Source organism: Dehalobacter sp. TBBPA1 (assembly GCF_040931655.1).
GTDB classification, from domain to species: Bacteria; Bacillota; Desulfitobacteriia; order Desulfitobacteriales; family Syntrophobotulaceae; genus Dehalobacter; species Dehalobacter restrictus.
In genome coordinates, this window is the sequence record NZ_CP162385.1 from 305,001 (window position 1) to 362,671 (window position 57,671).

At 43.5% G+C, this 57,671-nt stretch carries 43 protein-coding genes, 5 rRNA genes and 2 pseudogenes (2 of these 50 cut by a window edge); 36 read left to right on the forward strand and 14 right to left on the reverse strand.

Annotation, left to right across the window (positions count from 1 at the left end; genetic code table 11):
- The 9 genes and pseudogenes from AB3489_RS01500 to AB3489_RS01540 all read left to right on the forward strand — a co-directional run.
- Positions 1 to 1,423: ribosomal RNA gene (locus AB3489_RS01500) — 23S ribosomal RNA — on the forward strand (it extends 1,978 nt beyond the left edge of the window).
- A 153-nt stretch (positions 1,424 to 1,576) separates the two neighbouring features.
- Positions 1,577 to 1,681: ribosomal RNA gene (rrf, locus tag AB3489_RS01505) — 5S ribosomal RNA — on the forward strand.
- Positions 1,682 to 1,827: 146 nt separating this feature from the next.
- A pseudogene (locus AB3489_RS01510) lies at positions 1,828 to 1,920 on the forward strand (helix-turn-helix transcriptional regulator); the annotation flags it as partial.
- A 555-nt stretch (positions 1,921 to 2,475) separates the two neighbouring features.
- Positions 2,476 to 4,196: ribosomal RNA gene (locus tag AB3489_RS01515) — 16S ribosomal RNA — on the forward strand.
- A gap of 424 nt (positions 4,197 to 4,620) precedes the next feature.
- Positions 4,621 to 8,021, forward strand: a 23S ribosomal RNA gene (locus AB3489_RS01520).
- A gap of 153 nt (positions 8,022 to 8,174) precedes the next feature.
- A 5S ribosomal RNA gene (gene rrf / locus AB3489_RS01525) occupies positions 8,175 to 8,279 on the forward strand.
- Together the 16S, 23S and 5S rRNA genes form the textbook arrangement of a ribosomal RNA operon.
- A gap of 111 nt (positions 8,280 to 8,390) precedes the next feature.
- On the forward strand, positions 8,391 to 9,137 hold the full coding sequence (locus AB3489_RS01530; RefSeq protein ID WP_368293706.1) for a RidA family protein: 747 nt from the start codon (positions 8,391 to 8,393) through the stop codon (positions 9,135 to 9,137).
- Between the two features lie 197 nt (positions 9,138 to 9,334).
- Positions 9,335 to 9,973 carry a DedA family protein gene (locus AB3489_RS01535; RefSeq protein WP_368293707.1) on the forward strand — a complete coding sequence of 213 codons (639 nt, stop codon included), beginning with the start codon at positions 9,335 to 9,337 and terminating at the stop codon, positions 9,971 to 9,973.
- A 24-nt stretch (positions 9,974 to 9,997) separates the two neighbouring features.
- Complete coding sequence (locus AB3489_RS01540; protein ID WP_368293709.1) at positions 9,998 to 10,435, forward strand: YkvA family protein; 438 nt, start codon at positions 9,998 to 10,000, stop codon at positions 10,433 to 10,435.
- 84 nt (positions 10,436 to 10,519) lie between these two features.
- Here AB3489_RS01540 and AB3489_RS01545 read toward each other — a convergent pair whose 3' ends face one another.
- A complete protein-coding gene (locus AB3489_RS01545) occupies positions 10,520 to 11,200 on the reverse strand; it encodes a manganese catalase family protein (protein WP_015043991.1) in 681 nt (226 codons plus the stop codon).
- 165 nt (positions 11,201 to 11,365) lie between these two features.
- On the opposite strand from AB3489_RS01545, the gene AB3489_RS01550 reads away from it, so the two are divergent.
- The 8 genes from AB3489_RS01550 to hisH all read left to right on the forward strand — a co-directional run bounded on the left by AB3489_RS01550 (position 11,366) and on the right by hisH (position 20,571).
- Complete coding sequence (locus AB3489_RS01550; RefSeq protein ID WP_368293710.1) at positions 11,366 to 11,782, forward strand: spore coat protein; 417 nt, start codon at positions 11,366 to 11,368, stop codon at positions 11,780 to 11,782.
- Between the two features lie 366 nt (positions 11,783 to 12,148).
- Entirely contained in the window at positions 12,149 to 12,394 is a 246-nt protein-coding gene (locus AB3489_RS01555; protein ID WP_368293711.1) for a hypothetical protein, read from the forward strand.
- A gap of 586 nt (positions 12,395 to 12,980) precedes the next feature.
- The gene (locus tag AB3489_RS01560; protein ID WP_368293712.1) at positions 12,981 to 15,266 is read left to right on the forward strand and encodes a beta strand repeat-containing protein; all 2,286 of its coding nucleotides are present in this window, start codon (positions 12,981 to 12,983) and stop codon (positions 15,264 to 15,266) included.
- 121 nt (positions 15,267 to 15,387) lie between these two features.
- Positions 15,388 to 16,497 carry a glycosyltransferase gene (locus tag AB3489_RS01565; protein ID WP_368293713.1) on the forward strand — a complete coding sequence of 370 codons (1,110 nt, stop codon included), beginning with the start codon at positions 15,388 to 15,390 and terminating at the stop codon, positions 16,495 to 16,497.
- Between the two features lie 18 nt (positions 16,498 to 16,515).
- Positions 16,516 to 17,787, forward strand: coding sequence for a tetratricopeptide repeat protein (locus tag AB3489_RS01570; RefSeq protein ID WP_368293714.1), 1,272 nt, complete (start codon positions 16,516 to 16,518; stop codon positions 17,785 to 17,787).
- A 25-nt stretch (positions 17,788 to 17,812) separates the two neighbouring features.
- Positions 17,813 to 19,129, forward strand: coding sequence for an N-acetyl sugar amidotransferase (locus AB3489_RS01575; RefSeq protein WP_368293715.1), 1,317 nt, complete (start codon positions 17,813 to 17,815; stop codon positions 19,127 to 19,129).
- A 10-nt stretch (positions 19,130 to 19,139) separates the two neighbouring features.
- Positions 19,140 to 19,928, forward strand: coding sequence for an imidazole glycerol phosphate synthase subunit HisF (hisF, locus tag AB3489_RS01580; RefSeq protein ID WP_368293716.1), 789 nt, complete (start codon positions 19,140 to 19,142; stop codon positions 19,926 to 19,928).
- Positions 19,921 to 20,571: an imidazole glycerol phosphate synthase subunit HisH gene (hisH, locus tag AB3489_RS01585; protein WP_368293717.1), complete on the forward strand. Its 651-nt coding sequence runs from the start codon at positions 19,921 to 19,923 to the stop codon at positions 20,569 to 20,571. Before hisF ends, hisH begins: the two co-directional genes overlap by 8 nt.
- Before the next feature lie 43 nt (positions 20,572 to 20,614).
- Here the strand turns inward: hisH and AB3489_RS01590 are convergent, their stop codons facing one another.
- The 9 genes from AB3489_RS01590 to galU all read right to left on the reverse strand — a co-directional run bounded on the left by AB3489_RS01590 (position 20,615) and on the right by galU (position 28,986).
- Entirely contained in the window at positions 20,615 to 21,337 is a 723-nt protein-coding gene (locus AB3489_RS01590; protein ID WP_368293718.1) for a CMP-N-acetlyneuraminic acid synthetase, read from the reverse strand.
- A complete protein-coding gene (neuC, locus tag AB3489_RS01595) occupies positions 21,309 to 22,517 on the reverse strand; it encodes a UDP-N-acetylglucosamine 2-epimerase (RefSeq protein WP_368293719.1) in 1,209 nt (402 codons plus the stop codon). The genes AB3489_RS01590 and neuC overlap by 29 nt, the downstream gene beginning before the upstream one ends.
- Positions 22,514 to 23,512, reverse strand: coding sequence for an N-acetylneuraminate synthase (neuB, locus tag AB3489_RS01600; protein ID WP_368293720.1), 999 nt, complete (start codon positions 23,510 to 23,512; stop codon positions 22,514 to 22,516). The genes neuC and neuB overlap by 4 nt, the downstream gene beginning before the upstream one ends.
- The gene (locus tag AB3489_RS01605) at positions 23,505 to 24,149 is read right to left on the reverse strand and encodes an acetyltransferase (RefSeq protein WP_368293721.1); all 645 of its coding nucleotides are present in this window, start codon (positions 24,147 to 24,149) and stop codon (positions 23,505 to 23,507) included. Before AB3489_RS01605 ends, neuB begins: the two co-directional genes overlap by 8 nt.
- Positions 24,150 to 24,153: 4 nt before the next feature.
- Positions 24,154 to 25,203 (reverse strand): sugar phosphate nucleotidyltransferase, encoded by a 1,050-nt coding sequence (locus tag AB3489_RS01610; protein ID WP_368293722.1) that lies wholly within the window; start codon positions 25,201 to 25,203, stop codon positions 24,154 to 24,156.
- A gap of 150 nt (positions 25,204 to 25,353) precedes the next feature.
- Positions 25,354 to 25,911: a hypothetical protein gene (locus AB3489_RS01615; RefSeq protein ID WP_368293723.1), complete on the reverse strand. Its 558-nt coding sequence runs from the start codon at positions 25,909 to 25,911 to the stop codon at positions 25,354 to 25,356.
- Between the two features lies 1 nt (position 25,912).
- The gene (locus tag AB3489_RS01620) at positions 25,913 to 27,094 is read right to left on the reverse strand and encodes a LegC family aminotransferase (protein WP_368293724.1); all 1,182 of its coding nucleotides are present in this window, start codon (positions 27,092 to 27,094) and stop codon (positions 25,913 to 25,915) included.
- A gap of 33 nt (positions 27,095 to 27,127) precedes the next feature.
- Positions 27,128 to 28,108, reverse strand: a complete 981-nt coding sequence (locus tag AB3489_RS01625) for an NAD-dependent 4,6-dehydratase LegB (protein ID WP_368293725.1) — start codon at positions 28,106 to 28,108, stop codon at positions 27,128 to 27,130.
- Positions 28,105 to 28,986 carry a UTP--glucose-1-phosphate uridylyltransferase GalU gene (gene galU, locus AB3489_RS01630; RefSeq protein WP_368293726.1) on the reverse strand — a complete coding sequence of 294 codons (882 nt, stop codon included), beginning with the start codon at positions 28,984 to 28,986 and terminating at the stop codon, positions 28,105 to 28,107. Before galU ends, AB3489_RS01625 begins: the two co-directional genes overlap by 4 nt.
- 457 nt (positions 28,987 to 29,443) lie before the next feature.
- Between galU and AB3489_RS01635 the strand changes: the two are divergent.
- Positions 29,444 to 29,602 (forward strand): annotated as a pseudogene (locus AB3489_RS01635) (DUF255 domain-containing protein); the annotation flags it as partial.
- Between the two features lie 213 nt (positions 29,603 to 29,815).
- On the opposite strand, the gene AB3489_RS01640 reads toward AB3489_RS01635, so the two are convergent.
- Entirely contained in the window at positions 29,816 to 30,325 is a 510-nt protein-coding gene (locus tag AB3489_RS01640) for an XRE family transcriptional regulator (protein WP_368293727.1), read from the reverse strand.
- A gap of 98 nt (positions 30,326 to 30,423) precedes the next feature.
- Between AB3489_RS01640 and AB3489_RS01645 the strand changes: the two genes are divergently transcribed.
- Positions 30,424 to 31,017, forward strand: coding sequence for a VWA domain-containing protein (locus AB3489_RS01645; protein WP_368293728.1), 594 nt, complete (start codon positions 30,424 to 30,426; stop codon positions 31,015 to 31,017).
- A gap of 367 nt (positions 31,018 to 31,384) precedes the next feature.
- Here the strand turns inward: AB3489_RS01645 and AB3489_RS01650 are convergent, their stop codons facing one another.
- Together AB3489_RS01650 and AB3489_RS01655 are read right to left on the reverse strand one after the other, a co-directional pair.
- Positions 31,385 to 32,629 carry an IS256 family transposase gene (locus AB3489_RS01650; protein WP_368292328.1) on the reverse strand — a complete coding sequence of 415 codons (1,245 nt, stop codon included), beginning with the start codon at positions 32,627 to 32,629 and terminating at the stop codon, positions 31,385 to 31,387.
- 85 nt (positions 32,630 to 32,714) lie between these two features.
- Positions 32,715 to 33,584, reverse strand: coding sequence for a hypothetical protein (locus AB3489_RS01655; protein ID WP_368293729.1), 870 nt, complete (start codon positions 33,582 to 33,584; stop codon positions 32,715 to 32,717).
- 281 nt (positions 33,585 to 33,865) lie between these two features.
- Between AB3489_RS01655 and AB3489_RS01660 the strand changes: the two genes are divergently transcribed.
- The 17 genes from AB3489_RS01660 (at position 33,866) to AB3489_RS01740 (ending at position 57,032) form a co-directional block, all read left to right on the forward strand.
- Positions 33,866 to 34,708 (forward strand): hypothetical protein, encoded by an 843-nt coding sequence (locus AB3489_RS01660; RefSeq protein ID WP_368293730.1) that lies wholly within the window; start codon positions 33,866 to 33,868, stop codon positions 34,706 to 34,708.
- 29 nt (positions 34,709 to 34,737) lie between these two features.
- Complete coding sequence (locus AB3489_RS01665) at positions 34,738 to 36,303, forward strand: hypothetical protein (protein WP_368293731.1); 1,566 nt, start codon at positions 34,738 to 34,740, stop codon at positions 36,301 to 36,303.
- Between the two features lie 239 nt (positions 36,304 to 36,542).
- Positions 36,543 to 37,484: a helix-turn-helix transcriptional regulator gene (locus tag AB3489_RS01670; RefSeq protein ID WP_368293732.1), complete on the forward strand. Its 942-nt coding sequence runs from the start codon at positions 36,543 to 36,545 to the stop codon at positions 37,482 to 37,484.
- Between the two features lie 140 nt (positions 37,485 to 37,624).
- Positions 37,625 to 38,194: a DUF4352 domain-containing protein gene (locus AB3489_RS01675; protein ID WP_368293733.1), complete on the forward strand. Its 570-nt coding sequence runs from the start codon at positions 37,625 to 37,627 to the stop codon at positions 38,192 to 38,194.
- A gap of 227 nt (positions 38,195 to 38,421) precedes the next feature.
- Complete coding sequence (locus AB3489_RS01680) at positions 38,422 to 38,895, forward strand: hypothetical protein (protein ID WP_368293734.1); 474 nt, start codon at positions 38,422 to 38,424, stop codon at positions 38,893 to 38,895.
- A 29-nt stretch (positions 38,896 to 38,924) separates the two neighbouring features.
- Positions 38,925 to 40,187, forward strand: coding sequence for a DUF429 domain-containing protein (locus AB3489_RS01685; protein WP_368293735.1), 1,263 nt, complete (start codon positions 38,925 to 38,927; stop codon positions 40,185 to 40,187).
- Positions 40,188 to 40,232: 45 nt separating this feature from the next.
- A complete protein-coding gene (locus AB3489_RS01690) occupies positions 40,233 to 42,839 on the forward strand; it encodes an McrB family protein (protein WP_368293736.1) in 2,607 nt (868 codons plus the stop codon).
- Positions 42,836 to 44,104, forward strand: coding sequence for an McrC family protein (locus tag AB3489_RS01695; protein ID WP_368293737.1), 1,269 nt, complete (start codon positions 42,836 to 42,838; stop codon positions 44,102 to 44,104). Before AB3489_RS01690 ends, AB3489_RS01695 begins: the two co-directional genes overlap by 4 nt.
- A gap of 83 nt (positions 44,105 to 44,187) precedes the next feature.
- Positions 44,188 to 44,916, forward strand: coding sequence for a hypothetical protein (locus AB3489_RS01700; protein WP_368293738.1), 729 nt, complete (start codon positions 44,188 to 44,190; stop codon positions 44,914 to 44,916).
- Between the two features lie 334 nt (positions 44,917 to 45,250).
- On the forward strand, positions 45,251 to 46,072 hold the full coding sequence (locus AB3489_RS01705; protein ID WP_368293739.1) for a ParA family protein: 822 nt from the start codon (positions 45,251 to 45,253) through the stop codon (positions 46,070 to 46,072).
- Positions 46,050 to 46,964: a ParB/RepB/Spo0J family partition protein gene (locus AB3489_RS01710; RefSeq protein WP_368294557.1), complete on the forward strand. Its 915-nt coding sequence runs from the start codon at positions 46,050 to 46,052 to the stop codon at positions 46,962 to 46,964. The genes AB3489_RS01705 and AB3489_RS01710 overlap by 23 nt, the downstream gene beginning before the upstream one ends.
- 219 nt (positions 46,965 to 47,183) lie before the next feature.
- The gene (locus tag AB3489_RS01715; RefSeq protein ID WP_368293584.1) at positions 47,184 to 47,345 is read left to right on the forward strand and encodes a hypothetical protein; all 162 of its coding nucleotides are present in this window, start codon (positions 47,184 to 47,186) and stop codon (positions 47,343 to 47,345) included.
- A 253-nt stretch (positions 47,346 to 47,598) separates the two neighbouring features.
- Entirely contained in the window at positions 47,599 to 48,213 is a 615-nt protein-coding gene (locus AB3489_RS01720) for a hypothetical protein (protein WP_368293740.1), read from the forward strand.
- A gap of 12 nt (positions 48,214 to 48,225) precedes the next feature.
- Positions 48,226 to 48,525: a hypothetical protein gene (locus AB3489_RS01725; RefSeq protein ID WP_368293741.1), complete on the forward strand. Its 300-nt coding sequence runs from the start codon at positions 48,226 to 48,228 to the stop codon at positions 48,523 to 48,525.
- 863 nt (positions 48,526 to 49,388) lie between these two features.
- Positions 49,389 to 49,730: a TnpV protein gene (locus AB3489_RS01730; RefSeq protein ID WP_368294558.1), complete on the forward strand. Its 342-nt coding sequence runs from the start codon at positions 49,389 to 49,391 to the stop codon at positions 49,728 to 49,730.
- A 2,717-nt stretch (positions 49,731 to 52,447) separates the two neighbouring features.
- On the forward strand, positions 52,448 to 56,068 hold the full coding sequence (locus AB3489_RS01735; RefSeq protein WP_368294559.1) for a DEAD/DEAH box helicase family protein: 3,621 nt from the start codon (positions 52,448 to 52,450) through the stop codon (positions 56,066 to 56,068).
- 10 nt (positions 56,069 to 56,078) lie between these two features.
- The gene (locus AB3489_RS01740) at positions 56,079 to 57,032 is read left to right on the forward strand and encodes a DUF3991 domain-containing protein (RefSeq protein WP_368293742.1); all 954 of its coding nucleotides are present in this window, start codon (positions 56,079 to 56,081) and stop codon (positions 57,030 to 57,032) included.
- Between the two features lie 80 nt (positions 57,033 to 57,112).
- Here AB3489_RS01740 and AB3489_RS01745 read toward each other — a convergent pair whose 3' ends face one another.
- Positions 57,113 to 57,671, reverse strand: partial view of a UvrD-helicase domain-containing protein gene (locus AB3489_RS01745; RefSeq protein ID WP_368293743.1) — the 3' end only. Its footprint extends 2,321 nt past the window's final position; 559 of the gene's 2,880 nt are visible here — the last part of the coding sequence; its start codon lies off the right edge, out of view — the gene reads right to left on this strand; it ends in the stop codon at positions 57,113 to 57,115.

Sequence of the window (57,671 nt, forward strand, 5' to 3'; positions counted from 1 at the left end):
TGCTGTTGGTTATGCACGTCCAAACATCAAGTGGGTGCTGTAGGCAAATCCGCAGCGCTAAACCGTGAGATGTGATGGGGAGCGAAAATAAGTAGCGAAGCGGGATAGTTCATACTGTCAAGAAAAGCCTCTAGTGAGAAATGTGGTGCCCGTACCGCAAACCGACACAGGTAGATGAGGAGAGAATCCTAAGGCGCGCGAGAAAACCCTCGTTAAGGAACTCGGCAAAATGACCCCGTAACTTCGGGAGAAGGGGTGCTCTGGCAACAGAGCCGCAGAGAAATAGTCCAGGCGACTGTTTAACAAAAACACAGGTCCCTGCAAATCCGTAAGGAGAAGTATAGGGGCTGACGCCTGCCCGGTGCTGGAAGGTTAAGAGGAGATGTTAGAGCAATCGAAGCATTGAATTGAAGCCCCAGTAAACGGCGGCCGTAACTATAACGGTCCTAAGGTAGCGAAATTCCTTGTCGGGTAAGTTCCGACCCGCACGAAAGGCGTAACGATCTGGACACTGTCTCAACGAGGGACTCGGCGAAATTGTAATACCCGTGAAGATGCGGGTTACCTGCGACAGGACAGAAAGACCCCATGGAGCTTTACTGCAGCTTGACATTGGATTTTGGTATAAAATGTACAGGATAGGTGGGAGGCTTGGAAGCCAGTACGCCAGTATTGGTGGAGCCGCCGGTGGGATACCACTCTTTTTGTACTGAAGTTCTAACCTAGGCCCCTGAATCGGGGTTGGGGACAGTGTCAGGCGGGCGGTTTGACTGGGGCGGTCGCCTCCTAAAGAGTAACGGAGGCGCCCAAAGGTTCCCTCAGCGCGGATGGAAATCGCGCGAAGAGTGTAAAGGCAAAAGGGAGCTTAACAGAGAGACAAACAAGTCGACCTGGTACGAAAGTAGGGCTTAGTGATCCGGTGGTTCCGAGTGGAAGGGCCATCGCTCAACGGATAAAAGCTACCCTGGGGATAACAGGCTTATCTCCCCCAAGAGTTCACATCGACGGGGAGGTTTGGCACCTCGATGTCGGCTCATCGCATCCTGGGGCTGTAGTAGGTCCCAAGGGTTGGGCTGTTCGCCCATTAAAGCGGTACGTGAGCTGGGTTCAGAACGTCGTGAGACAGTTCGGTCCCTATCCGTCGCAGGCGCAGGAAATTTGAGGAGATCTGACCCTAGTACGAGAGGACCGGGTTGGACGGATCACTGGTGTACCAGTTGTCTCGCCAGAGGCATAGCTGGGTAGCTATATCCGGAATGGATAAGCGCTGAAAGCATCTAAGTGCGAAACCAGCTTCAAGATGAGATTTCCCACAGAGTTAATCTGGTAAGACCCCTGAAAGATGATCAGGTTGATAGGCCGGGAGTGGAAGCATGGTGACATGTGGAGCGGACCGGTACTAATAGGTCGAGGTCTTGACCTTTAGATTCCTAGATTGATGATTGAATGCATGAAGCTGATTTGTTGTGCAGTTTTGAGAGAACGAGCTAGAAGCACGGAAAGATTAAAGAAGGAATCGGTAAGCCGATTCCAACTAGATCGAACCTTGAGCTTCGAACCTCGAGCCTCGAAAAGATCTGGTGACTATACCGGAGGGGTACCACCCGTTCCCATCCCGAACACGGAAGTTAAGACCTCCTGGGGCGACGATACTGCAAGGGAAAATAGCACGTTGCCAGGTAATTAAGAACAGAGCATCTATTTTGGTGCTCTGTTTCTTATTTGCAAAGGGTGTTCAATTAGGAAGTTTGAGTATCCTCCTGGGGCGACGATGCTATAAGGAAAGATAGCTGTTGCGACGGCTATGGATGCCTTATAGTGCCATGTGGGAAGTACAATCCATCTCTAAAATTAGCATTTGATATTGCCAAGGTTTTTCGTACGACGGTAGATGATTTATTTATAGTCACCCAAGATTAAGAGGGAATATAAGACCATCCTTGTTACAAAACAATTTTTGCTTAAACAGAGTATAATCAGTAAATAATTGTAAGTTGATGTTCTAATGTGGATCTGATATTACAATTTTTTCTGTCGCTTAAAAGAATAATGCAATTATGTATAAAATACATATTGGTATTTATTTTAAGGTGTAGATTCTTTATCTCTGCAAAGTATTGAAATTTTGACAGTATTAACGATTTAGCATGTTAGAGAATTTAGCAGTTGACTTTGCGTAATGAGTCTGATAATATAAGTTTCTGTCGTTGATGGAACTGCATCACAGACGCTGCAATCGACGAATGACGTGATGTGAATAAAATAAGCTTTTTTATTCAAAAAAGCAACGATGAAGAAATTGGTAGTTGACATTTCTAAAAAAAACTGCTAAAATCAACAATTGTGACTGGAGAACAAAAATGTCTCTGGTGGCGCAAAGGTCATTGAAAACTGAACAACAAGAATGAATTAAAAGCTAGACTCGTCAATGAATTTTTGGTAAACAAAGAGCTGAATCAAGCTCCGTAAATAGTTTTTATGGAGAGTTTGATCCTGGCTCAGGACGAACGCTGGCGGCGTGCCTAACACATGCAAGTCGAACGGTCCGACGCCTAACACCGAATGCTTACGTGAGAAGAAGCAAGCAACAGAAGCGAGTGCGCGAGCGAAGAGAGCGCACCACGCTATTTAAAAGTGGATAACACGTTAAATAGTGGGGTGAACCTGAGAGAGCGCACCACGCAAAAAAAGCTTGCTAACACATGAGTGAGCATTGGGTGTTAGGCGAAGGATAGTGGCGAACGGGTGAGTAACGCGTGGGTAACCTGCCCTTAAGACCGGGACAACAGCTGGAAACGGCTGCTAATACCGGATGTATTGTCCGAGAGGCATCTCTTGGAGAAGAAAGCTGGCCTCTGAAAATGCTAGCGCTTAGGGATGGACCCGCGTCTGATTAGCTAGTTGGTGGGGTAAAAGCCTACCAAGGCGACGATCAGTAGCCGGCCTGAGAGGGTAAACGGCCACACTGGGACTGAGACACGGCCCAGACTCCTACGGGAGGCAGCAGTGGGGAATCTTCCGCAATGGACGAAAGTCTGACGGAGCAACGCCGCGTGTATGAAGAAGGCCTTCGGGTTGTAAAATACTGTTGTTAGGGAAGAACGGCATCTGTGTAAATAATGCAGGTGATTGACGGTACCTAACGAGGAAGCCCCGGCTAACTACGTGCCAGCAGCCGCGGTAATACGTAGGGGGCAAGCGTTGTCCGGAATCATTGGGCGTAAAGGGCGCGTAGGCGGCTATATAAGTCTGATGTGAAAGTGCGGAGCTTAACTCCGTAAAGCATTGGAAACTGTATGGCTTGAGGACAGGAGAGGAAAGTGGAATTCCACGTGTAGCGGTGAAATGCGTAGAGATGTGGAGGAACACCAGTGGCGAAGGCGACTTTCTGGACTGTAACTGACGCTGAGGCGCGAAAGCGTGGGGAGCGAACAGGATTAGATACCCTGGTAGTCCACGCCGTAAACGATGAATGCTAGGTGTAGAGGGTATCGACCCCTTCTGTGCCGCAGTTAACACAATAAGCATTCCGCCTGGGGAGTACGGCCGCAAGGTTGAAACTCAAAGGAATTGACGGGGGCCCGCACAAGCGGTGGAGCATGTGGTTTAATTCGACGCAACGCGAAGAACCTTACCAAGGCTTGACATCCAACTAATCCCGTAGAGATATGGGAGTGCCCTTCGGGGAAAGTTGAGACAGGTGGTGCATGGTTGTCGTCAGCTCGTGTCGTGAGATGTTGGGTTAAGTCCCGCAACGAGCGCAACCCCTATATTTAGTTGCTAACAGGTAAAGCTGAGAACTCTAGATAGACTGCCGGTGACAAACCGGAGGAAGGTGGGGATGACGTCAAATCATCATGCCCCTTATGTCTTGGGCTACACACGTGCTACAATGGACGGTACAGACGGAAGCGAAGCCGCGAGGTGAAGCAAATCCGAGAAAGCCGTTCTCAGTTCGGATTGCAGGCTGCAACTCGCCTGCATGAAGTCGGAATCGCTAGTAATCGCAGGTCAGCACACTGCGGTGAATACGTTCCCGGGCCTTGTACACACCGCCCGTCACACCACGAAAGTTTGCAACACCCGAAGCCGGTGGGGTAACCGTAAGGAGCCAGCCGTCGAAGGTGGGGTAGATGATTGGGGTGAAGTCGTAACAAGGTAGCCGTATCGGAAGGTGCGGCTGGATCACCTCCTTTCTAAGGAGAACCGATTGAAGCTAGACTTCAATCTACTCCAAGGTCGGTACTTAGAGTAAAGCAGTGCAAACTGGACTGACTCTCAAGTAAGGTGAGTTTAGCAATTTATTTCTTGTTGTTTAGTTTTGAGTGACCTGAGCACAGTAATGTGTAAAAGAAACACTCAAATAATGTCCATACATATCAGAGATTCTGGTAAGTATGGAAAAACATCCTTGTTCTTTGAAAACTGCACAACGAGAAAAGCAGAATGCGAAATGCGAAAGTAAAGACAAAATGGCGTTCAAATTCTAAAGCGCAAAAACTTAAGGTTTTCGCGTGTGGCGAATTTGAACTTAGGAGCATCTATGCTCCGTCAGGTAAGAATTACTAAGCGCATAGGAGACATTCAAATCATCTATAACAAGTCGAGGAAGAACCAGAAGGTCAAGATATAAAGGGCATACGGTGGATGCCTTGGCGCCAAGAGCCGAAGAAGGACGCGGTTAACAGCGAAATGCCACGGGGAGTCGTAAGCAGGCATAGATCCGTGGATGTCCGAATGGGGCAACCCATCCAGAGTCATATTTGGATATCCTGTACTGAATAAATAGGTACAGCGAAGGCAAGTCGGGGAACTGAAACATCTAAGTACCCGGAGGAAAAGAAAGAATAATCGATTCCCAGAGTAGCGGCGAGCGAAACGGGACTAGCCCAAACCAATCCAGAAGACAGAGGCCAGAAGCCAGAGGTCAGAATGCAAGCAAGCATCTGGCGTCCGGAATCTGATTTCTGACTTCTGGGTTGGGGTTGTAGGACTCTCAAAACGGGTCAGTGTTTTTAGCTGAAGCGAACTGGAAAGTTCCGGCATAGGAGGTAAAACCCCTGTAAGCGAAAAGAAGACTGGCTTAGAGAGTATCCTGAGTACCGCGGGACACGAGAAACCCCGTGGGAAGCAGGGGAGACCACTCCCCAAGGCTAAATACTACTTGGCGACCGATAGTGAACAAGTACCGTGAGGGAAAGGTGAAAAGCACCCCGGGAGGGGAGTGAAATAGAACCTGAAACCGTATGCTTACAAGCAGTCAAAGCGTTTAGGCGTGATGGCGTGCCTTTTGTAGAATGAACCGGCGAGTTGTGATATGCAGCGAGGTTAAGTATTTAAGATACGGAGCCGAAGCGAAAGCGAGTCTAAATAGGGCGACTAGTTGCATGTTGCAGACCCGAAACCGTGTGATCTACCCATGGTCAGAGTGAAGGTGAGGTAAAACTCATTGGAGGCTCGAACTCACTGTCGTTGAAAAGGCAGGGGATGAACTGTGGGTAGGGGTGAAATGCCAATCGAACACGGAGATAGCTGGTACTCCCCGAAATAGCTTTAGGGCTAGCCTCAATGGATGAAATACGGGGGTAGAGCACTGAATGGGCTAGGGGCTTAAAAGTTACTGAACCCTATCAAACTACGAATACCGTATTTTTAGAAGTTGGGAGTCAGACTGTGGGGGATAAGCTTCATAGTCGAGAGGGAAACAGCCCAGACCGACGGCTAAGGTCCCAGAGACTACGCTAAGTGGAAAAGGATGTGGAACCGCAGGGACAACCAGGATGTTGGCTTAGAAGCAGCCACCATTTAAAGAGTGCGTAATAGCTCACTGGTCGAGTGGTTCTGCGCCGAAAATGTAACGGGGCTCAAGCGTAGCACCGAAGCCGCGGCATACAGAGGTCAGATGACAGAGACCAGAAGTCGGAAAGAGGTAAAAGATGATAGAAAGCTATCGTGATCTGAGGGTATATCAGATTGCATATAAGCTAGCACTAGAAATTCATCGAATAAGCCAAAGATTTCCTGACTTCGAAAAGTATGAGATTGGGAGCCAAATAAGAAGAGCAGCAGTATCCATACCGATAACAATAGCGGAGGGATATGGAAAGAAGAGTTCAAATGCAGAATTCAAGCGATTCTTACAAATGGCCCAAGGATCAAAAGAAGAAACGAAGGTCTTGTTAGAGATAGTGAAAGATCTAGGTTATATCCAAGAAGAAGAGTATAAAGAATTGTTTAACAGATATGATGAGTTAGGCAAGCAACTCTATAAGCTTCATCAGAATTGGGAATAATCTGGCTTCTGGAATCTGTCATCTGACTTCTGAATGGGTAGGGGAGCATTGTCACAGCGTAGAAGGATAACTGTAAGGTTTACTGGAGTGGTGACAAGAGAGAATGCCGGTATGAGTATGCGAAAAGGAAGGTGAGAATCCTTCCCGCCGAAAATCTAAGGTTTCCTGGGGAAGGCTCGTCCGCCCAGGGTAAGTCGGGACCTAAGCTGAGGCCGAAAGGCGTAGGCGATGGACAATTGGTTGAAATTCCAATACCACCATAAATCGTTTGAGCGATGGGGTGACACAGGAGGATGACCTGAGCGTGCTGTTGGTTATGCACGTCCAAACATCAAGTGGGTGCTGTAGGCAAATCCGCAGCGCTAAACCGTGAGATGTGATGGGGAGCGAAAATAAGTAGCGAAGCGGGATAGTTCATACTGTCAAGAAAAGCCTCTAGTGAGAAATGTGGTGCCCGTACCGCAAACCGACACAGGTAGATGAGGAGAGAATCCTAAGGCGCGCGAGAAAACCCTCGTTAAGGAACTCGGCAAAATGACCCCGTAACTTCGGGAGAAGGGGTGCTCTGGCAACAGAGCCGCAGAGAAATAGTCCAGGCGACTGTTTAACAAAAACACAGGTCCCTGCAAATCCGTAAGGAGAAGTATAGGGGCTGACGCCTGCCCGGTGCTGGAAGGTTAAGAGGAGATGTTAGAGCAATCGAAGCATTGAATTGAAGCCCCAGTAAACGGCGGCCGTAACTATAACGGTCCTAAGGTAGCGAAATTCCTTGTCGGGTAAGTTCCGACCCGCACGAAAGGCGTAACGATCTGGACACTGTCTCAACGAGGGACTCGGCGAAATTGTAATACCCGTGAAGATGCGGGTTACCTGCGACAGGACAGAAAGACCCCATGGAGCTTTACTGCAGCTTGACATTGGATTTTGGTATAAAATGTACAGGATAGGTGGGAGGCTTGGAAGCCAGTACGCCAGTATTGGTGGAGCCGCCGGTGGGATACCACTCTTTTTGTACTGAAGTTCTAACCTAGGCCCCTGAATCGGGGTTGGGGACAGTGTCAGGCGGGCGGTTTGACTGGGGCGGTCGCCTCCTAAAGAGTAACGGAGGCGCCCAAAGGTTCCCTCAGCGCGGATGGAAATCGCGCGAAGAGTGTAAAGGCAAAAGGGAGCTTAACAGAGAGACAAACAAGTCGACCTGGTACGAAAGTAGGGCTTAGTGATCCGGTGGTTCCGAGTGGAAGGGCCATCGCTCAACGGATAAAAGCTACCCTGGGGATAACAGGCTTATCTCCCCCAAGAGTTCACATCGACGGGGAGGTTTGGCACCTCGATGTCGGCTCATCGCATCCTGGGGCTGTAGTAGGTCCCAAGGGTTGGGCTGTTCGCCCATTAAAGCGGTACGTGAGCTGGGTTCAGAACGTCGTGAGACAGTTCGGTCCCTATCCGTCGCAGGCGCAGGAAATTTGAGGAGATCTGACCCTAGTACGAGAGGACCGGGTTGGACGGATCACTGGTGTACCAGTTGTCTCGCCAGAGGCATAGCTGGGTAGCTATATCCGGAATGGATAAGCGCTGAAAGCATCTAAGTGCGAAACCAGCTTCAAGATGAGATTTCCCACAGAGTTAATCTGGTAAGACCCCTGAAAGATGATCAGGTTGATAGGCCGGGAGTGGAAGCATGGTGACATGTGGAGCGGACCGGTACTAATAGGTCGAGGTCTTGACCTTTAGATTCCTAGATTGATGATTGAATGCATGAAGCTGATTTGTTGTGCAGTTTTGAGAGAACGAGCTAGAAGCACGGAAAGATTAAAGAAGGAATCGGTAAGCCGATTCCAACTAGATCGAACCTTGAGCTTCGAACCTCGAGCCTCGAAAAGATCTGGTGACTATACCGGAGGGGTACCACCCGTTCCCATCCCGAACACGGAAGTTAAGACCTCCTGGGGCGACGATACTGCAAGGGAAAATAGCACGTTGCCAGGTAATTAAGAACAGAGCATCTATGGTGCTCTGTTTCTTATTTGCTTTCCATGAATAATTGAGTATACTATAGGGTAAATTGGTTGAGAAATAGCAGTAAATGGAGAGTAAATGATGGATACACCTCGGACAAAAGAAAATCAGCCTGGTAATAATGGTGAAGACAATAACTATCTGTTTTTTTCCAGCCTGGAGCTCATTGACTATTTTGTTAATAACTTAGCAGATAAAGACATCAAAACTCAAACAAAAAGAATATTTGAAATGGCTAGAGTCTTTATGAGGAAAAAAGATTTTAAGCTGGAAGACATTTATTCAGTACTCATTATGGTTAGAAATATCGAACTTGGTTCCCAGATTGATGAAGTTTTTTCTTTATATTTTAAAGAAGGAAATTATCCGATCCGGGTTTTTATTCGAATTGCAGATTTAGAAAGCACAGCCGATGTTGAGTTGGAATTTTCAGCCTACCGGGGCTCAAAAAAATATATCAATAACGAGAAGCTTTATCTGTTTAAGGAGCCTTTTTCGCATGGTGTTATAATAGAAAATTATCTTCACTGTTCCGGTATACAGCCCTTTTCTCCACTTGACCAAAGGCTTATTGACGATAACTTCGAGCAGGCCGTCAGGCAGTGCTTGGAGAACCTGAAGAATATCTTGGAGTCGGCAGGGAGCAGTTTAAATCAGATTTATTCTTTTATGGTTTATTTAAAAGATTTGAATACGCTTCCCGAGGTTGAAGAGATCGTCGGACAGTATATTTCCAATCAGAGTGAAATACTCCAAGATGCTATAAAGATTGAGCAGTTTAAGGGCAATCATAATATCGAAATTGCTTGTTCTGCTTATTTGTGCTAATCATATTGGGATTATAATATATTTTTATAGAATTCTAAGACAATTTTAAGAGCAGGCTGCTAATCTGATTATCAAGATTTAATATTAGCCGTTTCTTGTTCTTTTGTCATGGTTATATTACTATATTAAAGGCAAGGAAATGATTCAAAAACCTAACGTGTTTATTTTAAATGCTTGTTTGAATGAAGGAGAATTTGATGGAATTTATTACGAGTTTGATTGATATTGTCTTACATATTGACAAATACCTGGATATGTTGGTCCAAACGTACGGTGTCTGGGCGTATCTGATTATCTTTTTAATCATTTTTTGTGAAACCGGACTTGTTGTAACACCGTTTCTGCCGGGGGATTCTTTGCTTTTTGTCATCGGGGCTCTGGGAGCAACAGGGGCGATGAATATTAAATTTGCTTTTATCTTACTGCTTATTGCGGCAATCGCAGGAAATACGCAGAATTATTTCATTGGAAGATTTTTTGGACAGAAAGCCTTCCATTGGAAAGACAACAGACTCTTTAAAAAGAAATATCTCATTCAAACCCATGGTTTTTATGAAAAACATGGCGGGAAAACGATTTTTATTTCACGGTTTTTACCAATTATCCGGACATTTGCACCATTTGTCGGAGGGATCAGCAACATGAGGCTGTGGAAGTTCATGCTCTACAATATATGTGGGGCTTTGGCCTGGATTTCACTTTTTGTGATGGGCGGATATTATTTTGGGAACATTCCGACAGTCGAACAGAACTTTTCATTAATCATTTTTGCGATTATTTTCATCACTGTTTTACCAAGTGTCATTTTTGCTCTTCGCCAAAAGTTTTCGTCGTAAAGGTGCATTCAGGAGGATAGAAAAATGGCTGATAATATTAAGGAAATTGAACAATACGAAGATGCAGAGATCATAGTTGAGCCACAAGAGATGGAGCGCTGGCAGAACAAGGCTAAAGACTATGTGGACAACCCTGTAAAGACGGAAAATTTGCTTACTGAAGCTCTGAAAAAAGCGGATAACAATAAAAACCGCGATGTAATCCAGAGTATCTGGGATAAAATTCAGTTGCTCTTTTCTTTATTAAAAGACTGGTTAAACGGTGATTACAGAACGATCTCCAAAACGGCCATAATTTCGGTAATTGCCGGACTTATCTATTTCGTATCCCCTGTTGATCTTGTTCCTGATTGGATTGCTGCACTGGGGCTAGTCGATGATGCTGCTGTTCTTGGGCTAATATTCAACCAGTTAGACAAGGAATTGACCAAGTATAAAAAATGGAAAAGCCCTGAGTTCTAATATACGATAGGACAAATGATAGAATTAATGACAGGAGAAACACAAACAACCCGAGAATTAAATCCCGGGTTGTTTTTATTATATTTAGTGGGGTTGATCAGGAGTATTGAATCTTGGCGCTTGGGGGTCTTTAAGTTCATTGAAGTACTTTCCAGGTGTTGAGAGATCAAAGTATACCTTGGAATCCTGAGTAACTCCCCAGTCTTGGAGTGAGCCTGTATTCTGGAGCATATTGAATGCTTCCCGGAAAAGTGTATTATGTGCTTCTTCCCTATTCAAAAGGAAGTCAATTGTTTCTCTTACCCCTTTATCGTTAATCTGCCGGTAGAGATATTCATAAACTACTTTTGCCCTTGTTTCAGCCGATATATCTGACAGTAAATCCGCAGCGAGATCGCCGGTACACTCGATATATGCTCCGGTCCAGGGATAGCCTGAAGCATTGGTTAACATGGGGGCAAGTCCGCCGATGACATGTGATTCCACGGTGCCAACAGAAGTATTCATGGCTTCAAGCGTGTGGCCGTTTAATAGATTGACTGTCTGGGCGACCATTTCCATATGACTTAATTCTTCTGAAGCAATATCCATGAAAAGATCCTTAATCTTTTCATCTTTGATGCGATAACTCTGAGACAGATACTGTAAAGCTGCTTTGAGCTCACCATGCGGTCCGCCTAATTGATCTAACATTAAAGATGCATAATTTGGGTTAGGACCGTCGACGCGTACATCTTTCAGCAGCTGCTTATCATGTTTGAACAAATGTATTTCCCCCTTCATTCAGATTTCAATCGTTCGTTACCTTCTATAGTCTTGCAATATTCTTATTGATTATACAAAGAAGAACAATTTGAATTTTAACTTTTTGCATAATAATAATAGATTTTCAGCAAAATATAATGAATATTGATAATAGGAGGAACTGAAATGCAATTAAGCCAGAAAGAAAAAATGCTTTTAGAAGACCTGAAAAGCCACGAGCAAATGTTTGCTCAAAAATGCAGTGAATTTGCCAATCAAGCTCAAGATCCACAACTCAAACAACTCTTTCAGAACATGGTGCAGCATGAACAGCGGCATGTTCAAAAAATTGATCAAAGTTTGAGCCAAGCTTCCGGAACATCAGGCCAGTCTCAGGGTATGACGGGTCAAAAAGATTCGATGCTTTGCCATGATATGCTCTCAACAGAAAAATATCTCTCTGGGGCCTATAATACGGTAATTTTTGAAATCCAAGATACCTCCCTCCGTCAGGATCTGAATAGTATACAGAGTGAAAAGCAAAGGCAGGGGGAAGAAATCTTCAGGTATATGCAGAATAAAGGAATGTATCAGGTCCATTGAGTTAACGAATATCTCAAAACTTCAGTTTTTTAAAATTTGCAGACCCTGGAGCGAGTAACAATATTGCTCCGGGGTCTGATTTTTTTGGTCATAAGTTTTATGCTCACCATGCGATTTAAGCAATCGACGATTCAATAAATTATTAACTGGGGGGACTTTTCTTATGTGGTGAGACGTTAAAAATTGTTCATGAAAGAAAGCCAGATAATGTCCCAAGAATTTGCCTGGCAGAAAAAAGATCGTGATTGTTAATAATAGAAAAATATGTGTTACTGCAGCAGGCATACTATTTTTCTGCAATAAGGCATTTAAATTCCATTGTAAAAAAAGGAACATTGTCATAAGCATTCTGACTGCAAGAAAATATTGAAATTGCTTGAAAGCCCGACTTTTGGACTAGCAGAAATTAAAACAGAAGTAAAATCTATAGAAGATGCTGTTTACCATCCGTTTTTTGGCCTGCAGGAGATCAAATCCGAGGTTCAGCTTATCGAGTTTGAAGTCCAGAATATTGAGGAAAAGTTAGATAGTCCAACATTCAGACTTGCTGAAATTAAGACAGAAGTGTTCAGTATAGGCACACTGCTAGAGAGCATACATTCCAATATATAGGAGATTGGACATTAACATATAGGGTGACAAAACCGCTAGTTAAGCGGGTGGCACTTATTATTTATTAAAAATAATCCAAAATATCTTAAGGCAAAATATTATTTATCAAAATATTGTCCAATTGGTCCTAGTATATTAGCCCATTGCTCCTTTTGTCTGCATCATACAAGAATTTTCTTGACTGTCAATTTGACCTAAATTAAGACTTGATATGGTGGCGGCGGATACTACCCTTAAGTACTGGATGGAGCTTACACCAGAGAAATGCATTCTTTGAGCCACATCCCGCGAACCATTGAAGCATACGACGTAGGGTCCCAGAAATAAATTTGCAGATGGGAATGAATTAGACCCCAATCGTGCCGCCGGCTTATCCACTTTTTCGCCATGGTACGTAAAGCATTTCAAGCAAGTTATCATGGTAGGAGAGACGGATTTGCTTTTGGTAACCTCACTGAGCCGACGGTGAATCCTTCAATGGCATTAGTGGTATAAGTTAGCTTTCTGACTTCCTGGGGATATGTCTTTTTATTATCTTAATGCTTGTGCTTATAGGGACAAACTATAAAACGCCGGAATATATTATATGGAAGAAAGAGGTGATATTATGCCACAGCAAACGATTCCATTTACGGGGACAACATTCGTGTCCTCAGCATTACCAAGTGTTAATTTGTCAGCCAGTGCAGTAATAATTACAGGAAACGATGCAATTTTTGCAAACTGCATCAGTTTTCTAACATTTATTATTCCAATTTTGCCTGTGGCTGCTGTTGATAACGCCGTTATCAGATTGTTTGTTTTTACCAAAACTGGTGTTGCAGCAAGCCCGATCAATGTTAACAGAGTAACAACGCCCTTTAGTACGGCAACGGTAACGTATAACACACAGCCAGGATATGTAGCAACTGGTTCGAGCAAAAATGTTTCCGCCAGTGATGTATTGCAATATATTGAAATTGATATCACAACGCTATTTAATCAATGGCTAAATGGTACTTTCCCAAATTTCGGTATAGCATTAACGAATCCTGACGGAGCCACTGAAGTAGAATTCGGAGGCAATGGTATCGGGACTCCATTTGAACCAGAAATTGTAATCACATTCTCGGGTGGAGTGATTGGCCCAACGGGCCCAACCGGAGCCACGGGAGCGACAGGCATAGCGGGAGCAACTGGTGCAACAGGAGATACCGGAGCCACGGGAGCAACAGGCATAGTGGGAGCCACCGGAGCAACAGGAGATACCGGAGCCACGGGAGCAACAGGCATAGCGGGAGCAACTGGTGCAACAGGAGATACCGGAGCCACGGGAGCAACAGGCATAGCGGGAGCAACTGGTGCAACAGGAGATACCGGAGCCACGGGAGCAACAGGCATAGCGGGAGCAACTGGTGCAACAGGAGATACCGGAGCCACGGGAGCAACAGGCATAGCGGGAGCAACTGGTGCAACAGGAGATACCGGAGCCACGGGAGCAACAGGCATAGCGGGAGCAACTGGTGCAACAGGAGATACCGGAGCCACGGGAGCGACAGGCATAGCGGGAGCAACTGGTGCAACAGGAGATACCGGAGCCACGGGAGCGACAGGCATAGCGGGAGCAACTGGTGCAACAGGAGATACCGGAGCCACGGGAGCAACAGGCATAGCGGGAGCAACTGGTGCAACAGGAGATACCGGAGCCACGGGAGCAACAGGCATAGCGGGAGCAACTGGTGCAACAGGAGATACCGGAGCCACGGGAGCAACAGGCATAGCGGGAGCAACTGGTGCAACAGGAGATACCGGAGCCACGGGAGCAACAGGCATAGCGGGAGCAACTGGTGCAACAGGAGATACCGGAGCCACGGGAGCAACAGGCATAGCGGGAGCAACTGGTGCAACAGGAGATACCGGAGCCACGGGAGCGACAGGCATAGCGGGAGCAACTGGTGCAACAGGAGATACCGGAGCCACGGGAGCGACAGGCATAGCGGGAGCAACTGGTGCAACAGGAGATACCGGAGCCACGGGAGCAACAGGCATAGCGGGAGCAACTGGTGCAACAGGAGATACCGGAGCCACGGGAGCAACAGGCATAGCGGGAGCAACTGGTGCAACAGGAGATACCGGAGCCACGGGAGCAACAGGCATAGCGGGAGCAACTGGTGCAACAGGAGATACCGGAGCCACGGGAGCAACAGGCATAGCGGGAGCAACTGGTGCAACAGGAGATACCGGAGCCACGGGAGCAACAGGCATAGCGGGAGCAACTGGTGCAACAGGAGATACCGGAGCCACGGGAGCGACAGGCATAGCGGGAGCAACTGGTGCAACAGGAGATACCGGAGCCACGGGAGCGACAGGCATAGCGGGAGCAACTGGTGCAACAGGAGATACCGGAGCCACGGGAGCAACAGGCATAGCGGGAGCAACGGGAGCAACTGGCATAGCTGGGGCCACTGGAGCCACAGGGACGCCAACGTTAGCATTCACGAATGCAGTTGGCCCAATTGATGTCTATAATCCGCCAACGGTACCGTTAAACACTGAAGTTACAGTCACCTCTGTCACTCAAAGCGTCACTGCGGGGCAGAACCTCAAAATCGATTATGCCCTTGGGTTGTTCGCTACAGTGACTAACCCTTGGGCCTATACCGCAGAGCTACGATTATACAGGGATGGAACGTTGATTAACACTCGGACGATTCAGAGAAACGGGACAACTACTGCAACTCAAACTTTACCCGTGTCAAACACGTATGTTGATACAGCTCCTGCCACCTCTGCCGCATCAACGTACCAACTCAGAGTTATTGTAACTGCAGTTAGTAACGTAACAACAATCGCTACCGGAACTAATATTGAACTAAACATCATAACTTTTTAGAATGAGCAAAATGGGACGTAGCGTAACGGAAGTTACGTTACGCCCTTATTTTTTGTAATTTGTCCCATTTAAGCTTGTATTGAATATGATAAACTAGATTATTTTCTAAGGGGATTGAACCATGGGAGAAAAGGAGATCACAATCAGCCTGTGTATTATTGTTAAAAATGAAGAGAAGACCATTGGCCGCTGTCTCGAGTCGGTTCTAGGTGTTCCTGATGAAATAGTTATTGTTGATACGGGTTCTACTGATCGTACCAAAGAGATTGTTAAGAAATATACAAATCAAATCTTTGATTTTATCTGGATAGATAGCTTTGCTGCTGCCCGCAATCTTGCTTTCAGTCAAGCCACTATGGACTATATCCTTTGGTTGGATGCGGATGATGTCTTATTGGCTGAAGAACGGGAAAAATTACTAAAACTTAAGAAAAACTTTGATCCACTTGTGGACGCCGTGAGTATGCCCTATCATTATGCCTTTGATCAGTTTGGGAAAGTCACGTTTAGTTTCCGGAGAAATCGGCTGGTTAAACGGGATAAAAACTTTCTCTGGATAGGAGCAGTACACGAGTATTTAGCAGTGTCGGGAAATGTTTTAAGTTCGGATATTTGTGTAACCCACAAGCGTATACAAGCCCAGAATTCTGATCGCAACCTAAAAATATTTGAAAGGCGAAAAGATAAAGGGGAGCCATTTTCTCCGCGGGATTTATATTACTTTGGCAATGAATTGTTCGATCATCAGCTTCATCGCCGGGCAATCGAAGTTTATCAAGAATTTCTGAAGACGGAACAAGGCTGGGTTGAAGACAAGATTTCTGCTTGCGGAAAACTGGCAGATTGTTTTCAAGCTTTGAACGAAAAGGATCAACAACTGGAATATATCTATAAATCCTTTGAATATGCCTCTCCCAGGGCAGAATTTTGCTGTCGCTTGGGTTTCTACTTTCTGAATGAAAAGCGGTATGCTCAGAGCGTTTTTTGGTATAAACTGGCGACTAAATTGGAGAAACCTGTCGACAGTTCGGGTTTCATGGTTGAAGCGTGTTGGACCTGGCTGCCGCATTTACAGTTGTGCGTTTGCTATGACCGTTTAGGTCAATATGAGTTGGCCTATGAGCATAATGAGCTGGCCAGGAGGTATCATCCGGAAAATCCCCAGGTCCTGTATAACAAGAATTATTTGGAGGGTGTTCTAGCTAAAAATACTTCTGAGGAGAAGAAGTAATTAATAGGTGAGTGAATAATGAATTGGCTTTCAATCTACGGGCTTTATGCCATTATCAGAGAATATGCCGGCTGCCCAGCGACGCTGCCGCTGTTTTGCCGATATGAGCATGGGTGGAATCCGATACCGGAGCCTGATCCTTATGATGCTCAAACGGATAAACCCCTCATGCTGGTATGGAGCAGAAGACGTTTGCAAGAGTGGAACGAAGAAAGCAGTATTCCTGCGGCTATTGTTGGCGCGCCTTTTATCCACTACCGAAAATTAAGGAATATAGAGAAGGATATAGCCGCTAAAGGGACAATAGCCTTTCCCGCACATTCTACTTCAACCATTGACGCGGTATTCGATATTGACGCGTATTGTAAGCAGCTGCAAAATCTTCCGGGCGAGTTTCAGCCAGTAACGATATGTTTGCATCTTCATGATATCGAAAGAAAGAAGGACGAGAAATACAGAGAATATGGGTTCAATGTTGTAACAGCCGGGCCAGTCTGGGTATTGGGGTTTGAATTCGTAGAAAAATTTTATGATCTTCTCAGAAGGCATAAATATGCTACATCTAATCAAGTTGGCTCATATTCTTTTTATGCTGTAGAAATGGGGATTCCCTTTTTTATCTACGGGGAGGAGGCTGATTTGGAGAATGGCGGAGAACCCCTTATGCCCTCCAAATTTAGTTATACAGATTATCCCATAGGTGTTTTGGCCGCAAAGATATTTGCGGGTCCTACGCAAATCATTAGTGAAGCGCAGAAGAAATTTGTGGAAGAAGAACTTGGCATCCATGACTGTCTGCCCGGTGCAGAGCTAAGGGATTTGTTGATAGAAAGCAATAACCGGGCGATTGAAGCGTATCAGGAATATTTAAAGACAGGTCAGGGCGGGGTTGAAGAAAAAATTGCAACTTGCAGGAAACTGGTTGATTATTTTCAGAATTCCGGAGATACGGATAAACAACTTGAATATATCTTAAAAACCTTTGCCTATGCCCCCCCAAACGCTGAGTTTTGTTGTCACTTAGGTTTATATTTCCTGGATGTTCAACAATATGAACAGGCTGTTTTCTGGTACAAGCTGGCAGCCCAATTGAAAAAACCAATAAATAGCCGATTAATGTGGCTGCCGCATATCCAGCTATGTCTTTGTTATGACCATTTAGGCCAACACAAGTTGGCCTATGAGCATAATGAGATAGCAGGGAAATATTCTCCGGAAAATAGCCAGATTATCCACAACAAGAAATATTTGGAGCGTGTGCTGGGTATAAAACCCCCCAATCAAGCTTAAATAAAGTAATAAAGGCGGTAAAGAGATGGAAATAGTTAACAAACCGGGAGTTATAGATGATTCTAATTTTGGATTAAACGAAAGTATGCTGGAAGCCAAATTCGGTCTTCCTTCAGAACTGAAGTATTGCAAGCGGTGTGTAATGTCCAATCAACGTCCTAATTCGACAGTCGAATATCAACACACCAAGAACTCCAAGAAAGAAACGATCCATTTAGATGAGGAAGGGGTTTGTGACGCCTGTCGTTTTGCCGAATCCAAAAACAAAAGTATTGATTGGCAGGGGCGGGAGCAGGAACTGATAGATCTATGTAACAAATACCGGAAAAGTGACGGCTCTTATGACTGCCTTGTTCCCGGATCCGGCGGCAAAGACAGCTTTTACGCGGCGCATGTTCTTAAATATAAATATGGAATGCACCCCTTAACAGTAACTTGGGCGCCTCACATCTATACACCTTGGGGCTGGCATAATTTTCAGGCCTGGTTAAACGCCGGCTTTGATAATTTCCTGTGCACACCAAATCCCCGGACACATCGCTTGCTGACAAGGCTGGCGGTAGAGAATCTTTTCCATCCGTTCCAGCCTTTTATTTTTGGACAGAAATCCCTGGCACCGAAAATGGCTTTAGCCCATGATATTAAACTGGTTTTTTACGGCGAAAATGAGGCTGAGTACGGTAATCCAATATCCGATACTTCTTCAGCGAAAAGGGATTGGAAGTATTTTACCGCGGAAGACAAAAGCAAGATTTATCTCGGCGGTGTATCTTTAGAAGCCTTAGAGAGAGATTTCGGAGTTGAGCCGGTTGAGCTGCTTCCCTATATCCCTGCTGATCCGGACGAACTGGAGCGGAAAAAAGTCGAGGTACACTATCTCGGATATTATTTAAGATGGCATCCCCAAGAGTGTTTTTATTACGCTGTCGAGAACGGCGGTTTTAAGCCGTCGCCGGAACGTACGGTTGGCACTTACAGTAAGTATAACAGTATTGATGATAAGATCGACGATTTCCATTACTATACTACCTTTATCAAATTTGGGATCGGACGGGCAACCTATGATGCCGCTCAGGAAATTAGAAATCAAGAAATTACGCGCGAGGAAGGGGTAGCTCTGGTAAAAAAATTTGACGGGGAGTTCCCGGAGCGTTTTGCGGAAGAAATCTTTCAATATTTAAGTATTCCTGAAAAGGAGTTTCCGGCGGCATCTAAAATGTTTGAACAACCGGTTATGGATAGGGACTATTTTATGGCGCTGGCCGATACTTTTCGATCACCTCACCTCTGGACGCGGGAAAACGGGAATTGGAAGTTACGGCGCCCGATTTATGAAGAGTGAAGTGTAGATCATGAATAATATGAAGACCAGAAGTAATATTCGATTAATTGCCAGATTAGACGTGAAAGGTCCCAATTTAGTTAAAGGTGTCCAACTTGAGGGGTTGAGAAAAATCGGCGACCCCAACACTTTCGCTAAAGCATATTACGATCAGGGAATAGACGAACTGATTTATCTGGATATCGTGGCAAGTTTATATGAACGGAATAATTTATTGGAGATAGTGCGCGGCGCGGCAAAGGACGTATTTATTCCCCTAACAGTCGGCGGGGGTATTCGCTCAGTAGAAGATGTAAGAGATGTATTGCGGGCAGGCGCCGATAAGGTTGCCATTAATACCGCCGCCATCAAACGACCGGATTTGATCCGCGAGATAGCCGAAAGGTTCGGCTCCCAGTGCATGGTCTTATCTATCGAAGCGAAAAAGGTCAGTCAAGGAAAATGGGAAGCTTATTACGATAACGGCAGGGAAAAGACAGGCATTGATGTTATGGAATGGGTCAAAAGGGGTTATGAACTGGGCGCAGGTGAAATACTCTTAACTTCAGTAGATAGGGAGGGTATAGCCAAAGGATTCGACGTGGACCTTGTCAAGGCCGCGTCGAACGCAGTTCCAATACCTGTCATTGCCAGCGGCGGTATGGGCAGTGTAAGAGATATGATAAATGTTATTAACGACGGTTGCGCGGATGCGATTGCCATGGCCCATGTCCTTCATTATAAAAAGCTGACGGTGCAGGAGATACGGGAATATGCTATCTCCTGCAATCTTAACGTAAGGAGATTGAAACATGGTTAGGATCACGTTGGTTGACTATGGAATGGGAAATATTCTCAGCGTACAGAGAGCATTTGAATATTGCGGCGGTCAGGTGAGAATCTCGGATAATCCCCGAGACATTAGAAACTCAGATTATCTGGTCTTGCCGGGAGTCGGTGCTTTTGCCGATGGTATGAAGGGATTATCTGAACGTGGTCTTATGGAAGCAATTATCAATTTTGCTTCTAAGGAAAGGCCTTTTCTAGGCATCTGTCTGGGGATGCAAATGATGATGGGGAAAAGTGAGGAATTCGGGATTCATGAAGGCTTAGGCTTGATACCGGGCAGTGTTGTTAAAATACCGGCTCAGGATATGCACGGCTTAAGACAAAAGATACCGCACATCGGCTGGAACGCTTTAGCGTTACCAGATAGTAAAGAAAACTGGCAGGGAACAATTCTTGCGGGTATTGAAATCGGCGAGACGGTTTATTTTGTACATTCATTTACGGCAGTACCTGCAAATTTATCAAATAGACTGGCTGACACTTCTTATAACGGGCAAATTATATCCGCTGCGGTTCAATCAGGCTACTTGTACGGTTGTCAATTTCATCCGGAAAAAAGCGGGATGACAGGATTGAGGATTATTCGTAACTTTATCAACCTAAATTCAGTATAAGAAAATGACTTACTTGACTCAATATGTCAATATGGCGTTATTTTTAATGTTCTTTTAACGTAAGAAGATACTCGGCTATAGAAAAATCAGACAGCGTATCGATATCGATGGATCTTTCTTTGGGCATGACGTAGGCAAAAGAGTTTCCGTCCAAGATATCCTGCGTCCTTAAAAAATAGGATGTTTTTACAGCATAAATTGCTCCATTAATTCGATAAAAAACGGGCAGTTCTTGTCTGGTTTTCGCTATAATTTTCGGCCGGAGAAAACCCTTAAGAGATTTATTTTCCGGCAAGGTATTAAACCACAAGGGGGAATGATCAGCCTCACAAACCGACACAATAGAATCTGCATTTGTTTGAGTCATTTTTTCAATTGCCTGGATAATGTCTTTAGCAGTTCGCAACGGTGATGTCGGCTGCAAGACGACTAAGATATCATACGCTTTGCCCAGCGCCGCGAATTGGGCAAGGGCCTCCCTTACACAATCCCATGTCGAAGCGGAATCTGAAGCCAGCTCAGCCGATCTTAAAAATGGAACATGTGCTCCGTATTGGATGGCGATATCGGCATATTCCCATGAATCGGTCGAAAGAAATACTTCATCAAATATTCCTGCCTCCCGGGCTTGAATAATACTATAGGCAATCAGGGGCTTGCCGTTAAGAATTCGGATGTTTTTGCCAGGTAATCCCTTAGAACCGCTGCGCGCGGGAATAATGGCGATAATTCGCTGCTCATTGAACACGGCTTTGCCCCTTACCATCATAAAAACTCTTTTTGAGATTTATCTTGTTATTATCCAGAAAATCCTTTATTACCATGACAATTTTTTCAGAAGTTTTGCCATCGCCGTAAGGATTTTCCTGATCGGCAATTTTGCCCAAAAACTGCTGGGATCTTGCCTTACTAATGCAATTGAGTATAGCGTGTTTTTCGGGTTGGCAAGATAAGACTGATTTGGCGCAAATCCTGCCTTTTTGCCTGTCTCCGATATTGATCGTGGGTTTCTTAAAGCTGGGGGTTTCAATGATTCCACTGGAGGAATTGCCGATCACCATCTCACAATATTTCATCGCCGAAAGGTAACGCCATACGCCCAGAGATGCAAAGCAAATCGAATTTGATTTTTTCTCACAGTAGGCTTCTATTTTGTTATTGATCTCCTGGCCATATTTATCAGCGTTAGCTTTAGTAAAGATATAGTTCAGCCCTTCGCTCTCATCGAGAGCCGACAGAAGCACTTCCATTTGCTTCATGGCAGAATTCTTTTCCAAGGTTGTCGGGTGAAATGTGACAAGAGCATAGGGACTGTTTAAATCATAGCCTATGCTGCGCGCCAGCTCATCTTTGGTCATAAGGGGCATCCTTAAAATGTTTTCTACACCGGTTGACCCAACATTGAATACCCGATCCGGCGTTTCCCCCATATTAATAACCCGCTGTCTGTATTGCTCGGCGGAAGTAAAGTGCAAATAACTCATTTTACTGATGGCGTGGCGGAAAACCTCATCCATTGACCCCTCCGTTGTTTCCCCGCCATGAAGATGAGCAATGGGGATACAGGCAACTGCCGCGGCGGTAGCAGCCGCAAAAATTTCAAACCGGTCGCCTAAAATGACGACTAAATCAGGCTGAGTTTTTGCAAAATACTCCGCAAAACCGATAATACCAATTCCAATAGCTTTGGCCGTGGAATCAATATTATCTAATTTGTTATTAGTCTTGGTTGAACCGTCATTACGCAAAATTTCAATTTTAGCATCAATGGTAAAACCATCGGCTTCAATTTCCTTATATGTGCAACCAAAATCTTCAGACAGATGCATACCTGTTGCCGCAATTTTTACAACAAAACTATGAGTATCAGCCAGCCGAAATATGACAGGTCTTAAAAGACCATATTCAGCCCGGGAACCGGTAACTACGCAAATCGTTTTTTTCATAATTCTATCAACTCGTCCTCGCCAAAATCACGCGTTGCGCTCATTCCCAGCACCTCGAACCACTTCATCGGAGAAATCCCATTACCGGGGCGTTTAACGGTCAAATTATCTTGGGTAAAAAGTTCACCTTTAACAATATTGCGTTTGGCGACAATGCTTTTGCGGGCAGCTTGTTTGTTAGGATTTTCGGATTTTGATACGCGTTTGACGCCATCACCCAAAGCGAGTTCAACATTCCGGATAGCTGAAACCATAGCCTTAAGCTCCCTGGGATCAAGACTTGCTTTATGGTCCGGACCTTCCAGGTTTTTATCAAGCGTAAAATGCTTTTCGATCACAGCAGCGCCCAGTGCCACTGCGGCAAGTGGAGCTGCTATCCCTAAGGTATGATCGGAATAGCCGACTTTAACGCCAAAGTGTTCTTTTAAAGTCAGCATCGCTTTGATGTTGGCATCCTCAAAAGGAGTAGGATACTGGGTATTACAGTGAAGCAACGTTACCGAACCTGCGCCGTTATTCTGCAGCACCTCTAAGGCCAGCCCAACATCTGCCAAATCACACATTCCCGTTGACATGATCACCGGTTTGCCGGTTTGGGCGATTTTTATCAGGTACGGCAGGTTGGTAATTTCTCCAGATGGCACCTTAAATATTGGCATGTCGAAACTATTCAAAAAATCTATGCTTTCCAAATCAAAGGGCGTGGAAAGAAATAGAATTTCTTTTTGGTCACAATACTTTTTGAGTTCCGTGAAATCGCCATAAGATAACTCCAGTTTCTTTACCATTTCTAACTGACTTTCATTTGTCCTGGTCATTTGTTTTTGATAGTCTGCTTTATCCGCCACTTTTGAGATAAGACTCTCCGCTTTAAAGGTTTGAAATTTAACGGCATCTACTCCCGCATCTTTGGCGATATCTATTAATTCTCTGGCTAGAGGCACATTCCCGTTGTGGTTTACTCCGGCTTCGGCGATTATCAAAACATCATGCATTATTTCTCACCCTTTTACAGGGATTGCCATAAGCAACAACCTTGCTTGCCACATCGCCGGCAACAACGCTTCCGGCTCCGATCAGGCAGTTATCGCCAATGGTTACGCCTTGAATAACCGTTGAGTTGGCGCCGATATGTGTCCGGGCGCCGATTTTAACGTTACCGCAGATAACAGCGCCGGGCCCTATATGGGTGAATTCTTCAATACAACAACCATGCTCTAGTATTGCGCCGGTATTGATGATCGCCATATCACCAATAGTGCTCCCGGCATTAATTACCGTGTTCTTACCCGCGTAAATGCCTTCGCCAAGCAGGATATCACTGCCGATATTTGAAGAATGATCGATTATCGCAGGCAAGGCAAAACCTTGACGTTTAAGCATATAATACAGTTTTATTCGCAATGACGGGTTGCCGATGCTTCCGACTGCAATAAAAGCATTTTTAACCCCGCTATCAAATACAGATTTTAATACGTCATCATTTCCTATGATTCCATAGCCTAATACTTTCTTCCCGGCAACATAGTCCAATTCAGTAATTCCCACGATTTCGAATTTTTGGCATGATTGAATGCTGTCGATAACGCCGAGCGCATGCCCGCCAGCGCCTATCAGCACAATTTTTTCCACGAGCTCACACCTCTAATTCTTTCTTCATCCTTGCCAATTCTTCAAACTGCCCCATATCCAGCCAACACCGTTCGCTAACAGGAAAAATCCCTATCTTTTCTCCCAGCCTTTTTTGCTGCACAATGATATCGGGGAACCCTATTACTTTATCATTCTTAAGCCTGTCTAGAACATTGGGTTCCACGACATAAAAGCCGGAATTGATCAGAAATGAGTATTCGGGTCTTTCTATCATTGAGGCTATTTCACCATTGCTGTTCATATTGATTATTCCATAAGGAAGCGTGAGATGCTTATAAGCTGCTACGATGGTAATCATATTGCCGGTTTGTTTATGATGGTCATATATTTCCTTATAGTTGGCTTTGATCAGCACATCACAGTTAGTCAGGAAAAAGGTCGATTCGAGTTTCCCTTTAAGCAGACTAAGCCCGCCGCCTGTACCCAGCGGCATCTCTTCATGATGAAATTTAAGGAGATAATCCTTCTTAACTTCGTTGAAATAGGACTTGATCATATTTCCTTTATAGTTGACGATTAAATGAAACTCTCTGCACTCATACTCCATAAAATTAGTAATGATATGCTCGGTAATAGGAATTTCGCCGATTGGAATGAGTGGTTTCGGTAATATTTTGGTATACGGATACAGCCGTGTTCCCAAGCCGCCAGCCATAATAACGACAGGTGCAGCAACAGAATGTTGGCGTCCAATCTCGTAATCTTCGAGAAAAACAATCGATTGTATTTCCAATGTTTCACTCACAACCGGTAAAGATAATATTGACCATTTCTTCATTAATTCCCGGGATTGCTCTTTATCTTTTTCCAAGATAAATCTTGGATGATAATTGGCAATTTCTTTTACTTTATCCTCTAATTTCCCTCCGCGCAGCAAATGCCTTCTAATGTCTCCGTCGGTAATAATTGCTTTCAGTTTTTTATTCTCGGGAACAAGCAGTATTTGCTTGGCTGTTACATCGATCTGTTTCATCGCCTCAAGGACGCTTTGGTCTTCAGTGATATATAAGGTCTCGATATCCAATACTCTCACCCCATTTATTATATGAACGCTCTAATAAATGGGAGCCAGAATTTACCATTTAATTGACAAGCAAATTCAGATAGATTGCCAAATTTTTGGGACATGATTCGTGACTTTTCTCAAAGGCTAAATTAGCAGCCAGGAACATCTTGCGTTCCTTTAAATAATTCTCAAACTGAGAAAAAAAGCCTGACGCTTTTCCGGGAAGGCCTCTTTGTAGAAAGGAAGATCTATGATCAAAATAGAACTGCGGATTTTCTTAACCAGCTTGAAGCAAAAAAGGTTCGGGTCATCCGGCAGTTCTTCAATATAAATGTTTCTTAGTAAATGAGGAGGATACTCTTGTAAATCGGCCTGAACTAGAAACTGATAAAATATCTCCGGTACTGGTTCATACACTGAAAACGGTTTATCGGGGTAACGTTCCATAAAAGCCTTAAGCTGATAACCTAAACCAATTCCGTAAAATAGAATCTCGGCATAATTATCCATATTTTTAAATTGGTCAATAAAAGCAAGCGCTTCCATTCGGGGATTTTTTTGATTATGAAGGTATTTGTCTTTCACCTTAAGGTTTGGCAAGCTGTTTTTCGCGGTAACCATTTTAATTAGTTCCTTGTCGAGAACCGCTTCCATTTTTGCTACCTTCTCCCAGGCATTAGGAAAAGATGCTTTCAATATATCCATATTCTCGTAATAATTTTGTTTATAAACCATACTAGTCTCCTTGTTTAACCACGTGGATTGCAATTTTATCAATAACCCTATATACATCGTTTGCAGATAAATTGCTGCTGCAAGGGATATTCGCAACACGGGTATAATAGGCGAGTGCCTTCTCGATCATAAAAGCCTGGTTATGCAAATAAGGTTTTTGTTCATGAATTAGTCCCCAGATAGGGCGGGTTTGAATATTGGCTTTGGCTAGACTCTCCATTATTCTTTTACGGGAATATTTCTCGAGATTTACGATATAAAGAGAATAGAACCAGTAGTTCGGTCTGATATCCTCCCGAAAGTCCAGGATCTTCAAACCGTTCAAGCCGTCATTTATTTTGCTTTTGTATATTTGATAGTTTTCTTTCTTTATCGATATAAAGTTCTCCAGTTGCTCCAGCTGCGCAACCCCCAGTGCTGCCTGCAGGTTGGTCATTCTATAGTTGTAGCCAACTTCATTGTGCAGGAAAATTTCAGCGTCATCTTTGGCCTGGGTCGACAAATATTTGGCTCTTTTCATTATGCCGGGATCACGGGAGACCATCATTCCGCCGCCGCCGGTCGTAATAATTTTATTGCCGTTAAAGGAATACACTCCGATATCAGCTATGGTCCCGGCATATTTACCTTTATACCGGCCCTCAAGGCAATAGGTTCCTAAGGCCTCAGTGGCATCCTCAATTACTTTGAGGTTATATTCCTCAGCTATATCCATAACCGCCGGCATATCTGCCATGTTGCCGAAAATATGGACCACCACGATGGCTTTGATCTGTCTGCCGGTAGACTTATTGATTAATTTGCTGTCAATAAAATTACACTCTTCCAGGCAAAACTTCTTTAGTTTAGACATATCCATACACAAAGAATCATCACAATCCATAAAAACAGGATGGGCATTTAAATATTTCACCGGATTAACGGCAGCGATAAAGGTCAGTGTCGGCACAATCACTTCATGATCCGCTTCTACACCAGCTAAAATTAAAGCTAGATGCAAGCCGGCCGTACCGTTTTGACAAGCAACCGCTCTTTCCGTTTGGACATAAGCGGCAAATTCCGATTCAAATCTATCGATGTATGCCCCGCCGGTAGACACCCATTCCGCTTCAATTGCGTCAGTAATGTAGTTAAGTTCGTTACCCTTAAAGTTGGGGACTGATAATGGGATGAATTTATCCATAAAGCTCAACTGCTTTCAATTCTTGCTTATACATCACAGGTTATAAATATCCGCTTTGTACCGCCCTAAATTTTCCATAAAAAAAACTATCGTCTCAGCCAGACCCTTTTTTAAACTATACTTCGGCTCCCAGGCAGTAAGCTTTCTGATTTTCTCATTTGACCCCAAAAGCCTGTTTACCTCGCTTTTTTCTGGGCGTAATCTTTGCTGGTCACAAATCAGCCTTGCCTGAGGGTTAATCTGATCAATTAACTCCTGGGCAAGCTGACCGATTGATATCTCTTGCTGGGTCGCAATATTGATCTCTTGCCCTATGGTTTTATCAGACGCGGCGATGTCAATAAAGCCTTGGGCAGTATCTTTCACATAAACAAAATCTCTGGTTGGCGTAAGCGAACCTAGTTTTATTTCGGCCATTCCCGACAGAAGCTGGGTAATAACAGTCGGAATCACAGCCCTGGCCGATTGACGCGGTCCATAAGTGTTAAATGGCCGCACGATGGTAACGGGCATTTTGAAGCTGCGATAAAAGCTCTCCGCCAGTCTGTCAGCCCCTATTTTGGTGGCTGAATACGGAGATTGCCCTTGAAAGGGGTGCTTCTCATCAATGGGCACATACTGGGCGGTGCCATAAACTTCTGATGTAGAGGTTACCAGGATCCTTTTCGTTTTCAGATCTTTAGCGGCCTGCAGGACATTCAAGGTGCCTTTGATATTCGTGTCAACATAGGAATCGGGAGAATGATAGCTGAAGGGAATGGCGATTAAAGCCGCAAGATGGAAAACCTCATCCACCTCTCTGAGCGCTTCTCTTACTCCGTTGGGATCACGGATATCGCCCGTGAATATTTCTATATTCTCTATAAGTTCTTTGGGAAAGGTATCCAGCCATCCCCAGGTATTAAATGAATTATAATAGACAAAAGCCTTGACCTTTTCACCATTTTTGATCAGTTGCTCCACAAGATGGCTGCCAATAAAGCCGTCAGCACCGGTAACAAGGATTTTTTTCATTGTATTTCCTCCGGTTTAAGTCCATGCAGATAGTTAATTAACTCATCAGACAAATCATCATGGCGTAACCCGTATTCAATCGTCGCTTGAATAAAACCAAATTTGTCTCCTACATCATATCTGCTCCCCTCAAAATCAAAGGCAATAATTTCCCTAGCCTTGCAATATTCACGCAAGCCATCAGTCAGCTGAATTTCGCCGTCCTTACCCGGTCGAAGGTTTTCTAAAATTCCAAAAATCTGAGGACTTAGAATATAGCGCCCCATAATCGCTAAATGTGTCGCTGGGGCCTCTTCCGGACGGGGTTTTTCAATCAGATTCCGGGACCGATAAATACGCTCGCCAATTTTTTCCCCGTCCACTATGCCGAATCTGGAAACCTTTTCTAAAGGGACTTCGTGGACCCCGACAATACTAGCTCCATAACGTTCGTAAATATTGATCATTTGTTTTAAACAAGGTATCTTGGCATGAATGACATCATCCCCCAGCAATACTGCGAAAGGCTCATCTCCTATAAACTTTCTTGCACAATAGATTGCATGGCCTAAGCCGAGAGCTTCTTTTTGACGGACATAAAAAATATTTGCCAGCCGCGAAATATCTTGTACTACATGCAATAGCTCGTCCTTTTTAGTATTTTTCAAGAACATCTCCAGTTCGATTGAGCGGTCAAAATGGTCTTCTATGGCCCTTTTACTGCGGCCGGTAACGATTACAATGTCTTCAATTCCCGATTGAATTGCTTCTTCAACAATAAACTGGATTGTAGGCTTATCCACAATAGGCAACATTTCCTTAGGCTGAGCCTTTGTTGCCGGTAAAAAACGCGTGCCAAGTCCTGCTGCCGGAATGATTGCTTTACGAATTTTATGCATAACTTAACCTCTAAAGTTTGTTCCTTTATCTATATTGTATAAGGGTAAATCCAAGATGTTACCATATATAAATAATAGAATCATCATTAAGCCGCTGACAAAATTGGTGTCTTAATGGTATGCGAGGCATGTTGCCAAGCCGATGGTTTTAAAGAAAACTTGTCACCCAACTAGAAGACAAGCTGTAAGCAAGGGCGCCATCTCGTCTACAAAAAAACTCAAACTGAATCTCGCTGATCTGATACACATATTCAACCATTTGTTAAAAGAGATGTTAGACGTTTTTTGATAACATTACCCAAACGACAGATAATGCGGTCCGCTATGATCTCTACCGTACTATCATTGAAAGCATAGTATGGCAAAAAATCGGAGACGATATAAAAGTAATTGTTAACTTCAAATAAATTTGGAAGTGCTTATAAGAATATAGCATCCATAAAAAGGAGGTGGTCATGTGGACACTCAAAAGAAAATACCCAATAGATTAATCAATGAAAAATCTCCCTATCTGTTACAGCACGCCAATAATCCGGTGGACTGGTATCCGTGGGGAGAGGAAGCATTTGAGAAAGCTAGGCTTGAAGACAAGCCTGTCTTTCTATCTATTGGGTATTCTTAGGAAAGATCCACCTGTCATTGGTGTCATGTTCACAAAATAAAGTGACTAAAATATAGCTTGTTGGGGCTATTACATATAATATTTTGTTCATTAAAGAAAGACACTTTCTGATTTTACAACCAAAAAACGGTCTTTTCTATCTTTACGATTTAATCAATTAGCTGACTAAGTTATTTGACTCAGTCAGCTTTTTTGTAAAATTTTTTATTATTCAAGAATCACAGAAAGCGGTTTTAAGCTGAAGTAATCTAAAGCCTGGTTTACAGTTAGAATGTCATAGACTTGTTTCTCAAGAAAGTATTGAATAATTAGATCGAATGTATCGCCATCAGACAGAGAGTAGCCAGCGGCGTTTAAAAGTTCTTCTGCTTCTTTTTTATTTAATTCAAGAGCAAGGGCTAAAGAAATGACAGTATTTTTCCCTATCCGGTAATTGGCTGAACGTATTTTTGAAAAATGTCTACGGTCGATTCCAGCTTTTTTGTAAACTTCCGGTTCACTGATTTCTTTTTTATCTATAAAGCTAAATAGTAACTGGCTAAATGTTTTTTTGCGGGTTTTTTTAATGAAATGTTCTAATTCCTTATCTTGAATTGCATCTGCGGAAAAAGCCTTTAGGTAATCTGTTGTTTCCTGAACATTTAATTCATGAATAAGGTTACTGGTGTATTTATCTATATATTCTCGTAATTCAGCAAGCATTTTTTCATTCAACATTTTGCTCGTCCCCCAAAAATGTCGCCTATTAAGCGACCAAATAATGAATAAATCTAGCTACTATTATATCATCGAATAAAATTGAAAGGATGATGGATATGAACATGAATTTAACAGAAATCATTTTTTTACTTGATAGAAGCGGATCGATGGGAGGGCTGGAAAGCGATACTATTGGCGGATTTAACGCATTTATAGAAAAACAGAGTCAACTCGAAGGAGAAACAATACTGACAGCGGTGCTTTTTGATGACAAGTATGAAATATTATGGAACGGAGTTAATGCCGGTAAAGTAAAGCTAACAAATAATGAATACTTTGTCAGAGGATGCACTGCTCTTCTGGATGCTGTGGGAAAAACCATTCTTGATGTGAGACAAAGGTTATCAAAAACTGTTGAAGATGAAAAGCCAGCAAAAGTAATCTTTGTCATTACAACAGACGGTTTAGAAAATGCCAGTCGAGAATTTACTTATGAAAAAGTGAAAGAACTGATCAAGCATCAGCAAGAAAAATATAATTGGGAGTTTATTTTCCTTGGGGCCAACATAGATACAGTAAAAGAAGCGGATAGTATTGGAATATCAAGGGATAACGCTTTTAACTTTGAAGCTACAAAGGACGGAGTTGAGGGAATGTTTTGCATGGTAAGTGAGGCGGTTATGGATATAAGAAACAAAAAAATGAAGTGAAATAGCAAGTATTTGCATAATTTGAAAACACCATAGGTAAATCAAGAACGAGTAGAAGCAAAATTGCTTTCCACTCGTTCGGGTGTATCCCGAACTCTGTGTAAACTCCAAAATTGATGTAAAATAAGGCGAATATTTTATGGGAGCAATAGCTTGAATAAGTCTATCGCTCCTTTTGTCTGCATTATACAGGAATACTTCGGGTTGTCAATCGACCCCAGATAAGACTTGATATGGGGGCGGCGGATGCTACCCTTAAGAACGGGATGGGGCTTACCCCAAAGGAATACATCCTTTGAGCCGCATCCCGCGACCCATTGAAGCAGCCGCCGCAGGGTCCCATGTCAAGTCTGCCCCAGAGCGGGTTTTAGCTGAATTGCTCCAATCGGTCTTCAAAATAGATTTGCAGTTGGGAATGAATTAGCCCCCAATCCTGCCTCCGGCCAGTCCATTTTTTCGTTATATCCATCATGGCCAGATAAAGCATTTTCAGTAAGCTGTCGTCGGTTGGAAAGACGGATTTGCTTTTGGTGACTTTGCGGAGCTGGCGATTAAAGCCTTCAATAGCGTTTGTGGTGTAAATCAGCTTTCGGACTTCCTGGGGATATTTGAAGTAGGTGGCTAAATTGGCCCAGTGCGTTCGCCAGGATACCGCGATTTTGGGATATTTGCTTCCCCATTTCTCATCAAAGGCATCAAGCTCATAAAGGGCAGTTTGTTCATCAATAGCTGCGTAAATATTCTTCAGATCGGCCATGAGAGCCTTGATGTCTTTGTAGGAAACGAACTTCGTTGTGTTCCGGATCTGGTGGATGATGCACTGCTGAATTTCTGTCTTGGGAAATACGGCTTCAATGGCGTTGGTGAAACCTGTGAGACCGTCTACGCAGGCAATGAGGATATCTTCTACGCCACGATTTTTGATCCCGTTCATCACGGAGAGCCAGAATTTTGCGCTTTCATTCTCGCCGACCCACATGCCCAGTACATCTTTGACTCCGTCCATCTGGATACCGATGGCGATATACACGGCTTTCTTGACGATCTGACCCTCACTGCGCACATGGAAGTGGATGGCGTCCATAAATACGACTGCATAAATACTTTCCAGCGGTCGGCTTTGCCATTCTTTTACTACCGGCAGGATTTTATCGGTGACACGGCTTACGGTACTGTCGGATACTTCAATACCATAAATTTCACGTATATGACTTTCGATATCTCCGGTGGTCATTCCTTTGGCATACATGGATAGAATCTTTTCTTCAATGTCTCCTGAGAGTGTTGTCTGCTGCTTTTTGATGATCTGCGGCTCGAATTCGCCTTTGCGGTCACGGGGGATGGAAATATCCATATCTCCCAGGCTAGTCTTTACGGTCTTTTCGCTATAACCGTTCCGGCTGTTGTCTGTTTCTTTATTCCGGTAGTCGTATCTGCTATAGCCCAGTTCGTCTTCCATCTCTGCTTCCAGGCCGTTTTCCAGGACGGTACTTACCATTTCTTTGAATAGATCCTGTACTCCTGAAACATCGTTGATTCCTGCTGCCTGCAGCATCTCCAGTAACTTTTTACGTTGTTCTCTTCTCTCGGGGGTAATTCTCCTCTTGGCCATAAATAAAAACCTCCATGTGATGCTCTTATCTTACATCACTCTGGAGGTTTACACAAAATCTGAAACGGTCTCACTCGTTCTTTAATTATAGGTTCTTCTCAAGATTTGCAATCTCTTGGCTTAAATTGGTTTTCTCTTCATTTAGCAATTTTATTTGATCATTATACTTATTGATTTCAGCCTGAAGTTCAGATATTTTAGCCTTTCTTTGGCTTATCTCATTGTTATAATCTTGAATCTCTTGGTTATAGGTAGCTGCATCTTTGGGATAGCGGGCTAAATTTTCCTGTGAGTGTCTTATATTTCCTTGTGTCCACTCAATTTGGCTATTTTGATTTGATATTTCAGATTTATCTACACCTATCTCAATGTTTAATTTACTTATCGTTTTATCAATTTCAGCAATTCGTTTCTTATCAATATCTATTTTTGAAGCACTATCTCTGCTCAATTTTGCAGAATCACTATCAACAACTTTCAAACTTATTATGGCCGTTTTTAACTTAATATTGTCACCGGCTTTTATCTGAGGCTGTAGCTTAAATTGATAAGTGCCCGGGTTAGTAAACATTAAAGAAAATTTCGAACTTATACTCTCATTTTTCTTCAAAAATATATTTGAAATATTGATTCTTGGAGTATTAGTATTGTCGGCCTGGTAGAAAGTCCAATTGTCGTATGTACTTACCTTTACTCCCTGAATCATTGAATAATCTTCGAAGGCTAAACTTATTGCAATTATTGGTGTATCAGTATTGTTTTTAATTGTGTAAGAAATAATAATAGGTTCCCCGGCTTTTCCCGATTCATTATAGGTTACTTCGAATGAATAGGGGTCAATACTTTGAACCGTGCTATTTGCCGTAGCAGTTATTTCTCCGGAATTACTAGGAATAACACTTGAACATCCGGCAAGAAGAAATATCAGGCTTAAGATTAATACAAAATGCCTCAAAGATCTCACTCCCTTTCAAATGGTATTCTACAACAAGGGAGACAAATCCTTCCACATTTCTTCTCGTTACTGAGTATTAGTCAAGTATTTGGTTATTATGGGAAAACAAACCAGATTGAAGTATAATGTTAATATAAATTACTAAATTCAGAGAAATATGATAGATAATTAAAAGCCTCTAATAAAGCGTTACAAGGTTGTACAAGTTGTTAAAGCGGAAGTCTTTATTGCGAAATAGAAAAGTATATCTGTTTTTAATATTCTGGTTTAGGGGGGATAGCGTGCTATCTTTAGAAGAATATATTGCTCGAAGGAAGAAAGAAGATAGGATAAATGAATTTAATACAGATGATCGCAATGAGAACATGAGGGTTTGCGTTAATTATGTATTCGAATATTTTAATAACTACTTAAATATTACAGATGCTGAAGAAAAGACTGTACTAAAAGATGAGAAAGTCGATAAATACAGACAAAAATTAAAGGAATATGACCAAGAAGTAAAAGCTTGGCTGGTTGGCATTTATTCTGAATATGGGAGACAGATGAATCTAAGTATCGGCAAACTTTTAAAGGAGGATGACTTCTTTTTTCTTTATGATTCTGATAAAGAATTCAGGAGCTTGTCATATGATTGTTATGCAAAATTAATAAAAAAGTATCCCTTTATAAAGGACCAGACAGAGATGCTGTTTCTGTTCATTAAAGATTACCATCAAGTAATGAGTCAAACCGGTGTGACTAATAATGATAAGGTATTTATCACTGAGGAGATCAATAATTGGATAGATGAGACGTGGGCAAAGTACAGAGTCAATATATTGGAGTTTGTTTTTAACTGGCTGAATTATTTCTCAAATAATGAAGATGTGTGGCCACCAACACATAGACGAAAAAGTAAATATGATTTCCGGAAATATGATTATGATATTAAACAAAAAAGTAATCTTTTTAACCTGGATTCACTTTATAGAAAGATGCCAAAAAAAACATTTACCAAAGGAAGAAAACAAGAATTTGAGATTCTAATGATGTATTACTGGCTTCATTCCTTTGAGGGTGATGATGATGGTTACTGGCAAGAGTACTTGGAGAAAACTTTACCCGCTTTAAAAGATAAGTAAAGTAGGAAAAATGTTTGGAGGCAATAACAATGGCCAGAGAAAAGCAGGGTAACAATAACGAACATGCATCTAACGGCCTAAACACAGTACTTACAAGTAAAAATATTGAGAATACACAGTGGGTGAAATGGAGAAATAAAAAAGGTGGCCATGGATTTGCAGCAGAAGATGCAAATGCGCAAGCCGACAGATTTTGTTTTGAAAAAGTCGAAACAGTCGGACGTAACAATCAAAGAGATGGGGCCGATCGCATTGTACATAACAGGCATGGAAATTACGTTTCTATACAGACAAAGTATTGTCGAACTGCCAAACAAACAGTAGATGCAGCATTCAGCAAAGAGACAGGACTATATCGATATAACGGTCAAATTATTGAGGTCCCGTTCGAGCAATATGAAGATGCAGTCCGAGAAATTACAGAAAAAATTAAAGCTGGTAAAGTACCGGGTATAAATGATCCCCAAAAAGCTGATTTACTTATTAGACAAGGTGATGTGACTTATATACAAGCGAAAAATATTGCTAAGGCTGGAAACATTGACTCTTTGGTGTTTGATATTAAAGAACAAAGTGTTGTCTCTTTATGTGCGTTTGGCTTGACTTTTGCCGTAACCTTTGCGAGTTGTAAATGGAATGGTATGAATATCACACAGGCGCTACGATTATCAAGTATAAATACCATAAAAAGCGGGGCTGTTGTGATGGGCACCGGAGTAATAACCAGGCAATTCTTAAGGACGTCGATAGGACGTAACTTTGCTGCATTCTCGACACAAAACGCTAAAATGGTAATAAACAAATTTTATAAATGTGATATTGGGAAAAAATCAATCCACAAGCTTTCTTCAGTGATTTCCGGGAAGATCTTGAAAGGAGCAGCTGCGAAAAACGTCGTTACTAAATTTGCACGGACTGAATGGCCGGTTATGATTTGTCTTACAGCTGTTACAACAATGCCGGATTTATACCGAGCTGCTATCACAAAGGAGATTTCGTGGTCACAATTCATAAAAAATCTGAGTGTGAATGTATCTGGTGCTATCGGTGGAATTGGTGGTGCAGCTACAGGAGCAATTATCGGAAGCTTAATTTTCCCTGGAGTTGGTACTGCTATCGGAGCAGTTCTCGGTCTTGCCGGAGGAATTGGGGGCGGAATTGGTTCAAGCAAACTTGTCTCATGGATAGCTGATACGATTTGCGACGACGATTCAACTCAGATGAACCACATTATCCAAAAAGTTGTTCCACAACTTTCGAGCGATTTTCTTGTAACTGAGAAGGAATTTGCTGAGATTCTCAAAGAGATGGAAGCTTTGATCGACGTAAAATGGCTTCGAAAAATGTATCGGGCTGGGGCCAAAGGGAAAAATGCTCAAGACAAAGCATTGTTTCAAGCTGAATATGTATACTCAAAACTCTCCCCGATATTTGAAAATACGATTGTAAAAAGAAGTATGGTAATCATCCCATCTGACAAGGAGATTCGTAAAGATCTTCGGAGAATAAATCTGCGGTTCTATATTGATTTTTTGAAACATATAATAAAGGTGTTATTTGGCAAGGAACGCCAAACCGTAAACCAGTTAACATAAATATTCTTAATTCCTTGTTGAAAACAAGGTGGTGCATTATTTAGAGGTGCAGGCCAGAAAAACTCAAGCCCCCAAACGACAAAAGAGTCTTTGGTGTTTGTCTTTAATATTGGTATAGATTTAAAGGAAATGTAAGAAAACGTGGAATGATCTTAAAATATACTATTATATCTAAGTATAAGTCTAAGGGGTATTTCATGCCGAGATCAATGAATCAAAAGATAAAGATACTATATCTAATGCAAATTCTATTTGCTGAAACTGATGAAGAGCACCCGCTAACGATAAATGAGATTATTTCCAAACTTGCGGACTATAACATCGAAGTAGAACGCAAGACCATTTATGCAGATATTGAAGCGTTGCGCCAATTCGGCTTAGATATTAAGATGGAAAAAACGAAAACGTATGATTATTTTTTAGCCAGCAGGACTTTTGAATTGCCTGAATTGAAGCTTCTGGTCGATGCTGTGCAGTCTTCAAAATTTATAACTGTCAAAAAATCGAACGAATTGATTAAAAAGCTGGAAAGCTTAACGAGTAAATATGAAGCTATTCAATTGCAGCGTCAGGTTTATATTTCTAACCGGGTTAAAGCCATGAATGAAAGTATTTATTATAACGTAGATACAATTCATCAAGCTATAACAGCCGGTAAAAAGATTTATTTTCAGTATTATGACTATACAGTGGAAAAAGAAAAAAGATTTCGTAAGAATGGGGAGTATTATCAGGTTAGTCCGGTAACTCTGACTTGGGATGATGAAAATTATTATCTGATTACTTATTCTGCCAAGTACCAAGGTCTTACTCACTACCGGGTGGATAAGATGAATGATATCCGGCTCAGTGAGGAAACACGGGACATTATTACTCATAATGAATTTGATATTGCCGGTTACGCTAAAAAAGTTTTCGGAATGTATAACGGAGAAGAGGACAATGTTACCATCCAGTTTGATAATTCCCTGGCCGGTGTTGTGATAGACCGTTTTGGGAAGGATGTTTCCATTAGGAAATTGGATGAGAAGGATTTTACGGTAACACTAAAAGTTGCTGTATCTCCGGTGTTTATTGGTTGGTTGTTTCAGTTCGGAGACATGGCCAAAGTATTGTCTCCGGAGAGTTTAATCTGCGATTTAAAACAGCGTGCACATATGCTTTTGCAGCAATATGAATAATATCAAGAGATGCATTTAATAATCCGTTTTATTGGACACCTCTCAGTTTATAATCTAAAAATGGGAGGTGCCTTTTCATATTCAAAATGGATAACGCCTTTCTGGCCAAGAATTATATTTTTGTAGGGAGGAATTACGACATGGAAAAAAAGCCAATGGGAAAGAGGAAAAAACTATTAATCGTATTAGGCGTAATTATCGTTATAATCATAATTGCCGCATCTACAGGTGGGAAAGATAGTGCTTCCACAACACCAACGTCATCTACGTCTTCTAAAAATAATCAACCGGTAGAAAAAATTTATACGTTAAATGAGGTTGTCTCGACCTCAAGTGGTATTGAAGTAACAGTTACCAAAGCAGAGCAGAGAAATACGGTTGGAAGTACTTACATTCAAAAAAAGGTCAGCGAAGGAGGGGTATTTATCTGTATTGATTATAAGATGAAAAATGTCTCAGACAAGCCGGTGGGAACTTTTTCGCTTCCGAGTATTTACTTAATTGACGAAAAGGGAACAAAATATGATGCCGATATTGATGCAAGCAGCTCCTATGCGGTTGAGAAAGACAACAACGGTAAAATACTCAGTGACTTGAACCCTGGTATAGCAACAACTGACAGTAAAGTATTTGAGATCTCAAAAGATTTATACGACAGTGGAAAATGGTACGTCTTAGTTGATAACAAGGAGAAAGTTGCTTTGAATTAATCCTTTTTATAGTTGGTTTGGCGCAGCCAGTTGAAACAGGCTGTGCCTTATCAATTTCTTATTATTCGTTTGTCAAGAGACTATCTCTTACGCGAGAAAAACCTAGACGGAATTGTTCTGTATCATGAAATTTGAAAGGAATTATGAAAAAATTGGAGAATTGAAACCTAAATAATAAAATTCCCATCTGTAGATTTTGATAGTACATTGAAAGAAAAAAACAGGAGATGGTTTCCATAGAAATAGAACTATTCACATATTCCACTATTGAGCAGTTTTACAATTCGAGGTGTGCGATAATACCAAATGAGATAGGTGTTTATATTGTTGTTGCTCCTGAATCCTTTATAGTAGAGTTTATTAATCAAACTACAGCTATTAATGAATACCACGAAAAAAACCTATTATATCCAGCAGAGGATTTAAAAATGAAATTTAGCGAGACTGATCATAAAATCCTATATATAGGTAAAGCAGGCGGAGAAATAAACAGGCTGCGCCAGAGAATAAAGCAATATGTTCGATATGGTTATCATGAAGTGGAGAACCATCGGGGTGGCAGAGCAATCTGGCAAATCAAAAACAATAGAAAGCTTTTGCTGGGATATTTTGTTTGTAATAACCCCGAAACAATAGAAAGGGAGTTATTATCAGAGTACTATAATAAAAATGGAACCTATCCAGTAGCAAATTGGATATAAGTTGATCAATCAGAAAAGAGACTAATATTATGAGCGAATATATAACTACCTTTTCGAAAATACATTTTACACCTATAGAGCCTGTATCAGCCGGGATAAAAATTGAAGATATAGCTCATGCCTTATCATTGTTGTGCCGGGCAAATGGTCATTTTAAGAGCTTCTTCTCAGTAGCACAGCATTCGATAAATTGCGCTACTGAAGCTAAAGAAAGAGGATATTCGAAAAGAATACAGCTTTCCTGTTTGCTCCATGATGCAAGTGAAGCCTATATTTCCGACATTACAAGAGCGGTCAAAAAGAAGCTTCCGCAATATATTGAATTTGAAGACAGGCTTCAGGAATTAATCTGGAGCAAATACCTGGATCAACCGCTGAGTGATGAGGAAACAAGACAAGTCTTTGAAATCGATGATGCAATGCTTCATTATGAGTTTCTATATTTTATGGAGGAAGAAATATTTGACTTTACACCCTTTCTCAAAGGAGCTCCGGATTTTGAATTTAAAGCATTTGAAACAGTTGAAAGACAGTTTATTTCTCTGTTCAATAGGCTTACCGGAAAAGAAAAAAACTACATAAGTGTAGGAATTGACGGATGTAAGGGTGCGTGGCTGGCTGTCGCAATTTCCAATGAAAAGTTTGAGATAGGAAAGTTCAAGACCATCGAAGAAATCTGTAAAAGATACCAGGAAGCAGACTCTTTATTAATAGATATTCCGATTGGACTTCCCGAGGGCAAGGTTGAAGCTGCAAAACGACCGGACAATGAGCTGCGGGCTTTGTTGGGAAAGAAATCGTCAAGTGTTTTCAATACGCCCTTCAGGCAGATTGTTTATGCTGCAGATGTAAAAGAGGCATGGGAGCTAAACAGGAAATTAGATGCTAAGCAAAACCCAATAAGTATGGCTCTATGCAAAGCAATAAAACAAGTGGATGCTTTTCTACAAAACAATCCGCAATGGAAAAACAGGCTCATGGAAAGCCACCCTGAGTTTTGCTTTTACCTGCTGAACGGTGAAATTCCTCTTAGTGACAGCAAGCTTGATGATGATGGTATCAAGAAGAGAATAAACATTATAAAGGGCTATTTTTCAGAGTCCCAGGCAGTGATTGAGACATATTTAAAGCAAAACAAATTCAGAAAGAAAATTGACGATGTCTTAGATGCCCTTTGTCTTGCCGTTGTTGGAAGGCTGGGATGTAATAATGGTTTTAGAACTGTTCCGGAATTGCCAAATCAGGACGGTACAGGCTTGAACATGCAAATAACTATCTTTGAAAGAAATTAGTGAATAAAATAATTGAAAGAAAATACAAATTAAGGAGGCGTCATTTTGCAGAGAGAATTATTTGAACAATGGCTGAAAAGTAAAGGAATAAGCAGTTATGGTAATTATATCAGTAGGCTCAAAAACGTTGAAGAAGCTGAATGTGATTTGGATGACGCGTATGACATAGACAAGTGTGCGGCACTGATTTTAAAGTTTACATATTCTCGTGAAGACCAAGCAAATAAAGAACCACTTAGACATAAAATACCAATAAAATCCCAGTCTGAAAACAAGACGATATATGAATCCTATTACGAAGGCTCAAATGATTATAAGAACCGTATAAGCAAATATGTTGAATTCAGAGATTCTCAATCTAATGAGGAAAACAGTATCAGCGTTGTCGATAGAATCAAAAAGGCTTGTGATAAGCTCTTAACTGATGGTAAGCTCCTTCAAATTGAAAAGTTGGAACAAAAATATAAACTTTTTGCAGATAAATTCGGCCCGGAGAAGCTCAAAAACCTTGATGGAGAATTGCTGTTAGATACGATATTTAATATCGGAAATCGCGCAGGTCTATTCTACTGGCTTGAATTTAAAAATGATGATGAGTTTAACACCTTTAATTTCGGGAGTATCGCTGGCGGCAGTTCTTTTAAATACATAATGTACAAACGGAATTCAGATGGTAAGTGGGTAACAGGAAATCCTCAAAGTCCTACTATTCTTACCACTGAAGAAGCGATTGAATTAGGCAGGGAAATAAGGAATAAGCTGATTGCCGGGGCTGTTGAAATCGCGGCACTTGAAACAACCATTGATGAAGATAAGTACGCAAATTTAGTATTGTCACAGCAAAACACATTGCGCATCAATAGTTCAAATACTGATATGTCGAGGTTGGGGTGGGTTCACAAATACTATCACATGATCTACCCGAACCTTATAGACGACTTTCATTCAATAAGATGGCAGCGCCATGGACTTGTTTGTTGTGGGATTAGACCGGAAAGCGAGAGCGCGTATGGAATGGCCGGGCAATATATTAAGCTTGCAAACGAGTGCGGATTCCCTGTCAATTACATTACGTCTGCGATAAACGAACTGTTTGGTTCTCCGGTAGGATACTATAGGATCGGGACATCCGATGGGAAAATAAGTTATTGGAATGAGATGCGAAATGGCGGATATGTGTCTATTGGATGGGATAAATTAGGGAACTTAAGTGACTATGAGGAGCAAGACAAGACCGGTTTAAAAGCCAAGCTCATAAAAGTGCTTGAAAAAGAATATTCCAATACTCCTCAAGTCATAGGAAAATATGCGAATCAAATATTGGCTTTTTACTTTAATATTAAACCTCAAGATGTAATTGTAGCTGTAGATGGTGAAAAAGTGTTGGGAGTTGGACAAGCCGCCGGTGAGTATGAATATAGGGAAGGGCTTGCTTTTCCCCATGTAATAAAGGTTGATTGGATTTATCTGGCTGAAACCCGCTTGCCAAACCCCAGAGAAGGGATATTGACCACAGTTTATGCTTATAAGGAAATTGACAATATCTTGGCAATAGAAAAACTGGTTAACACACCTTTTATAGAGAATACGGGTTCGACTGACGATGGAGTGCCTTTAACTCCGCTTACAGGGATCAGCTTGCAGATAGAAAACATACTTAATAGGAAAAAGCAAGTTGTTTTATACGGGCCTCCGGGGACCGGCAAAACATTTCATGCGGAAAAAGCCTGCTTTGAACTCGCAGCGAGAAACAATTATTATAAAGCTTTTGCAAATCTGTCCGCTGAGGAGAAGCTTCAAATCTGTGGCAGTGATAACAACAAAGGCGCTGTACGCATTTGTTGCTTTCATCCATCCTATGGATATGAGGATTTTATTGAAGGGATTAAACCTTCCGCCGTTAATGGTCAGACTGTATTTGAATTGGAGAACGGAGTATTTAAAGAGCTTTGCATTGATGCACTAAAGGAACCATCCAAAAAGTATTATCTTATTATTGATGAGATAAACAGGGGGGATATTTCCCGGATTTTTGGAGAATTAATTATGCTTATAGAAACGGGTAAACGGGGTAAAAAACTGATTTTACCTCTTTCTAAGAAACCGTTTACTGTACCTGAAAATGTATTTATTGTTGGAACAATGAATACTGCAGACCGCTCAATTGCACTCCTTGATGTCGCATTGCGTAGAAGATTTGGATTTATTGAGCTAATGCCGGAATATAATTTTTTCAAAGATATTGTTTTTGAAGGGTTGCCCCTGGATGGATGGCTGAAAGGCTTAAATAAGCGGATTTGTGAAAACATTGGTAAAGATGCCCGTAATCTCCAAATTGGCCATTCCTATTTTCTTGAAAGGGAAAAGGCAGTAACGGATAGTGAAAAGTTTAAAAGAATTGTTAAAGAAGATATTATCCCGCTCATTGAAGAATATTGCTACGGCGACTACTCCCTGATGTCGAAAATCCTGGGTGATGGAATTGTTGACACAATGAGTCAACTTGTGAGATATGAACTGTTCTCATCATCTGACATTGCAGATTTGATAAATGCGCTTCTTTCCCCGTGTCCTGAGCTTCGCGCAGCATTTGAAGGTGAAGAAAAAGATATCGAGCTCTCTGATGATGAAAGCATTGAGGTTATGCAATGAACTTGGACATTATAAATCTAAAGGAATGGGAGAGCGAGTTCAAGCCCGGATATGAATTAACAAGCAATACTGCCCGTGAAACCGCGAAGGTATTAACAGAAAAAGGTATTGTTGAAATAATTGAATTAAAAAGTGGTTTGCAGATTGTTAGTAACTCTTATGTAGGTAAAATAACGTTGGATAATTTGCAAGTCAACATATATCCTAAATTAAATGGAATGCAGCTGTACGCATTGCTTAGATATGCTTACGGGCTAAGGGAATTGAAGCTATTTGATTCAGCCACGCATGCAATAAGTGAGTTTTCTTTTTTTGATCTGTTAATATATGAATTGTTCATTGAAGCTGAAGACTTGATTAGGCGTGGCATTTTAAAAAATTATATTAAAAATGAAGGAAGCTTGTCATCTCCAAGAGGCCGAATTGACATAGTAAAACTAAGCAAGCAGGGCGGAGTGGTAGCAGATAAGCTGCCCTGCAGGTATTTTAACAGAAGTGAAAATACGATTCTTAATCAAACAATACTTGCCGGACTGAGATTGGCTTTGGGACTAGTTATTGACAGTGGATTGAAGGTAAATCTCGAAGGGATCAGCAGAATGCTTTCTAATACTGTTGATTCAATACCGCTAAATAGAATAACTTTACAGAAAGCAAAAAACAGTCTCAATAGACTGACCGAGAGATATACAGCTATTCTGGAAATAATAAATATACTTTATGAGTCACAAGGAATTCAGCTTGAGGATGGCTCTATATCTTTGAATTTGCGCGGATATTTCTTTGATATGAATGCCTTTTTTGAAACACTAATCGGAAGATTACTTGTAAGCAGTGCAGCGCAGTATTCCGTTAAAGACCAGTTTAACTTACATGATATGTTTATTTATACTCCAAATTTTAACCCGAGGGGGAAGAGATCACCTACTCCAAGACCTGACTTTGCGCTTATGAAACATGGTAAGGTAATAAAATTACTGGATGCCAAATACAGGGATCTGTGGGACAAAAATCTGCCACGTGATATGTTATATCAATTGGCAGTTTATGCTGTAAGTGGAATTGGAGATAAGACGGCAACAATACTTTACCCATCACTAAATGATACACCTTCTGTACAAAAGATTGATATTAACGACCCGATCTCAAGTTTTAAGATGGCAAGTGTAATTTTACAGCCTGTGAACCTAAAAAAGGTAGCAGACCATGTAATGGATTCAAATTTCAATGAACTATCAAAGTATATTACTACGTTATTGATTTGACTAAGTGATTTATCTAAAAAAAAGGGGTGGGGTGAAAGTAGTAAGAAGTGACTTTAAATAAAATATTGACACTGGAGGATATAATGAGCAGTAATAAAGAGAAAATGCTGGAATACTTGAGGCAAAATAAAAAGGCTTATTGTGACGACTGTCTTTCTAAAATACTTCAAATGACCCCTCGACAGACTGTTTATGCTGTCTGTACGAAGGCATTTAATGAAAAGTTAATATATAGAGAAAGTAACGTATGTTCATATTGCCATAATATTAAAAAAGTAAGTAAGATACTAGAAAGATTTCCGGAGTCCTTAGAAAATGATGTGCAGCCGATGGTAACTAACAAACAAGAAAAAACTATAACAGAAGAATCCCGTTTATCTCCCGGTGACTTTGAAAAAAGAGTAAAAGTATATCTCGAAAAAACCTTCAGTCAAGATTTTAAAGAAAAAGCTTTGGTTGTCGGTGTTAACAAAGAACACAAATTCGACCTAGTTTCAAGTGATAACTTAATAATTGCAGAGTGTAAAAGCTATACCTGGACTAAAGGCAGTAACATGCCATCGGGAAAAGTCTCCACAGCTCTAGAGGCAGTATTTTACTTATCTAGGATCGTGGCGGACAAAAAGATCTTAGTATTTCAGGATTCAATTAAGCATTCTGGTGAGAGCCTTGTCGACATGTTTCTTAAAAATAACGGCGGGCTACTCGATGATGTTGAAATCTGGACATTCAAAGTGGATGAACACATGAGAGACATAGTTGAAATTAAGAGAACTTGTGGCGAAACTTGGTATAAGAATATGTATAAATGATTTGCGGTCAAGGATTCCTACGCTGTGGTGATCTAATTAAGCAGTACGTCCTCCTATCTCTACTCTATTTTTTAAATTGCTTAGATTACATTACTACGATGTCTAATCTGGCATCCGAGGCAGAAGAAGCGGACATGGTTGACCAGTTTTTCACAGACATTGAGTCATTGTTTCAAAAATTGCAGACTTACATAACTTTGGATTTATCTAATTGTCCGAGTGAAGAGAAGTAGTACAATGTTTTTGTTTATCATATATGAAATTAGTAAAGAAGCCGTTTGCTTTATTGTCCTAATAGAGCATGCGGTTTTTTTAATTAAAGGAGGTAAAAAATATGTCCAAAGTAATCGCGCTTGCAAACCAAAAGGGCGGCGTCGGAAAAACGACGACGGCAGTCAACCTCGGTATCGGACTAGCCACCCTAGGCAAAAAAGTAATGCTGGTAGACGCAGACGCACAGGGTAACCTAACAGATTCCTTGGGGTTTCATGAACCGGACAATCTACCTGTTTCACTGGCCACGATCCTGACAAAAGTCATGACGGAGGAGAGGTATGAACCTGACGAAGGCATAATGCATCAGGAGGAAGGCGTTGACCTTATGCCGGGCAACATTGAACTGTCCGCTATTGAAGTGTCAATGGTAAACACCATGAGTCGGGAGATGGTACTGCGCAGCTACATTAATAGTGTCAAGCAGAAGTACGATTATATTCTCATCGACTGCATGCCCTCGCTCGGTATGATGACCATCAACGCTCTTGCCGCCGCAGACAGCGTTATTATTCCCGTCCAGGCCCACTATCTGCCTGCCAAAGGAATGACACAGCTGATGCAGACTATTGCCAGGGTGAGAAGGCAAATCAATCCAAAACTAACGGTTGACGGCATTCTACTAACAATGGTGGATAACCGCACAACCTTTGCCAAGGACATTTCTTTTGTCCTGCGACGAGACTATGGAGATAAGGTGTGTGTGTTCAAGACTGAAATCCCATTATCCATCCGGGCGGCAGAAACAAGTGCTGAGGGAAAAAGTATTTATATCCATGACCCACATGGGATAGCCGCCAAAGCTTACCAAACCTTTACAAAGGAGGTGTTGGACATTGGCCAAAAGCAACGTCAGAAACATGAAGCTGACCTCGGTAGATGAAATGTTTGAAACGGATGCCAGCCGTGAAGACAAACAGCGGGAAAAAGTATTAGATATTCCGCTGTCGGAGATCAGAGATTTTCCCGACCATCCCTTTAAGGTTAAGGCCGATGAAGCCATGCTGGAAATGGCGGACAGTGTAAAGCAGTATGGTATCTTAGTCCCAGCCCTTGTCCGGCCTAAAGCGGACGGCGGCTACGAAATGGTTGCCGGACACCGGCGCAAGAAAGCCAGTGAACTGGCGGGTAAGGAGACTATGCCCTGCATTGTCCGAGAACTAAACGACGATGAATCAATTGTCGCCATGGTGGATAGTAACCTCCAGCGCGAAAGCATTTTGCCAAGCGAGAAAGCCTTCGCCTATAAAATGAAGCTGGAAGCCATGAACAGGCAGGGACAACGAACGGATTTAACTTCTGTTCAAGTTGAACAAAAGTCAAACCGTACAACATCGAGAGAAGATTTAGCGAGACAGTCAGGAGAAAGTGGGCCTCAAATATTCCGTTACATCCGTCTCACCGAACTCATACCGCCCATTCTCGAAATGGTGGACGAAAAGCAAATTGCCCTTAATCCTGCCGTGGAAATCTCCTACCTGACCGAAAAAGAACAGACGGAGCTGTTGGAAACAATGAAGCTGGAGGAAAACACGCCGTCTCTATCCCAGGCTCAGCGGCTGAAAAAATTCAGCCAGGAGGGAAGGCTGAACACGGATGTCATTTATTCCATTCTCACCGAAGAAAAACCGAACCAAAAGGAAAGATTCAATATCAAGCGCGAGCGCATCGAACAATATTTTCCGAAGAACTATTCCGAAAAACAAAAGGAGGACCTTATTGTCCAATTACTCGAAAGCTGGTACAAAAAGCGACAAAGGGAGCAGGAACGGTGAGATATAGCGGATGAAAAGTGCCTATATAGCTATCGTGAGCATAAATTTCCGTATGCGATACCAAGGGGGTAGTCTCAACTTTTTTAGGAATCGGTACAAAGCGCTGTTGTTTTGTCCCCCTCTCCACACCTCACCCCCTGAAATTTACCAGCCGAAAAAAGAAATAACTCAGTATTTAAGAAAACATATCTAAGTATTGCTTAGGGAAAGGAGAAATTTGTGAGACAGATAGAGCAGAAGAGAGCAAAGACCTTCCGAACCCTGATCCGCCGGACTAATGATGGAAACAGGAAGGCACCGGATGAAGATAAAACTGTGAATATTATGGATAACGCCGGAAAAGAGCGAAAAAAACAGTTCCCTTCTTTTTTCGGCAGGTAAACCGGCTCTCTGTAAATATGCAGGGAGCTTTTTTGTTAACGGTAAAAAAATACCGAAAAGGAAGATTTTGTATAGAACAAATACGGAAAGAGAAGAGGGTGTATTTATGGAGCTGAAAACGATACTGACAATTGTACTTTGTCTGGTGATTATCGGAGGTGCGGGTTGCTGGCAGATCCGGAGAAAAAAGAAATAAAGGAAGTAGCAAAAAGGACGGCAGTCCTTCCTTATATATTCGGCATGGGATTGGAGTGTGAAGAATTTGGACAATGAAAAGTGGATGGTGGATACCTATGAAATAAAACATGCCATCACGATGGGCGACAGGGAAATCCTCTTTCTGCAGGATGAAAAAAAATCCTATCCCTTCATGGTGTGCAATTGCTCCAGGGGTAACCCATTGGGCGTCGGCCAATATTTTAACGCGGTCGTAAGTGAAGATTATGTGGAGATGATGACGGAATTTACCTCCCGCATAACTGCCCAGATTGAAACGGTCAAAGCAGAACGGGCAAAGATATCCGTTCCTTTGGAGCCTTTTGCTTTGGAGCACTGTGTTCCGGATGATACTGGAGAGAGCATAGAGGACAAAGTAGCGATTATCCGTCAGGAGTGTCTGCGTCCGGAATACCGTACCGTCGATAAACAGCTGGTGCTGGTTACGGGCGGTTTCGGAGCCCAGGGCAAGGCAAGAGGACGGGCAGTTTATACCGTCAACCTTTATTCAGGCAAGGAATCACGCTGGAACCGCGGGGATATTTTAGGCATCGTCAAACCGGAATGCATGCCCGATTGGGCCAAAGAACGGCTGCGGCAGATTGAAGCCGAAAGACAAGTTAAACATAGAAAACCGGAACAGGTGCGATAGGAGGTGTCCTGAATGGAGAGAGAAAAAAACGCAGGCTATGCCATAACCGACCGGCTAAGTGTGGGAAACCTGGAATTTGTCATCGGGCAGAAAGAAAATGCTCCGGACAAGTTTGTGACATGGAGATGCAAAAAGGAAGAAAAGGATTATCACTGGGGACATTACGTAAGCGACCGACTAACTGCTCTTGAAGATCTCTGCAACAGGGCACTGGATGAAATTCACCACTTGAAAAGCCTGCAAAAAGAAGAAATTTCTGATGAAAGAGCGGTGCAACAGGCTGAAAAGAAAAGCCGTGAGCCGGAGAGATAAGTATGGGAGCTAGGAGGGATAAACGTTGGTAACAAAACTGCAGCTGATCACGGAGCTTGCGGAGCGGACAGCTCTAGATGCCGTTAAAACCCCGCCCAACTGGACGAACTTCCTGCAAACAGCGGCTTGGAACTATAAATATCCATTCAAGGACCAGCTGCTGATTTACGCCCAGCGTCCCGACGCGACAGCCTGTGCCCCTATAGAGGTATGGAACGAAAAACTGGGGCGGTGGGTAAACAAGGGCGCCAAGGGCATTGCTCTTATTGACGACATAGGGGGACGGTTAAGCCTGCATCATGTGTTTGATGTTGCGGATACCAACAACCGCTACAACCACCCTGTAGTTCTTTGGGAGATAAAGGACGGATATGCTGAGGCCGTAACGGAAAGGCTGGAGAATACCTTTGGCGAACTCGAAGAAAAGCAGGAACTGTCGGACGTCTTAATTTCTGCTGCCCGTAATGCAGTAGAGGACAATTTTCCCGACTATCTCTCTGAACTGCTGGAATGCCGGGAGAACAGCTTTCTGGAGGAACTGGACGATCATAACGTGGAAGTCGTCTTCAAAGACGCGCTGATTAGTTCCGTGGCCCTTATGCTCTTAATCCGCTGCGGCTGTGATGCGGATAGAAGTTTGGGTTTTGAGGACTTCCAATGTGTTTTGAACTTCAATACCCTGGACACTGTTTCCTGCTTGGGAGCCGCAGCCAGCGACATTTCCGAAATTCTCCTGCGGGAAATAGGGGTGACAGTCAAGGAACTGCAAAAAGAAGAGAAAAATAAAAGCCGTACATTTGTCAAAACTCAGGATGCGGGAGACAATGAGACCATAAAGCACAGTAATGAAAGGGGTGGCGAAGATGGAACTGACTTACACGCCGCAGGGCGATTACCTGATTCCCGACCTGACGCTGCCGGAGGAGAAAACGCACATCGGCAAGTATGGGATGCTGCGGAGGACATATCTAAAAAACCACAAGAAAGGGATGTACGCCAGCCTAACACTATCGGGCAAGCTGAACAGCCATCTGGCGGAGACCGACCGGACGGCGAAGGAGCGAATCGAACTGATCACGGCCAAGCTCTTGCAGAGCAGTCCCCCGCCGAACAAAGTAGCCGACCCGCTGGGCTGGACGGGACATCTGAACAACCTGAGACACCAAGCAGAGGAAACAGTGCTGGCGGAGATCGTTTACAGCTAACAATTTTCCCGACGGTTGAAAAGCAAATTGAAGCTATAGAACAGGCGGAGGACGAAAAATCCTTCGCTTTTTCTATTCCCCAGGAAGAAATTGACCATGCCCTATGCCGGGGCACGGGTTTCCAAGACGGTAAATTCCGTGTTTATCTGCACTACCAGGAACGGCATACTCCGAAGGAAACCATTGCCTTTCTTAAACGGGAGTACGGAATCGGCGGCGGAACTCATATTTTTCTGGATGGGACCAGCGGCAACCAATGGCATGACAGCAAAGGGATCTCCTTAAGTAAAAGCGGCAGCTTAATAACCAATCCGGAATTAAGACTGTCCTGGAACCAGGTTGCCAAACGGCTTGGAGAACTGATTGCCGCCGGACGCTATTTAAACGGCAAGGAAAGAGAATACCTCCCAATTTATGAGCGGTTGATGGAAGAACATCGACAACAGCTTGCCGAGCAGACTTACGCCCGGGAAATCCTGAACCGGGAACCGGCCCCGCCCAAAAAAGAAGATACATTATCAGAGGACATCACCCATTACATCTTTTCTCTCGGTGACACAGTGTATCTGGGTGCAGACGAATACGAGGTTTTTTCCTTAGAAGGCGGCAAAGTGATGCTGCGAGATATCAACTTTCCGCTGTTCAGCAGGGAACTGGCGCGGGACGACTTGGAACGGATGCTGCGAGAAAACCCATTGAATGACCATCTTCTTATTATTGCGGAAGAACCGGAACAAATAGCCCAGGAAGAAACCGGCCAAGAAAATACGGAAAAAATGTCCCCCCGCGAGTTGTACCAAACATACCTGCCCGAAATCGTCAACCGGATACGAACCGGCGAGATCTATCCTTACCTGCGGGATAGGGACACTGATCCGGAAAGTGCCGAACAGGAGCTTAAGGAGGCAATTGACCTCATTGTTCTTTCGATGAGGGAGGAACACCCGGCTTTTTACGAGGCCTATGCAACCCTGCCGCGGTTCAAAGAATGGCTGGCCGATGATGTATTCCAACGAACCTATGAGGATTCTCTGACGGAAGAAAGGGATAGTGTTGCCCTTCATTTCGGCGACCCTGACGCACCCGCCTGGGTACGGGCAACCGGAGACATCACCATCACTCGTGAAAGCGATACCGTTACCATCGCCAGCGGCAGCGAGGGTGAAAGAAACTATTTAGAATTTGACCTGGAGTTGTCGGGCGAACAGGGAGAAAAACCAGCCGAAAAAGAAATGACCGTCGGCATGGAGCTTGCCATTGAAGACAGACGCTATGCAATCGATTCAATCAACAAAGAAGCAGGAACTGTCAGCCTGCGGGACATTACTTTCCAGCACAGTACGGGTTTTCCCATTTTCCGCAGGGAAAGCATTGCTTTTGTGCACGGCATTTTGGCGCAGGGTAAAGAACCCGTACAGCAACAAACACAAGACGGAGAAGTATCGAAAGTCATCAATGATTGCCAGCTGAAAACGCAGAAACAGCGCCGCGTCAATTTCACCATCACCGGCGACAATTTGGGAATGGGAGGACAGAAAACAAAATACAGCTGGAATGTCACCGCCATCCGTCTGCTGAATCAACTAGAAGAGCAAAACCGCCTGGCCACACCGGAAGAACAAGAGACTCTTTCAAAGTACGTCGGCTGGGGCAGCCTGCCACAGGTGTTTGACGGGCAAAACAGCCAATGGGCCAAGGAATACGCGGAATTGAAAGAGTTGTTCAGCGAGGATGAATACACGTCCGCCCGGGCCTCCACCTTAAATGCCCATTATACATCCCCCACTGTAATCAAGGCCATCTATGCCTGTTTGGAGAACATGGGTTTTAAGACCGGCAACATTTTGGAACCCGCTTGCGGAATCGGCAACTTTTTCGGGCTTGTACCGGAGAGTATGAAGAATTCCAAGCTGTACGGAGTTGAACTGGACGGCATCACGGGCAGGATTGCCAGGCAGCTGTATCAAAACGCCAGCATTGCGGTACAGGGTTTTGAGGAAACCAGCCTGCCCGACAGCTTTTTCGATCTGGCCGTCGGTAATGTGCCCTTTGGCAGCTACGGCGTGGCGGACAAAAAGTACGACAAGCATAAGTTTTACATCCATGACTATTTTTTTGCCAAAACGCTGGACAAGGTTCGGCCTGGCGGTCTCATTGCCTTTATAACCTCCAAGGGCACGATGGACAAGCAAAACCCTGAAGTCCGTAAGTACATCGCCCAGCGGGCCGAGTTGCTGGGGGCCGTCCGGCTGCCCAACAACGCTTTTCTGGCAAACGCCGGTACGGAGGTCACAGCCGATATCCTGTTCCTGCAAAAGCGCGACCGGGTAATCGATATCGAGCCGGATTGGGTGCATCTTTCCGCTACTGAGGACGGTATTGTCGTCAACCGTTACTTTGCCGAAAACCCTGAAATGGTGCTGGGTACAATGGCCTATGACGAGCGGATGTACGGTAACAAGAGCGAAACAACCTGCATCCCCTATGAGGGCTCCAACTTAGGCGAGCTGCTGCGCGAGGCGCTCGAAAACATCCATGCGGAAATTACGGAATACGGGGTAGATGAATTATCCGACGACACGGAGTCATCCATCCCGGCCGATCCCAATGTTCGCAATTTCAGCTATTGCCTGGTGGACGGGGAAATTTACTATCGGGAAAACAGCCGCATGAACCGGGTGGAAACTTCCGTCACAGCGGCGGGCCGGATTAAAGGCATGATCGCTATCCGCGACTGTGTCCGGGATTTAATTGAATACCAGACGGAGGATTACGGTAACAAAACAATCCAGGAACAGCAGCGCAAGTTAAATAATTTATACGATGCTTTTGTCGCTAAATATGGGCTTTTAAACAGCCGGGGCAACAACATGGCCTTTGCTGACGACAGTTCCTACTGCCTGCTCTGCTCGCTGGAGATTCTGGATGAAAACGGCGAGCTGGAGCGCAAGGCGGATATGTTCACCAAACGCACCATTAAGCAGCGTACAGTCGTCACCCATGTGGATACCGCTGCCGAAGCATTGGCCATTTCCATCGCAGAAAAAGCCCGTGTGGACATGGATTTTATGCAGAGCCTGACCGGGTTTCCGGAAGAACGCCTTGCCGAGGACCTTCAGGACGTAATCTTCCGCGACTTCATCAAAGTGATCCCGGAAAACGTCCCCCGAGCTTTCTTTCAGGTGGATTCTTTTCCCTATGTAACAGCGGACGAATACCTGTCCGGCAACGTTCGTGAAAAACTTAAACAGGTTCGGGGACTTGCTAAAATCCTGCCGCCAGAAGAGGGGGAAAAACTAGCTTCTAATATCAAAGCTCTGGAAGCGGTGCAGCCGAAGGATTTAGACGCCTCCGAAATTGATGTTCGGCTGGGCGCGACCTGGCTGCCGCCAGAGGTGGTCAAGGACTTTATCTTTGAACTTCTGGAAACTCCCCATATGTACAGGCGGTATATCGACGTTTTTTATTCGGCGTATACCGCCAACTGGAATGTCAAAGGCAAAAACGACGACCGCAGCGATAACATCAAGGCTAACGTAACCTACGGAACGAAGCGTATCAATGCCTATAAAATTATAGAGGAAACCCTGAATTTGCGGGACGTGCGCATCTTTGACACTGTTTATGAGGACGGCGTAGAAAGGCGGGTACTGAACAAAAAGGAAACCGCCATTGCCCAGCAGAAGCAGGAGGCCGTCAAGGAAGCTTTCCAAAACTGGATATGGAAAGATCCTGAACGCCGGGAGATTCTGACCAGGATCTACAACGACCGCTTCAACTCCATCCGGCCCCGTGAGTACGACGGCAGCCATATCCGGCTTACCGGCATGAATCCGGAAATCAACCTCCGCAAGCACCAGGTGGACGCAGTAGCCCACATCCTGTACGGGGGAAACACCCTGCTGGCACACTGCGTTGGCGCGGGCAAGACTTACGAAATGACGGCAGCGGCCATGGAAAGCAAGCATCTGGGACTTTGCAGCAAAAGCCTGTTCGTCGTTCCCAACCACTTGACGGAACAGTGGGCCGGGGAGTTTTTGCAGCTCTATCCGTCGGCCAATATACTGGTGGCCACCAAAAAAGATTTTGAAACCCAGAACCGAAAAAAATTCTGCGCGAGGATCGCCACCGGCGACTATGACGCGGTGATTATCGGGCACAGCCAGTTTGAGAAAATCCCGATCTCCCAGGAACGCCAAAAGCGGCAGCTGGAGGAACAGATCATGGAGATCACCAGCGGCATCCAGGAGCTTAAAGAGGAACGGGGCGAGCGTTACGCGATCAAGCAGCTGGAAAGGACGAGAAAGACCTTGAAGCTGAAGCTGGATAAGCTTAACGACACCAGCCGCAAGGATGATGTGGTTACCTTTGAGGAATTGGGCGTTGACCGGCTGTTTGTGGACGAGGCGGACTTTTACAAGAACCTGTTTTTGTACACCAAGATGAGGAATGTAGCAGGTCTGTCCCACACCGAGGCGCAGAAGTCATCCGACCTGTTTGCCAAGTGCCGATACCTCGACGAACTGACGGAGGGACGCGGCGTCATCTTCGCCACAGGGACGCCTATCAGCAACTCTATCACGGAGATGTACACCATGCAGCGCTACCTGCAATATGAAGCCCTGCGCCAGAATGGGCTCCAGCATTTCGATTGCTGGGCCTCCACTTTTGGTGAGACCATGACGGCCATCGAGCTTGCGCCGGAGGGCACCGGCTACCGGGCCAAAACGAGGTTCGCGAGGTTCTACAACCTACCGGAACTGATGAATATGTTCAAGGAGGTTGCCGACATCAAGACGGCGGACATGCTGAATCTGCCCGTTCCGAAAGCCAACTACCGCAATGTCGCGGTCAAGCCCAGTGAGTTTCAGCAGGACATGGTGGTCAGGTTGGGCGAGCGCGCCGAGCGGGTGCGCAACCGGATGGTGGAGCCGAATGAGGACAATATGTTGAAAATAACCAACGACGGCCGCAAACTGGCTCTCGACCAGCGGCTGGCAAATCCTGTTCTGCCCGACCATGAGGACAGCAAGGTAAATGTCTGTGTAGAGAACATCTTTAATTTGTGGCAGGAACATCAGGATAAAAAGCTGACCCAGCTTGTGTTTTGCGACCTGTCCACACCCAAAGACGACGGGAATTTCAACGTCTATAGTGATGTACGGCAAAAGCTTGTCGACCGCGGCGTCCCCGGTGAAGAAATCGCCTTTATTCACGAAGCCGATACGGAAACCAAGAAAAAAGAACTATTTGCCCGGGTGCGTAAGGGTCATGCGCGGGTCCTTCTCGGTTCTACCTTTAAGATGGGAGCCGGAACCAACGTCCAGGACAAGCTGATCGCGCTTCACGACCTGGATTGCCCGTGGCGGCCGCGGGATTTGGAGCAGCGTTCAGGACGCATTGTCCGACAAGGCAATAAAAATGACGAGGTGCATATTTTCCGATATGTTACCGAGAACACCTTTGACGCTTATCTCTATCAGATCTTGGAGAATAAGCAGCGATTTATATCCCAGATTATGACTTCCAAGTCCCCTGTGCGAAGCGCCGAAGATATTGACGAGACGGCGCTTTCCTACGCCGAGGTTAAAGCGCTGGCGACGGGTAATCCCTATATTAAAGAAAAGATGGACCTGGATATCCAGGTGTCTAAACTGAAACTCTTAAAGGCCAACCATCTAAGCCAGCGTTACGCTTTGGAAGACCGGTTGCTAAAACAATATCCGCAGCAGATAAAATTGGCAGAGGAAAGAATTGCCGGGTATGAAAAGGACATTGCTCTTTATGAGAAGCATCATATTTCCCAGCCTTCCGGGGAGGGGGCGGAGAACAGCAAATTTCCGGGCTTGGTCATTAAAGGTGTCCGCTATATTGAAAAGGCCGAGGCGGGCACGGCTATTCTCGAAGCCTGCAAGCTGATGACCTCGCCGGAACCGCAGGAGTTTGGCAGCTACCTGGGTTTTCCGATGTTATTTTCTTTTGATACCTTCGGCAAACAGTACCAGGTTACCCTGCGGGGCGCTCTGAGCCATCCCGTGACGCTAGGTGCGGATATCCTTGGCAACATCACCAGGCTTAACAATGCTTTAGCAGAAATGCCCAAGAAGCTGGAATACTGCCGGGAGCAATTGAAAACACTCCGCCAGCAGGTGGAAACGGCCAAAGAGCAGATTGAGATCCCGTTTGAAAAGGAACAGGAGCTGCAGACGAAGTCCGCCCGGCTGACGGAGCTGAATATCATGCTCAACATGGATAAACGGGAAAACGAAGTAATGGACGACGAGCCGGATGAAGAGCCAGAGTTTCCAGAGAAGAAAGCCGTGGGCTACGAAAGATGAGGTGAAAAACATGCCTTATGTAAAACCGGAGCAGATTGAGCGTGCCAAGCAAATGGACCTGCTTACTTATCTGCAATCTTACGAGCCGCAGGAACTGGTGCACTTCTCCGGCAATGTCTATACGACCCGCACTCATGACAGTCTGAAAATCAGCAACGGCAAATGGTGCTGGTGGTCCCGGGGTATCGGCGGGCGTTCCGCTCTGGATTACCTGGTTAAAGTACGTGGACTGTCCCTGCCCGAGGCAGTGATACAAATAGATGGACAAACACCGCTGACATCATCTGTTTCATCAAAAGAAACGGAATCAGCCGGAATAAAGAAGCTGCTTCTGCCGGAGAAAAACGATAACAATGACCGGGTGATAGCCTACCTTGTTGGACGCTGGATTCACCGGGAAATAATCGATTACTGCGTCCAGACCAAACGGCTTTATGAAAGCCATAATTACCATAACGCGGTCTTTGTCGGCTTTGACCGGCAAGGCATTCCTAAGTACGCATCACTTCGGGGGACATCCCGCAGGAGGTTTATGGGCGAGGCAAACGGGAGTGACAAGCACTATTCCTTTTCTATTCCTGCAAGAAGCAAAAGCAGCAAGCTTCACCTGTTTGAGAGTGCCATCGATTTAATGTCTTATTGTACTCTGGAGATAATTGCCGGCAGGGATTGGCGACAGGATTCCTGCCTGTCCCTTGCCGGAATTTACAAACCAAAACAGGACATCGGGGAGAGCACTCCTCCTACCGCTTTGATGCAATACTTAAAAGATTTTCGGCAGATTAGTGAACTTTCTTTGCACTTGGACAATGACGCAGCCGGACGGATAGCTGTAAAAACCATTCAAACAATTCTTCCAAATAAATATACTGTTTCCGACGAGCCGCCGGAGCGGGGGAAGGATTTTAACGATTATTTGAAAATTATTATGGGTATACGGGAGCCATATTGTAAGGAAAGATAAATGCTATGTTTATTATCATATTAACTGAATTATAAAAGATTGGTGATTTTGTATTTCTCATCCGGGAAAATCTAATGTAGTTAAGAGAAAGAAGGGGTACTGCTTTTATACGTTATGTTTACTTTCTCATCCTCAATTTCAATTCGAAGTATGTGGTTATCAAATTCATCTGTTACTGAAATTGATATATTTTTCGCTTTTACGATCCAAGATTCATTTAACAACTTTTTCTCAGAAAATTCCTTTACAGGAAAATGCTTAATCCAAGCCTTTTCTGCTGGACTCCATCGGAATTTATTTTCTAGCAAATAGGATTTTATCTCCAGAGTCCCATTCTTGTTATTGTTATTATAAATGCTAACTTTCAAATGTGTTCCGTCTCTTGGTGGACATTCCAGATAATTTAGATTTAAAGACTTTAGTGTAATTTTTTTTGCGATATTTTCTTTTAGATATGGCGACTGATTATTGCTTTCAGAAACAATTACCAAAGTATGCTTTGCTCTGCTTAACGCTACATAAAACAGTCTCTTTTCTTCAGAAATTAATATTTCTTTTGTTTGCCCAAGCACTTCAAAAAAAATATTATTAGGGTGAATAAGTGGATAGCTTCTTGCTACAGCATCAACTATTATTATT

Excerpts from the sequence above, each read along its gene's own strand:
- AB3489_RS01570 (WP_368293714.1), top strand. The coding sequence starts at position 16,516 with ATGAATTGGCTTTCAATCTACGGGCTTTATGCCATTATCAGAGAATAT.
- AB3489_RS01670 (WP_368293732.1), top strand. The coding sequence starts at position 36,543 with ATGCAAATTCTATTTGCTGAAACTGATGAAGAGCACCCGCTAACGATA.
- neuB (WP_368293720.1), bottom strand. The coding sequence starts at position 23,512 with ATGCATGATGTTTTGATAATCGCCGAAGCCGGAGTAAACCACAACGGG.
- AB3489_RS01550 (WP_368293710.1), top strand. The coding sequence starts at position 11,366 with ATGCAATTAAGCCAGAAAGAAAAAATGCTTTTAGAAGACCTGAAAAGC.
- AB3489_RS01535 (WP_368293707.1), top strand. The coding sequence starts at position 9,335 with ATGGAATTTATTACGAGTTTGATTGATATTGTCTTACATATTGACAAA.
- AB3489_RS01645 (WP_368293728.1), top strand. The coding sequence starts at position 30,424 with ATGAACATGAATTTAACAGAAATCATTTTTTTACTTGATAGAAGCGGA.
- AB3489_RS01640 (WP_368293727.1), bottom strand. The coding sequence starts at position 30,325 with ATGTTGAATGAAAAAATGCTTGCTGAATTACGAGAATATATAGATAAA.
- AB3489_RS01680 (WP_368293734.1), top strand. The coding sequence starts at position 38,422 with ATGGTTTCCATAGAAATAGAACTATTCACATATTCCACTATTGAGCAG.
- AB3489_RS01620 (WP_368293724.1), bottom strand. The coding sequence starts at position 27,094 with ATGGATAAATTCATCCCATTATCAGTCCCCAACTTTAAGGGTAACGAA.
- AB3489_RS01685 (WP_368293735.1), top strand. The coding sequence starts at position 38,925 with ATGAGCGAATATATAACTACCTTTTCGAAAATACATTTTACACCTATA.
- AB3489_RS01735 (WP_368294559.1), top strand. The coding sequence starts at position 52,448 with ATGATCGCTATCCGCGACTGTGTCCGGGATTTAATTGAATACCAGACG.
- AB3489_RS01710 (WP_368294557.1), top strand. The coding sequence starts at position 46,050 with ATGAAGCTGACCTCGGTAGATGAAATGTTTGAAACGGATGCCAGCCGT.
- galU (WP_368293726.1), bottom strand. The coding sequence starts at position 28,986 with ATGCATAAAATTCGTAAAGCAATCATTCCGGCAGCAGGACTTGGCACG.
- AB3489_RS01560 (WP_368293712.1), top strand. The coding sequence starts at position 12,981 with ATGGAAGAAAGAGGTGATATTATGCCACAGCAAACGATTCCATTTACG.
- AB3489_RS01575 (WP_368293715.1), top strand. The coding sequence starts at position 17,813 with ATGGAAATAGTTAACAAACCGGGAGTTATAGATGATTCTAATTTTGGA.
- hisF (WP_368293716.1), top strand. The coding sequence starts at position 19,140 with ATGAATAATATGAAGACCAGAAGTAATATTCGATTAATTGCCAGATTA.
- AB3489_RS01615 (WP_368293723.1), bottom strand. The coding sequence starts at position 25,911 with ATGGTTTATAAACAAAATTATTACGAGAATATGGATATATTGAAAGCA.
- AB3489_RS01665 (WP_368293731.1), top strand. The coding sequence starts at position 34,738 with ATGGCCAGAGAAAAGCAGGGTAACAATAACGAACATGCATCTAACGGC.
- AB3489_RS01530 (WP_368293706.1), top strand. The coding sequence starts at position 8,391 with ATGGATACACCTCGGACAAAAGAAAATCAGCCTGGTAATAATGGTGAA.
- AB3489_RS01700 (WP_368293738.1), top strand. The coding sequence starts at position 44,188 with ATGAGCAGTAATAAAGAGAAAATGCTGGAATACTTGAGGCAAAATAAA.
- AB3489_RS01540 (WP_368293709.1), top strand. The coding sequence starts at position 9,998 with ATGGCTGATAATATTAAGGAAATTGAACAATACGAAGATGCAGAGATC.
- AB3489_RS01590 (WP_368293718.1), bottom strand. The coding sequence starts at position 21,337 with ATGGTAAGGGGCAAAGCCGTGTTCAATGAGCAGCGAATTATCGCCATT.
- AB3489_RS01565 (WP_368293713.1), top strand. The coding sequence starts at position 15,388 with ATGGGAGAAAAGGAGATCACAATCAGCCTGTGTATTATTGTTAAAAAT.
- AB3489_RS01740 (WP_368293742.1), top strand. The coding sequence starts at position 56,079 with ATGCCTTATGTAAAACCGGAGCAGATTGAGCGTGCCAAGCAAATGGAC.
- neuC (WP_368293719.1), bottom strand. The coding sequence starts at position 22,517 with ATGAAAAAAACGATTTGCGTAGTTACCGGTTCCCGGGCTGAATATGGT.
- AB3489_RS01650 (WP_368292328.1), bottom strand. The coding sequence starts at position 32,629 with ATGGCCAAGAGGAGAATTACCCCCGAGAGAAGAGAACAACGTAAAAAG.
- AB3489_RS01625 (WP_368293725.1), bottom strand. The coding sequence starts at position 28,108 with ATGAAAAAAATCCTTGTTACCGGTGCTGACGGCTTTATTGGCAGCCAT.
- AB3489_RS01730 (WP_368294558.1), top strand. The coding sequence starts at position 49,389 with ATGGAACTGACTTACACGCCGCAGGGCGATTACCTGATTCCCGACCTG.
- AB3489_RS01695 (WP_368293737.1), top strand. The coding sequence starts at position 42,836 with ATGAACTTGGACATTATAAATCTAAAGGAATGGGAGAGCGAGTTCAAG.
- AB3489_RS01675 (WP_368293733.1), top strand. The coding sequence starts at position 37,625 with ATGGAAAAAAAGCCAATGGGAAAGAGGAAAAAACTATTAATCGTATTA.
- AB3489_RS01725 (WP_368293741.1), top strand. The coding sequence starts at position 48,226 with ATGGAGAGAGAAAAAAACGCAGGCTATGCCATAACCGACCGGCTAAGT.
- AB3489_RS01705 (WP_368293739.1), top strand. The coding sequence starts at position 45,251 with ATGTCCAAAGTAATCGCGCTTGCAAACCAAAAGGGCGGCGTCGGAAAA.
- hisH (WP_368293717.1), top strand. The coding sequence starts at position 19,921 with ATGGTTAGGATCACGTTGGTTGACTATGGAATGGGAAATATTCTCAGC.